Source organism: Limosilactobacillus reuteri subsp. reuteri (assembly GCF_000016825.1).
Classification (GTDB): Bacteria; Bacillota; Bacilli; order Lactobacillales; family Lactobacillaceae; genus Limosilactobacillus; species Limosilactobacillus reuteri.
Genome location: NC_009513.1, coordinates 875,685 through 932,767 on the forward strand (window position 1 = coordinate 875,685; position 57,083 = coordinate 932,767).

The 57,083-nt window shown below is 39.0% G+C and carries 67 protein-coding genes, 2 pseudogenes and 1 riboswitch (2 of these 70 cut by a window edge); of the genes and pseudogenes, 62 read left to right on the forward strand and 7 right to left on the reverse strand.

Annotated elements, in window-relative coordinates; translation table 11 throughout:
- From LREU_RS10440 to LREU_RS04545, 49 genes are all read left to right on the forward strand, one after another.
- A protein-coding gene (locus tag LREU_RS10440; protein ID WP_003668038.1) for a hypothetical protein crosses the window boundary here: on the forward strand, window positions 1-44 show its end. Its footprint begins 133 nt before the window's first position; only the last 44 of its 177 coding nucleotides appear in the window; its start codon lies off the left edge, out of view; it ends in the stop codon at window positions 42-44.
- Window positions 44-316 (forward strand): helix-turn-helix domain-containing protein, encoded by a 273-nt coding sequence (locus LREU_RS04315; RefSeq protein ID WP_003668037.1) that lies wholly within the window; start codon window positions 44-46, stop codon window positions 314-316. The genes LREU_RS10440 and LREU_RS04315 overlap by 1 nt, the downstream gene beginning before the upstream one ends.
- Window positions 309-1,238: a recombinase RecT gene (locus LREU_RS04320; protein ID WP_003668036.1), complete on the forward strand. Its 930-nt coding sequence runs from the start codon at window positions 309-311 to the stop codon at window positions 1,236-1,238. Before LREU_RS04315 ends, LREU_RS04320 begins: the two co-directional genes overlap by 8 nt.
- Window positions 1,222-2,046 carry a PD-(D/E)XK nuclease-like domain-containing protein gene (locus tag LREU_RS04325; RefSeq protein ID WP_003668035.1) on the forward strand — a complete coding sequence of 275 codons (825 nt, stop codon included), beginning with the start codon at window positions 1,222-1,224 and terminating at the stop codon, window positions 2,044-2,046. The genes LREU_RS04320 and LREU_RS04325 overlap by 17 nt, the downstream gene beginning before the upstream one ends.
- A gap of 4 nt (window positions 2,047-2,050) precedes the next feature.
- Window positions 2,051-2,908, forward strand: coding sequence for a DnaD domain protein (locus LREU_RS04330; RefSeq protein WP_003673373.1), 858 nt, complete (start codon window positions 2,051-2,053; stop codon window positions 2,906-2,908).
- On the forward strand, window positions 2,901-3,230 hold the full coding sequence (locus LREU_RS04335) for a hypothetical protein (RefSeq protein WP_003666901.1): 330 nt from the start codon (window positions 2,901-2,903) through the stop codon (window positions 3,228-3,230). The genes LREU_RS04330 and LREU_RS04335 overlap by 8 nt, the downstream gene beginning before the upstream one ends.
- Window positions 3,227-3,598, forward strand: coding sequence for a hypothetical protein (locus LREU_RS04340; RefSeq protein WP_003666903.1), 372 nt, complete (start codon window positions 3,227-3,229; stop codon window positions 3,596-3,598). The genes LREU_RS04335 and LREU_RS04340 overlap by 4 nt, the downstream gene beginning before the upstream one ends.
- Window positions 3,599-3,673: 75 nt before the next feature.
- Complete coding sequence (locus tag LREU_RS04345; protein WP_003666905.1) at window positions 3,674-3,952, forward strand: hypothetical protein; 279 nt, start codon at window positions 3,674-3,676, stop codon at window positions 3,950-3,952.
- A 184-nt stretch (window positions 3,953-4,136) separates the two neighbouring features.
- A complete protein-coding gene (locus LREU_RS10445) occupies window positions 4,137-4,289 on the forward strand; it encodes a hypothetical protein (protein ID WP_003666907.1) in 153 nt (50 codons plus the stop codon).
- Between the two features lie 43 nt (window positions 4,290-4,332).
- A complete protein-coding gene (locus tag LREU_RS04355; protein ID WP_003666908.1) occupies window positions 4,333-4,527 on the forward strand; it encodes a hypothetical protein in 195 nt (64 codons plus the stop codon).
- Window positions 4,527-4,787 carry a hypothetical protein gene (locus LREU_RS04360; RefSeq protein ID WP_003666909.1) on the forward strand — a complete coding sequence of 87 codons (261 nt, stop codon included), beginning with the start codon at window positions 4,527-4,529 and terminating at the stop codon, window positions 4,785-4,787. Before LREU_RS04355 ends, LREU_RS04360 begins: the two co-directional genes overlap by 1 nt.
- Window positions 4,787-5,128, forward strand: coding sequence for a crAss001_48 related protein (locus tag LREU_RS04365; RefSeq protein WP_003666911.1), 342 nt, complete (start codon window positions 4,787-4,789; stop codon window positions 5,126-5,128). The genes LREU_RS04360 and LREU_RS04365 overlap by 1 nt, the downstream gene beginning before the upstream one ends.
- On the forward strand, window positions 5,128-5,316 hold the full coding sequence (locus LREU_RS04370) for a hypothetical protein (protein WP_003666912.1): 189 nt from the start codon (window positions 5,128-5,130) through the stop codon (window positions 5,314-5,316). The genes LREU_RS04365 and LREU_RS04370 overlap by 1 nt, the downstream gene beginning before the upstream one ends.
- A 7-nt stretch (window positions 5,317-5,323) precedes the next feature.
- Entirely contained in the window at window positions 5,324-5,584 is a 261-nt protein-coding gene (locus LREU_RS04375) for a hypothetical protein (protein ID WP_003666913.1), read from the forward strand.
- The gene (locus tag LREU_RS04380) at window positions 5,584-5,895 is read left to right on the forward strand and encodes a hypothetical protein (protein WP_003666914.1); all 312 of its coding nucleotides are present in this window, start codon (window positions 5,584-5,586) and stop codon (window positions 5,893-5,895) included. Before LREU_RS04375 ends, LREU_RS04380 begins: the two co-directional genes overlap by 1 nt.
- Before the next feature lie 62 nt (window positions 5,896-5,957).
- Window positions 5,958-6,101 (forward strand): hypothetical protein, encoded by a 144-nt coding sequence (locus LREU_RS10450; RefSeq protein ID WP_003666915.1) that lies wholly within the window; start codon window positions 5,958-5,960, stop codon window positions 6,099-6,101.
- Between the two features lie 81 nt (window positions 6,102-6,182).
- Window positions 6,183-6,605, forward strand: a complete 423-nt coding sequence (locus tag LREU_RS04385; protein WP_003666916.1) for a hypothetical protein — start codon at window positions 6,183-6,185, stop codon at window positions 6,603-6,605.
- Window positions 6,606-7,552: 947 nt separating this feature from the next.
- Window positions 7,553-7,759: a hypothetical protein gene (locus LREU_RS04395; RefSeq protein ID WP_003668032.1), complete on the forward strand. Its 207-nt coding sequence runs from the start codon at window positions 7,553-7,555 to the stop codon at window positions 7,757-7,759.
- Between the two features lie 57 nt (window positions 7,760-7,816).
- A complete protein-coding gene (locus LREU_RS04400) occupies window positions 7,817-8,515 on the forward strand; it encodes a phosphoadenosine phosphosulfate reductase domain-containing protein (protein WP_003668031.1) in 699 nt (232 codons plus the stop codon).
- Window positions 8,515-8,940, forward strand: a complete 426-nt coding sequence (locus LREU_RS04405) for a hypothetical protein (RefSeq protein WP_003668030.1) — start codon at window positions 8,515-8,517, stop codon at window positions 8,938-8,940. Before LREU_RS04400 ends, LREU_RS04405 begins: the two co-directional genes overlap by 1 nt.
- Window positions 8,941-8,953: 13 nt before the next feature.
- Window positions 8,954-9,733, forward strand: a complete 780-nt coding sequence (locus LREU_RS04410) for a ParB N-terminal domain-containing protein (protein WP_003668029.1) — start codon at window positions 8,954-8,956, stop codon at window positions 9,731-9,733.
- 16 nt (window positions 9,734-9,749) lie between these two features.
- On the forward strand, window positions 9,750-10,253 hold the full coding sequence (locus tag LREU_RS04415) for a hypothetical protein (RefSeq protein ID WP_003668028.1): 504 nt from the start codon (window positions 9,750-9,752) through the stop codon (window positions 10,251-10,253).
- A complete protein-coding gene (locus LREU_RS04420; protein ID WP_003668027.1) occupies window positions 10,228-11,523 on the forward strand; it encodes a PBSX family phage terminase large subunit in 1,296 nt (431 codons plus the stop codon). Before LREU_RS04415 ends, LREU_RS04420 begins: the two co-directional genes overlap by 26 nt.
- Window positions 11,523-13,184 carry a phage portal protein gene (locus LREU_RS04425; protein ID WP_003668026.1) on the forward strand — a complete coding sequence of 554 codons (1,662 nt, stop codon included), beginning with the start codon at window positions 11,523-11,525 and terminating at the stop codon, window positions 13,182-13,184. The genes LREU_RS04420 and LREU_RS04425 overlap by 1 nt, the downstream gene beginning before the upstream one ends.
- Complete coding sequence (locus tag LREU_RS04430; RefSeq protein ID WP_003668025.1) at window positions 13,184-14,134, forward strand: minor capsid protein; 951 nt, start codon at window positions 13,184-13,186, stop codon at window positions 14,132-14,134. Before LREU_RS04425 ends, LREU_RS04430 begins: the two co-directional genes overlap by 1 nt.
- Before the next feature lie 10 nt (window positions 14,135-14,144).
- Window positions 14,145-14,390, forward strand: coding sequence for a DUF6275 family protein (locus LREU_RS04435; protein WP_003668024.1), 246 nt, complete (start codon window positions 14,145-14,147; stop codon window positions 14,388-14,390).
- Between the two features lie 129 nt (window positions 14,391-14,519).
- On the forward strand, window positions 14,520-15,173 hold the full coding sequence (locus tag LREU_RS04440) for a DUF4355 domain-containing protein (protein WP_003668023.1): 654 nt from the start codon (window positions 14,520-14,522) through the stop codon (window positions 15,171-15,173).
- 14 nt (window positions 15,174-15,187) lie between these two features.
- On the forward strand, window positions 15,188-16,264 hold the full coding sequence (locus tag LREU_RS04445; RefSeq protein WP_003668021.1) for a phage major capsid protein: 1,077 nt from the start codon (window positions 15,188-15,190) through the stop codon (window positions 16,262-16,264).
- A gap of 12 nt (window positions 16,265-16,276) precedes the next feature.
- A complete protein-coding gene (locus tag LREU_RS04450) occupies window positions 16,277-16,642 on the forward strand; it encodes a phage head-tail connector protein (protein WP_003668019.1) in 366 nt (121 codons plus the stop codon).
- A complete protein-coding gene (locus tag LREU_RS04455; protein WP_003668018.1) occupies window positions 16,642-16,956 on the forward strand; it encodes a hypothetical protein in 315 nt (104 codons plus the stop codon). Before LREU_RS04450 ends, LREU_RS04455 begins: the two co-directional genes overlap by 1 nt.
- Window positions 16,946-17,506: a hypothetical protein gene (locus tag LREU_RS04460; RefSeq protein WP_003668016.1), complete on the forward strand. Its 561-nt coding sequence runs from the start codon at window positions 16,946-16,948 to the stop codon at window positions 17,504-17,506. The genes LREU_RS04455 and LREU_RS04460 overlap by 11 nt, the downstream gene beginning before the upstream one ends.
- Window positions 17,507-17,514: 8 nt before the next feature.
- The gene (locus LREU_RS04465) at window positions 17,515-17,925 is read left to right on the forward strand and encodes a hypothetical protein (RefSeq protein ID WP_003668015.1); all 411 of its coding nucleotides are present in this window, start codon (window positions 17,515-17,517) and stop codon (window positions 17,923-17,925) included.
- Window positions 17,926-17,927: 2 nt separating this feature from the next.
- Window positions 17,928-18,575, forward strand: a complete 648-nt coding sequence (locus LREU_RS04470) for a hypothetical protein (RefSeq protein WP_003668014.1) — start codon at window positions 17,928-17,930, stop codon at window positions 18,573-18,575.
- Between the two features lie 19 nt (window positions 18,576-18,594).
- Window positions 18,595-19,140 carry a tail assembly chaperone gene (locus LREU_RS04475; RefSeq protein ID WP_003668013.1) on the forward strand — a complete coding sequence of 182 codons (546 nt, stop codon included), beginning with the start codon at window positions 18,595-18,597 and terminating at the stop codon, window positions 19,138-19,140.
- A 92-nt stretch (window positions 19,141-19,232) separates the two neighbouring features.
- Window positions 19,233-19,412 (forward strand): hypothetical protein, encoded by a 180-nt coding sequence (locus tag LREU_RS04480; RefSeq protein ID WP_003668011.1) that lies wholly within the window; start codon window positions 19,233-19,235, stop codon window positions 19,410-19,412.
- 3 nt (window positions 19,413-19,415) lie between these two features.
- Window positions 19,416-23,066, forward strand: a complete 3,651-nt coding sequence (locus tag LREU_RS04485; RefSeq protein WP_003668009.1) for a tape measure protein — start codon at window positions 19,416-19,418, stop codon at window positions 23,064-23,066.
- Window positions 23,063-23,950 (forward strand): phage tail domain-containing protein, encoded by an 888-nt coding sequence (locus LREU_RS04490; protein ID WP_003668007.1) that lies wholly within the window; start codon window positions 23,063-23,065, stop codon window positions 23,948-23,950. The genes LREU_RS04485 and LREU_RS04490 overlap by 4 nt, the downstream gene beginning before the upstream one ends.
- Window positions 23,947-26,178 (forward strand): phage tail protein, encoded by a 2,232-nt coding sequence (locus tag LREU_RS04495; RefSeq protein WP_003668005.1) that lies wholly within the window; start codon window positions 23,947-23,949, stop codon window positions 26,176-26,178. The genes LREU_RS04490 and LREU_RS04495 overlap by 4 nt, the downstream gene beginning before the upstream one ends.
- Entirely contained in the window at window positions 26,162-29,743 is a 3,582-nt protein-coding gene (locus LREU_RS04500) for a pyocin knob domain-containing protein (RefSeq protein WP_003668004.1), read from the forward strand. Before LREU_RS04495 ends, LREU_RS04500 begins: the two co-directional genes overlap by 17 nt.
- A complete protein-coding gene (locus tag LREU_RS04505) occupies window positions 29,736-30,008 on the forward strand; it encodes a hypothetical protein (RefSeq protein WP_003668002.1) in 273 nt (90 codons plus the stop codon). Before LREU_RS04500 ends, LREU_RS04505 begins: the two co-directional genes overlap by 8 nt.
- Before the next feature lie 42 nt (window positions 30,009-30,050).
- Window positions 30,051-30,323: a hypothetical protein gene (locus tag LREU_RS04510; RefSeq protein WP_003668000.1), complete on the forward strand. Its 273-nt coding sequence runs from the start codon at window positions 30,051-30,053 to the stop codon at window positions 30,321-30,323.
- 12 nt (window positions 30,324-30,335) lie between these two features.
- Window positions 30,336-31,481 (forward strand): SGNH/GDSL hydrolase family protein, encoded by a 1,146-nt coding sequence (locus tag LREU_RS04515; protein ID WP_003667998.1) that lies wholly within the window; start codon window positions 30,336-30,338, stop codon window positions 31,479-31,481.
- A 2-nt stretch (window positions 31,482-31,483) separates the two neighbouring features.
- On the forward strand, window positions 31,484-32,593 hold the full coding sequence (locus LREU_RS04520; protein WP_011953452.1) for a BppU family phage baseplate upper protein: 1,110 nt from the start codon (window positions 31,484-31,486) through the stop codon (window positions 32,591-32,593).
- An 11-nt stretch (window positions 32,594-32,604) separates the two neighbouring features.
- Window positions 32,605-33,009: a hypothetical protein gene (locus LREU_RS04525; protein WP_003667996.1), complete on the forward strand. Its 405-nt coding sequence runs from the start codon at window positions 32,605-32,607 to the stop codon at window positions 33,007-33,009.
- Window positions 33,002-33,121 (forward strand): XkdX family protein, encoded by a 120-nt coding sequence (locus LREU_RS10195; protein WP_003667995.1) that lies wholly within the window; start codon window positions 33,002-33,004, stop codon window positions 33,119-33,121. Before LREU_RS04525 ends, LREU_RS10195 begins: the two co-directional genes overlap by 8 nt.
- Window positions 33,122-33,264: 143 nt before the next feature.
- Window positions 33,265-33,711 (forward strand): hypothetical protein, encoded by a 447-nt coding sequence (locus LREU_RS04530; protein WP_011953453.1) that lies wholly within the window; start codon window positions 33,265-33,267, stop codon window positions 33,709-33,711.
- 38 nt (window positions 33,712-33,749) lie between these two features.
- On the forward strand, window positions 33,750-34,919 hold the full coding sequence (locus LREU_RS04535; protein ID WP_011953454.1) for a hypothetical protein: 1,170 nt from the start codon (window positions 33,750-33,752) through the stop codon (window positions 34,917-34,919).
- Between the two features lie 14 nt (window positions 34,920-34,933).
- Window positions 34,934-35,383 (forward strand): phage holin family protein, encoded by a 450-nt coding sequence (locus LREU_RS04540; protein ID WP_003667988.1) that lies wholly within the window; start codon window positions 34,934-34,936, stop codon window positions 35,381-35,383.
- Window positions 35,367-36,572 (forward strand): N-acetylmuramoyl-L-alanine amidase, encoded by a 1,206-nt coding sequence (locus tag LREU_RS04545; RefSeq protein WP_003667986.1) that lies wholly within the window; start codon window positions 35,367-35,369, stop codon window positions 36,570-36,572. Before LREU_RS04540 ends, LREU_RS04545 begins: the two co-directional genes overlap by 17 nt.
- A gap of 80 nt (window positions 36,573-36,652) precedes the next feature.
- Here the strand turns inward: LREU_RS04545 and LREU_RS10200 are convergent.
- Together LREU_RS10200 and LREU_RS04550 are read right to left on the reverse strand one after the other, a co-directional pair.
- Window positions 36,653-36,811: pseudogene (locus tag LREU_RS10200) on the reverse strand (GntT/GntP/DsdX family permease); the annotation flags it as partial.
- Between the two features lie 12 nt (window positions 36,812-36,823).
- The gene (locus LREU_RS04550) at window positions 36,824-38,353 is read right to left on the reverse strand and encodes a gluconokinase (RefSeq protein WP_003667982.1); all 1,530 of its coding nucleotides are present in this window, start codon (window positions 38,351-38,353) and stop codon (window positions 36,824-36,826) included.
- 227 nt (window positions 38,354-38,580) lie between these two features.
- Between LREU_RS04550 and LREU_RS04555 the strand changes: the two genes are divergently transcribed.
- On the forward strand, window positions 38,581-39,114 hold the full coding sequence (locus LREU_RS04555) for a GNAT family N-acetyltransferase (RefSeq protein WP_003667981.1): 534 nt from the start codon (window positions 38,581-38,583) through the stop codon (window positions 39,112-39,114).
- A gap of 46 nt (window positions 39,115-39,160) precedes the next feature.
- Here the strand turns inward: LREU_RS04555 and LREU_RS04560 are convergent, their stop codons facing one another.
- Window positions 39,161-39,427 carry a hypothetical protein gene (locus tag LREU_RS04560; protein WP_003667979.1) on the reverse strand — a complete coding sequence of 89 codons (267 nt, stop codon included), beginning with the start codon at window positions 39,425-39,427 and terminating at the stop codon, window positions 39,161-39,163.
- 194 nt (window positions 39,428-39,621) lie between these two features.
- On the reverse strand, window positions 39,622-39,852 hold the full coding sequence (locus LREU_RS04565; RefSeq protein ID WP_003667978.1) for a hypothetical protein: 231 nt from the start codon (window positions 39,850-39,852) through the stop codon (window positions 39,622-39,624).
- Window positions 39,853-40,005: 153 nt separating this feature from the next.
- Here LREU_RS04565 and LREU_RS10525 point away from each other — a divergent pair.
- The 3 genes and pseudogenes from LREU_RS10525 (at window position 40,006) to LREU_RS04575 (ending at window position 42,895) form a co-directional block, all read left to right on the forward strand.
- Window positions 40,006-40,459 (forward strand): annotated as a pseudogene (locus tag LREU_RS10525) (DUF1440 domain-containing protein).
- Window positions 40,460-40,624: 165 nt separating this feature from the next.
- Window positions 40,625-42,538 (forward strand): amidase family protein, encoded by a 1,914-nt coding sequence (locus LREU_RS04570; RefSeq protein WP_011953456.1) that lies wholly within the window; start codon window positions 40,625-40,627, stop codon window positions 42,536-42,538.
- Between the two features lie 81 nt (window positions 42,539-42,619).
- Window positions 42,620-42,895, forward strand: coding sequence for a hypothetical protein (locus LREU_RS04575; protein ID WP_003666104.1), 276 nt, complete (start codon window positions 42,620-42,622; stop codon window positions 42,893-42,895).
- A 60-nt stretch (window positions 42,896-42,955) separates the two neighbouring features.
- Here the strand turns inward: LREU_RS04575 and LREU_RS04580 are convergent, their stop codons facing one another.
- Entirely contained in the window at window positions 42,956-43,447 is a 492-nt protein-coding gene (locus tag LREU_RS04580) for a DUF805 domain-containing protein (RefSeq protein WP_003667972.1), read from the reverse strand.
- Between the two features lie 309 nt (window positions 43,448-43,756).
- Between LREU_RS04580 and LREU_RS04585 the strand changes: the two genes are divergently transcribed.
- A complete protein-coding gene (locus tag LREU_RS04585; RefSeq protein WP_003667970.1) occupies window positions 43,757-45,289 on the forward strand; it encodes a class I SAM-dependent DNA methyltransferase in 1,533 nt (510 codons plus the stop codon).
- Window positions 45,279-45,866, forward strand: coding sequence for a restriction endonuclease subunit S (locus LREU_RS04590; RefSeq protein ID WP_003667969.1), 588 nt, complete (start codon window positions 45,279-45,281; stop codon window positions 45,864-45,866). Before LREU_RS04585 ends, LREU_RS04590 begins: the two co-directional genes overlap by 11 nt.
- Here the strand turns inward: LREU_RS04590 and LREU_RS04595 are convergent.
- Complete coding sequence (locus tag LREU_RS04595; protein WP_003667967.1) at window positions 45,787-46,422, reverse strand: restriction endonuclease subunit S; 636 nt, start codon at window positions 46,420-46,422, stop codon at window positions 45,787-45,789. The genes LREU_RS04590 and LREU_RS04595 overlap by 80 nt on opposite strands.
- 42 nt (window positions 46,423-46,464) lie before the next feature.
- On the opposite strand from LREU_RS04595, the gene xerA reads away from it, so the two are divergent.
- The 3 genes from xerA to LREU_RS04610 are packed head-to-tail and all read left to right on the forward strand — an operon-like array spanning window position 46,465 to window position 51,750.
- Window positions 46,465-47,439 (forward strand): site-specific tyrosine recombinase/integron integrase, encoded by a 975-nt coding sequence (gene xerA, locus LREU_RS04600; protein ID WP_003667963.1) that lies wholly within the window; start codon window positions 46,465-46,467, stop codon window positions 47,437-47,439.
- Between the two features lie 4 nt (window positions 47,440-47,443).
- A complete protein-coding gene (locus tag LREU_RS04605; RefSeq protein WP_003667961.1) occupies window positions 47,444-48,571 on the forward strand; it encodes a restriction endonuclease subunit S in 1,128 nt (375 codons plus the stop codon).
- Window positions 48,572-48,624: 53 nt separating this feature from the next.
- Window positions 48,625-51,750 (forward strand): type I restriction endonuclease subunit R, encoded by a 3,126-nt coding sequence (locus tag LREU_RS04610; protein WP_003667959.1) that lies wholly within the window; start codon window positions 48,625-48,627, stop codon window positions 51,748-51,750.
- A gap of 56 nt (window positions 51,751-51,806) precedes the next feature.
- On the opposite strand, the gene LREU_RS04615 is transcribed toward LREU_RS04610, so the two are convergent.
- Window positions 51,807-52,046 carry a HigA family addiction module antitoxin gene (locus LREU_RS04615; protein ID WP_003667958.1) on the reverse strand — a complete coding sequence of 80 codons (240 nt, stop codon included), beginning with the start codon at window positions 52,044-52,046 and terminating at the stop codon, window positions 51,807-51,809.
- A 355-nt stretch (window positions 52,047-52,401) separates the two neighbouring features.
- On the opposite strand from LREU_RS04615, the gene LREU_RS04620 reads away from it, so the two are divergent.
- The 4 genes from LREU_RS04620 to ribD all read left to right on the forward strand — a co-directional run.
- The gene (locus LREU_RS04620; protein WP_003667956.1) at window positions 52,402-54,669 is read left to right on the forward strand and encodes a phospholipase D family protein; all 2,268 of its coding nucleotides are present in this window, start codon (window positions 52,402-52,404) and stop codon (window positions 54,667-54,669) included.
- Between the two features lie 169 nt (window positions 54,670-54,838).
- Window positions 54,839-54,964 (forward strand): hypothetical protein, encoded by a 126-nt coding sequence (locus LREU_RS10630; RefSeq protein ID WP_003666121.1) that lies wholly within the window; start codon window positions 54,839-54,841, stop codon window positions 54,962-54,964.
- Between the two features lie 156 nt (window positions 54,965-55,120).
- Window positions 55,121-56,065 carry a pyrimidine-specific ribonucleoside hydrolase RihA gene (rihA, locus tag LREU_RS04625; protein WP_003667955.1) on the forward strand — a complete coding sequence of 315 codons (945 nt, stop codon included), beginning with the start codon at window positions 55,121-55,123 and terminating at the stop codon, window positions 56,063-56,065.
- A 57-nt stretch (window positions 56,066-56,122) separates the two neighbouring features.
- Window positions 56,123-56,263, forward strand: a riboswitch (FMN riboswitch).
- A 147-nt stretch (window positions 56,264-56,410) separates the two neighbouring features.
- On the forward strand, window positions 56,411-57,083 hold the 5' portion of the coding sequence (gene ribD / locus LREU_RS04630; RefSeq protein ID WP_011953458.1) for a bifunctional diaminohydroxyphosphoribosylaminopyrimidine deaminase/5-amino-6-(5-phosphoribosylamino)uracil reductase RibD. 386 nt of this gene lie beyond the right edge of the window; 673 of the gene's 1,059 nt are visible here — the first part of the coding sequence; it begins with the start codon at window positions 56,411-56,413; its stop codon lies beyond the right edge, outside the window.

Genomic DNA, 57,083 nt, shown 5'->3' on the forward strand with positions numbered 1-57,083 from the left:
AAACTTTATCAAAACTATTTAATAAGCAAATGGGGTGGATGTAATGAACCTATCTGAAATCTTTGCCCGTAATTTGCGAGTTCGTATGGCAACGCTCAGTTTCAAAACAAGTGACTTGTACAAGATGACAGGAATATCAAAGACAACCATAATGGCTCTGGAATATGGGAAAAATAAGGGAGTTATGTTTGAAACTATCGACAAATTAGCAGTAGCACTTGAATGCAAACCAGAAGATTTTTTCAAACTAAATTGCGAATGGACTAGTAAATCACACACAAACAACTGGAAGAATGAGGTGGTCAAGTATGACTAATCAAGTAGCACAACAGCAGAAACCGACTAAGCTAACCGATCTTGTATTAGATCGTGTTAAACAAATGCAAGACACGCAGGACTTGTCACTACCCAAGAATTACAACGCTTCTAATGCGTTGAATGCAGCCTTTCTCGAATTACAAAAAGTACAAGACCGTAATCATCGGCCAGCCTTAGAAGTATGTTCTCATGACTCGATTGTTAAGTCCTTGTTAGATATGACACTGCAAGGGCTATCCCCAGCAAAAGATCAATGCTACTTCATCGTATACGGCAATGAGCTTCAAATGCAACGGAGCTATTTCGGTACTGTTGCAGCAGTTAAGCGACTGGATGGTGTTAAGAAAGTTAGGGCAGAAGTTGTTCACGAAAAAGATGACTTTGAAATTGGTGCTAATGAAGACATGGAGCTAGTCGTTAAGAGGTTCGTTCCTAAGTTTGAAAATCAAGATAATCAAATTATTGGAGCTTTTGCCATGATTAAGACTGATGAAGGTACTGACTTTACTGTTATGACTAAGAAAGAGATTGATCAGTCATGGGCACAAACACGTCAAAAAAATAACAAAGTACAGCAGAATTTTAGCCAAGAAATGGCAAAGCGTACTGTGCTTAATCGTGCCGCTAAGATGTTTATTAACACGTCTGATGATAGTGACCTTTTAACTGGTGCTATCAACGATACAACAAGCAACGAATACGATGATGAGCGTCGAGATGTAACGCCCGTTGAGGATGAAAAACAAAGTACTGATAAATTGCTAGAAGGATTTCAAAAGTCACAAGAAGCGAAGGCTAAGGGGGTAAGTAATGATGGCAACAGCAACGAAGGCAAAGAAACCAGTGAAGAAGTCGCAGACGGACAAACAGAACTCTTCAGCGAAGGGACAATCAAACCAGCCGATGAAGCTGACAGCTAATAATTACTATAGCCATGAGACCGATTGGCAATACATGAGCGTGTCACTGTTTAAGGATTTTGAAAAATGTGAAGCTCGTGCCTTAGCTAAGCTCAAAGAGGATTGGCAACCTGTATCTAGCCCTGTACCGCTTCTTGTTGGTAACTACGTTCACTCATACTTTGAGAGTGCAAAAAGCCATCAAGACTTTATTGAAGCTAACAAAAAAGAGTTAATGACCCGACCTACTAAAACTAATCCTAACGGACACCTTAGAGCTGAATTTAAGGGTGCTAATAGCATGATTCAAACGTTGCAAGCCGATGATATGTTCAATTACTTCTACGCTCCAGGCGACAAGGAAGTAATCGTAACAGGTGAGATTGACGGCTACTTGTGGAAAGGCAAGATTGACAGCCTTGTGCTTGATAAAGGCTACTTCTGTGATTTGAAGACCGTTGACGACATCCACAAGGGTCACTGGAACACTTATGAACATAGATATGTGCCATTTATTCAAGACCGAGAATATGACCTACAGATGGCCGTTTATCGTGAATTAATCAAGCAGACCTTTGGTAAAAAGTGCCAGCCACTTATCTTTGCGATCAGCAAGCAAACGCCTCCTGACAAAATGGCAATTGATTTTAACGGCGTTGATGATGATTACCAAATGCAAGCCGATTTAGACAAAGTGAAAGAACTACAACCGCATTTTTGGAAAGTGATGACTGGAGAAGAAGAACCTGTTCATTGTGGCAAATGTGATTATTGCCGTGAAACGAAGATGTTAAGCGGATTTATACATGCAAGTGAAATCGAGGTATAGAAACATGGCACGCGTTAAAAAAATTAAGATTAAAGGCTTCACGATCATTGATAATGACATAATCAATGATCCAAGAATGCACCTTAAAGCCTTAGGACTCTTTGCGTATATGTGGAGTAAGCCAGATGATTGGCAATTCTATATCAGTGAGATTGCTACACATTTTAAAGATGGTGAATCAGCTGTAAGCAGTGCGATGAAAGAGTTAATGGAACTTGGCTATTTGAAGCGAACTCAAAATCGGAAAGACGGTAAATTTTCAACGTATGATTATGTTCTCCAAGAAATACCGAAACCAGAAAATCACAGTTCGGTGCCGAAAGGCGATTTACCGAAACCAGAAAAATCGAAATCGGAAAAACCGATTCCGGAAAATCAAGGACTACTAATCACTGATAACACTAATACTGATTTAAATAATACTAATAAAGTGTTAAGTGATGCACAGCATTCCGTCAAAGATGTTTTCGAGCTTTGGCAAAACAACTGGGGATTTCCTAATGGAATTGCTCAACAAGATTTAACTGAGTGGACGAATAAATATGGAGCTGACTTAGTTCTTCATGTAATTACGTATGCATTAAGAAGAAATATAGCTTCTAAGGGCGCTGATCGCTATTTAGCAAAAACGTTTGAACGATACGATCAACAGTCAATTAAAACGGTGGAACAAGCTAAAAAGTCTGAACAACAACACGAGCAACAAATGAGCCGTGAATATCAGCAAAAGAGTGGCTCACGTAAACGTCAACCAATTAACGAACCAATGCCAGAGTGGTTCAAAAAGCAACAAGAAGAACAGCCTAACAAACAACACTACGAAAGAATTGATGATAGTGGGGATCCGATGCCACATGACTAAAGAAGAAGTGAAAAAGAAATGGGCTTCTACTCGGAAGCTATTAGAAGTAACTGATAGTGAATATAACGGTGTAACACAAGAAGCTGCTAACCTGCGTTTTATCAAAACTAAGCTACAAATAGCAGTTTATTATCTGCAAATGCTTGATGAGCATAATTGCGAGTATCAAGTACCTTGGAATAAAGAACAATTTAAATGGCTACTTAGAAAGCCTGTCGGGGATAAAAAGAAACAACAGGCTAAAGAATGGTGCCATCAGTGTTGTTTAATACGTGACAAAGCCTGCACCAATTGGAATTACAAGGAGGCAAAGACAGCATGAAAAACAATAGCTTAATTAAGCAGATTAATGATTTAATTTTTGCTCCAGAAGAGGAGATTGCATGGATTGGGTCAGCAGATGGCAAGCTTGCAATGAATTGGGAAGAATTTAGTTTTCATTTTTCTCAGCTCAATCATGATCCAGAAGACGCCAAACAAGAGTTAGCAGTTGATCTTGTAATCGTAATGAAAGATCACTCTTGGTACGAACGAAATTTAAATGACGGGGGCTGGATTCATAAGCGTATGCCCTACTTAGCTATAAATCACCAGCCTTTTAAATACGTTTCAGAAGCCGATAGCCCAAATGGCTCATGGCCCTGGAGTACGTTAGAAGAACTAAATGACTGTGAGGAGGTAGCGCAATGAGCACAGAAGTAAAAGTATTATCAACAAGCACAAGAACTAACTTAGAAGCATTGAAAATGTTAGCGGAGAAGAAAAATGATAACGATTGATTTAGATAATAAGTTTGCCATCGTCAGTGACGGCGAAGCGCTCAACATTGTTCAGAAAGATGGCAAAATGCGAAAGAACGGTACTCCATCGGGACAAAAGTGGTGGTTCAACACGTATGGCCAAGCTATCAAGTTCTACGAAAAGAAAGTTGACGCTGGAAGACCTATTCATTCATTGCGAGAACTAGCCAAGCAAATAGACAGCGGATATAAGCGTATTGAAATCATGGTAGATCAAAAACTGAAAGAGGCGGGGATTGAATGAGCAAGCGTACTCGTAAGCGACAAATCATGAAAGCAAAATTAATGAGCCTGCCGCCTTATCAAAGAAAGCGATACAAAGCACTAAACATAATTGCTAATGCGATTTGTTCCTGTGGAATATCGATAAATGAGCTATCAAAATCAAAGAAACACCATAGTGTGACGAATCGAAAGAGGTGGAAGTAATGAAGCAATTACCGTTATGTGTGGGGATTGTCTGTGTAACGGCAATTATTATCACAATAATTATCTGCAAGGTTAGCCTTGAAACAATATTTAGTCTGATTATTGGATTGATGATTATTGCTTTTGTAGTTGCCAACTTAATTGATTTATAAGGCGGTATGAAGAGCAAGACGAAATGGAGTGTGTTTATAAAGAATGATAAAGCTGTATAGAGTTAACGCTTTTTTTGATAGCTATATTGTTAAGGCTGCTAATGAGGAAAGAGCTAAAGAACTAGCTTGGTTTAATGAGATGGAAGTAATATCTGAATCGTGGATAGATGAATATGATGTTCAAGAACTAGACATTAAGAATATGAACGTTGAAGAGGTCATATCTGGAGGCAACTAATGAAATTAACTGAAAAGCAAAAGAATTGCCCGTATTGCCATCACAAAAAGAATATTGTCAACATACCGGGATTGTGTGTCTCAATAGATCCTAAGGTCTCTAATGGCAACTTAACTATCAAATATGATGCATCGAACAAAGACATGACAGATAACAATATTGTCATTGGAGATGACGATGGCTATGTGTTTGGCGGCTGGAATTTAACTATTAATTGTTGCCCTATGTGTGGTCGACCACTGAACGAGGAGGAAAAATAATGACAAAAGAAGAAATATTCAATGATTTTATCAAAAAAGTAAAATGGGACAACTTCCAAATTATTAATGTATGCAGAAGCAACAGAGACAATGTTCAATCATTTAGTTTTGAAATTACTGATAAACAAACTGCCACTAACATTGAATTAGCTAATAAACTTTCAAAAGAGAATGCGGAAGTTGCAGGCAGAATGAATCGACTAGATGAGTTCATGCACACAGACGAGTACAACCGATTAAGCGATAAAGAGCAGCGCTTAATGATTATTCAGTACAACGCTATGCAAGTGTATGCTGATGTACTTTTGCAACGGATTGATGAGATTAAGGAGCGTTTGTAATGCACTTTTATCTAGTTGATGATGACAACTCATCTAAAGTCATTGTTGCTCATTCAAAGGATGAAGCTTGGCGTGCTGCTTCTAAGCGTGATTTTGGAGATCCTGTTGATCCAGAAGCATTCTATGAAATTACTATGTTGGCGCCAAATCACTATAAGAAGGCGCAAATTATTGTGGAAGAAAGGTGATCGCTTAATGCTACACAAATATAAAAAGATAGTTCCAATTAAGGCTGAACAGTTCGATGGGTCAGATGAAATGATGAAGAAATATTGTATTACCGATGATGGCTTTGGTGAAACCTTTACTTTTCGGAAAGATAATAATTGTTTACCGCTAAAACGTGGTTGGTGGATTGTTAATCTTGGGAAGATTACCGTATTTGATTATACATTCACTGATTGGAAAACAATGAGTGATGAAAAATTTCGTAAAACTTATGAGAGGTGCGACTAATGATTAGATATGATGGCGAAGTTGTCTACTCTGAGTCAGGGAGTGGCATTAGAGCAAACAACCGGATGCTTTTTAACGAAGCGCAGGTATCAGCGATTAAAGCAATCACTAATGGTGAGTTCAAGCGCCAAAGTGATTTTGGCACAGTTTACGTTGTCAAAGATCAACTAGTAGATGATTACGGTGTTTTAGAGATTATCAAAGTCTTTGAGCAATTAGATGATGCGCAGAAATATGTGATGGCTCATCCACGAGCTGCGTTGTTGCCAAGAAAGGTGATCAAGCATGGCAAAGTCAAAGAGCAAAAGTAAAAACCGCCGACGCAAGAAGCGTCAACGGCGAGAAGAAAATAAATTAAAGCGGGAGGAAAAGAATGATTAAGGATTTATTGAAATACATTCCTCTGGTATGTTTTACAGCAATTATTATCACGGAAATTTTATGTGGCTTTGATAAGCACATGATTGGATATGCAGTCTTTGGATTGTTTGTCTTACTAATGTTTGGAGCTGTTTAATGAAAAAAGACGCTCTACTGTGAGAGCGCCCTTGAGATATATGTATAACAAAATAATTATATCACAAGGGGAGTAGGGCAAGTGAATAGCATATTTGAAAAGTATAAACGTGATGAATCGTGCGACATGGCTCGTGAATGGTTGTCTAAATATTGGTATTGGAGAGATGAAGCCGAAAAAAAGAAGATTACGCTAGGATCGCCTGATTTTGACGGACAGCCTAAAGCAAAGACATATGATCCTGACCGTCGTATGATCGATTGGACAAATGCACAAAACGAATGGAGGAGACGTGAACTAGTTCTCAAGTACATTGCTTCAAAGGGAGACGAGCATGAATTATATGCGCTTATACTGGATAATCGCTTTGTTCATCATCATCGCTCAATAACAGAGGTAAGAATGAAACTGAATATCTCTGAGCGTACTTTTAACCGTATGCAGAAAGAAGCATTGTGGGAAGCAGCGAGGATAATTCCTACTAATGTTTTAGTTGAAAAGTAAAGTGGCGGTGTTTTGGCGGTAAAATGGCGGTACTTTGGCGTGATTTTCAAGAAAAACAGCCTTATTATGGTATTGTCGAATGATTACGAAAACGACTTTACTTTTCAAATAACGTGCCCGAGCAAGCCTTTAACTGCTCTACGTATTTTCAAGACTCATTACTATACTCACAATAGGGATCTCTTGTTAAGCGTAGGAAGTGTGGAATCCGGTAACCAAGCCGACGCGATGGTGGCAGATGACCATAATCCACGTAGGGTATTAGCTATGGAAACGTTGATACCCAGTAAATCATGATTTATGTTTAAGACTGGCACTCACCTTCTATATGTTTTCTAATACTACAGTGATGATTGATTCTTAGGTGGAGTGTTTATAATACGAGTGTGTGCGAATTTCTCAAAATAAAACCTTAATAGAGTGTCAGTCCTTTATGCGAATATGCAAATTAGATGCCAAGTATCCTGGAGTAGTCCAATACTTGTGGGGGCAGTTCCCAATATTCGCAATTGCAGTGCTTTACGAGTCGCACTGCTTGCTGAGATCCAAGATGGGCACACAAGGTCTCGTGTGACAAAAGTGTGGTTTGAATCCACCTCTCGGCTTTATCACGGCAAACTAAACTATGATAGGAGATGAAAGCTCCTCTTTCGTAATTACATAGTACTTTTTTGTCCAAGCCGTGATTTAATACAGAGATGCAAAGAGCAACAAAATTCAAAAACGATTAGTGGATGCAAGCATTTCTGTATTATGCTGATAAAAGGTAGGGCTGAATACCCTAATGGCACGGTTCGATTCCGTCCATCAGCATTCAAGGCTCATCTACTTTTTAAAACAATCAACGAAAGGAGGAAGCACCTACTTGCTATGATGTTCTTCTATATGCCTTGATGTAAAGTCTCCAATCTACGGGGGCTTTTTTTAATATATGAAAGGTGATAATTATGAGCAAACATATCACGGTTAAAGAAGTAAAAGATATTGTTAATTCATTTAGTGAGAATGCAGATTGGGAGGGAATGCATATGGAAGAAGACGATATGTATGAGGATGTGCTTAGGGCGATTGCTGACGGTGATCCACATTCAAAACTGCTAGCAAGAGAGGCTCTGAAGTCAAAGAATGTTAAATTCACTCGGTGGTATTCATGAGAACGACTAAGAATTGGGGCTTTACTAATAGTGGAGCCGAATTATATATGTTAGCTCATGCTGAACGAACGAGAAAGGAGCTTGAACGTGAGTCTACTAGATCAAATCAAAACACAAGCAAGTATCACCGACAGCGTTCTAGTGTCTTTCAGCATGGGGAAAGATAGTATTGCAGTGATGGATTTATGCTTCAAATACTTTAAGCACGTACAACCATTTTTTATGTATATGGTGCCAGGGCTTCAATTTCAAGAAGAAGCACTAGCAAAGTATGAGCATCACTACAATACGCATATTATCCGTGTACCGCATTTTGAGACGGCAGACTTTTATCGTTATGGTTCCTTCCGTGATCCGGATTACAGCGTGCCACGTGTCAAAATACGAGGTATCTATGCTTATTTGCGTAAGCAGACCGGCATTGCATGGATAGCTGGCGGTGAGAAGATTAACGACTCAATTGTCCGTAGAGCCATGTTAAAACATTCAGGGAGTATAGACACTCAACGAGGACGTTTTTACCCTGTAATGTACTGGACGGACAAAGAAGTTAAGCACTACATCAAAATGAACAAGCTACTGTATCCAAAGTTCAATCGTGAATTAGGATTTAGTTTTCATTCATTAGCCGGTAAAGAACTATCAGCAATCAAAAAGATATACCCGCAAGACTACGAGAGGATACTTAAATTCTTCCCGGAAGCGCAGGCGGGTGTTTTACAATACGAGGCTTACAAGAAAGGAGGAGATGAATAATGGCACGGCAACGAGTTATGTCTGAACAGCAATACCTTAATAGCAAAGGTGTAGGTAGTGCTGTGAGTGATTATATGATGGATAAGACAGTCGTGCGTAAGTCTGCATACCATCAGCGTCAAGACGAAAGATCACGAAAAGCCTTAAAGCAGAATCAAGATCAGTATTATGCCAAGCGTAATCAAGCTAGACGAGAATATCGGCGTTTAGTTTCAAGTGGCAAAGTAAGAGCACCCACTCAAGCAGAAAAAACGTGGAATACGGCTCATGGCTTGTCTGAAAATAGATCAGTGCAAGCGGCCCGACGTGTTCTTGCTAAGCATGGTGTTGATTGGAAGACGGGTAAACGTATTGCTCCAGCAAGGGGGCGTGGATTGTGGCCCACTTTTACTCACAAGGGCTCTTCTGGCAAGTCAAGCGGATAAGAGGTGAAGTTAAGTGGCAAAGCGTAAACAATTGCAGTCGTTCGAGTATGGGACAATCACCCGTGACAAGGTTAAATTAGCTGATTACAATCCTCGTATCATTGATGAGAGCAATTTAAAAGAATTAACTAAAGGATTACGTACGTTTGGCTTAATCAAGCCGCTAGTAATTAACAAGCGCACTGGTAATCTTGTTGAAGGCCATCAGCGAATAGCTGCAATGGATAAGATGTATCGCAAGAAAGATTATGAAATTCCAGTAGCATACATTGATGTTGACGAGAAAGAGGAAAAGACGCTCAACGTCCAACTCAATAATCCATCAATGCAAGGTAGCTGGGACTTGGGCGCCTTAGCCGACTTGAACGCTGACGGGATTAACTGGGACGATATGGGCTTTAACAAGGCTGATATTGATTTTATGTACGATGGTGAGGTCGATTTTGATGGAGATGCTAGTGATGAACTTAATGGTGTTGCTGATGGTGATAGCAGCATGGATGAACAGTCGGTGGTAAGTAAGCGCGACACTCCATTCGATGAAGAAGTCGAAGATGAGAAAGACAAGCTTGCTGATATGTCCGAATTAAACGACGAGGACGGTCTAGAAGAATTTAATAAGAAAAAAGCTGAGTTTCGTCATAAGGATAACGACAACACGATCATTAACTTCTATACCAAAGTAGTATTTCCTAGCAATGATGCAAAGAAGGACTTCTACAAGAAAGCCAACATACCAGCCAATGAAGAGTACATAACCTTTGACCAAGTTAAACGATACTTTGATAATTAAAAGTGAGGTGTAATCAATGGGACGCAAGCCGTTAATTGATGAGCATACCTCCGAAAAAATGCAAAGCTATTTAATGGCTGGTGTGTCACTTAAAGATGCCTGTACGTTGCTGGGTATCGGTTACACCACATGGAATGATTATGAGCGTAAAAATCCAGATATTCGGAGGAAAAGGAAACAATGGCAGGGCATGCTTAAAGCTAGAGCAAAGATGAATATTGCTGAACATGTTTTTGGGAACAAAACAAAAGGCATCGAGCCGAGTGCTGAATGGAGTAGATACTTACTTGATTCTATTACTGCGCAAGAAACTAAGAATGTTCAGAACGCCTTGTCGCGCGCTAACGCTCGTAAGATTAACGCAGAAACAAAGCGGATCGAAGCTGAAACGAAGCGACTTAACTCAAACGATGAGGGTATTACTAAGATTGTATTCAGTGATGACTTAAAACCGGATAAAGAGGACGATAGCAAACAGAAAGGAAGTGAAGACGATGGAGCAGACACTAAGCCTAAGTAAAATTGTTGGCGGTGGCTATTATGACTTTTGGCATGATAAGCACTTTTACCGCGTTGTTAAGGGCTCGCGTGCTAGCAAAAAGAGCAAAACAACAGCGCTCAACATGATTTACCGGCTGATGAAATATCCTTGGTCTAACTTGCTTGTTGTACGACGCTACTCAAACACTAATCGACAGTCAACCTATGCGGATCTCGTGTGGGCTATCCATCGTTTCCATGCTGAGCATCTTTTCAAATGCAATCCATCCATGCCGGAGATAGTCTATAAGCCAACAGGTCAACGGGTTATCTTTCGTGGGCTTGATAAGGCGTTAAAACTTACTTCAATCACTGTTACGCACGGGTATTTATCATTTGTGTGGATTGAGGAAGCTTATGAAATTGAAAATGCTGATAAATTGGAAACGTTGCAAGAGTCTATTCGTGGTCGGATTGATGTTCCTGGGGCCTTTAAGCAGATTACAGTGACTTTCAATCCTTGGAATGCTCAACATTGGCTAAAGCGGACGTTCTTTGATCCGGAAACACGTAAAGCTGACACGTTCGCCCAAACAACCACTTTCAGATGTAATGAGTGGCTCGATGAACAAGATAGGCAACGCTACTTGGATTTGTATAAGACCAATCCTCGACGTGCTAAGGTGGCAGCAGATGGTGACTGGGGAGTAAGTGAGGGCTTAGTCTTTGAAGATAACGTTGAACGTGTTGAATTTGACCCACAAGAAAAGCTGACCGAATGCGGGCACGCTGGATTTGGGCTTGATTACGGCTTTGGTGGTGACCCGAATGCGTTTGTAGCATTGGCAATTGATCCAAAGAGCAAGAATATTTGGATCTACGATGAAATGTATACGTATCACCAAACAACGCCACATATTGCCGACTGGCTCAAAAAGAACGGCTATCAGCACGCTTCAATTTATGCTGATTCTGCTTCACCAGAGCGCACGCAACAGCTTTTAGACTTGGATATAGATAATATTCAATCTGTTGTTAAAACGCCAATAGAAGCTGGAATAGATCAACTATGGCAATACAAAATCCACGTTCACCCGAAATGCAAAAACATTTGGAACGAGTTCAATAATTATGTGTTTGATACTGACAATATCGGTAACACACTCAATCGCCCGAAAGACGAGAACAATCACGCAATGGACGCGTTGAGGTATGCGGTACGTCAATATATGGATATGTATGATGGCTCGATGGGCGTTGATTGGGGTAATCAGTATCACATCGCTAGAGAAATGGGGCTTGATATTTAATGCAAAACACAATTCCACAACAACATCGCTTTGATTTGGAAGCTAACCGAGAATATCAAGTTCCGGTTAGCTATTTTAATACGATCAAAGATTATCCAATGCAACTATACGAAACAGCTTATAAGTTCATTCGTCACCACATCGACAGAGAAGTGCCACGATTAAAAGAACTTATGCGCTATTACTATGCTGATACGAAGATTAAGAAATGGGCTGGGTCACCTAATCCAGACAATGCGCATAATCGGGTGTCAACAGGCTTTGCACGCTACATTACCAATATTCGTGTGGGTTACTTCATGGGTAACGATATTCAATACAAGATAGCGACTGATGATGACAGCATGAAGTCATTATCCGCAAGGCTTGATGACTTACTTACTCATTACAACGACAATGCAAACACGCCTTACATTGATGAAATGCTGAAAAAAGATTTATCAATCATGGGTCGTGCTTATGATCTTGTCTACGTTAACGAAGGTGAAACAACGTTAAACTTAGCAAAGATTGACCCGACAACGTGTTTTGTTGTTTATGATGATTCAATCAAGGCTAAGCCGCTGTTTGCTGTTCGCTACTATCAGACAGGTGTTTTAGATGAGTTGCTACGTGAGAATTACGAGATTTACACTGATTCGATGGTCTATCGCTATCATTCAGATGGCGGATTGCCTGAGACTAACTCACCAGTTAACAGCGTTGTGTTTGACAGTCAAGAGCCGTTATTCTTTGAACGGGTACCGTTGACAGAATATAAGAACAACGAAGAGCGTTTAGGCGATTGGGAGCCTGAGATTGATCAGATGGACGCACTAGACAAGGCGATTTCCACGATGGCAAACTTCCAAGAAGATTTTAACGATGCTGCTATGGTAGCAACTGGTCGCTTTGCTAATAAGACTAAGCCAGTCTATGCAAAAGATAAGCAAGGTAACGTTCAGATGGGTAAAGATGGTAAGCCAGTTGTATTGGTACCACCTAGACCGATCATTGATCCTAAACATCACATGTTTTACCTAGAGCCTTACATTGCACGTACTGGACTGAGTGAAGGACAGCGTACAGTCGTAACTCCTACGCTTCAATACATCACAAAACAATATGATTCCGCCGGCTGGTCTACTTACACCAATTTCTTAATCAATGAAATTCATAAGTATACCAACACACCGAACGTCAATGATCCTAACTTTGCTTCTAACGCGTCCGGTGTAGCAATGAGTTACAAGTTATGGGGAAGCGATCAAGAGCGCAAGATACAAGAAGCACTATACAAGCGTGGTTTACGTGCTCGTATTAGTGCTTGTATTGCTTACTGGAACAAAATTAATGCTTTGCCCGGTGAGAATGATATTTCTGTGCTTGCTGATATGGTCAAGCCTAACTTTGATCCTAACTTGCCAAAGAATGACGAGGAGACAGCGCAACTTGTACAAACCTTATCTGGCATTCCGGGACTTGAAAGTATGAAGTCATTGCGTGAGATTACGCAACGCATTACCGGTGTATCACCTGATGATGAGCAACAGCGGATTGATGATGAAGCAGAGGAAGAAGCCAAAAAAACAGACGACTACAAGAAAGGCCGAATTGGTATTGGTGAAGTATTTGCTACTGGCGAATCTGCACAAGTTGAACAGCCAAAGGGTGATAAGTAATGACGGATAAAGAATGGTTTGACCAGTTAGACAAGATATTTAATCCGAATAGTCCTAGTGTGCAAGCATTACGTGACGCTGTTGAACGTGCAGAACATAAACAAGAAGTTACTTTTGATCATTTTTTCAATAACGGTTTGAAGTGGAATGATAAAGCGAACCCAGCAGACGTTAAAGCGGTATTCGACGCTTTACGTGAGTTACGCAATATAGCTCATACACCACAGCAGAAAGCCGTTGTCGGTGCTTTGCTGAACAATTTACCGTATAAGACTAATCTTGACGTAGCAAAGCTTACAAGCCGAATTAACATTGCCATGCTTGGGCTTGACGTTGCTAAGAAGCTGCAAGCTGAGCAAACAGAAATTGTTAATAAGGTGACTGAATTAACTGGTAAACAACACGGCGGATATAATACCCAACTGAGACGCCGTGCCTTGCTCCGTGTCGCCACACAAACGGGTAATGATACAGATACATTGCCACTCATCTTTAAGCACGCACAACGCCTCTCAATGGATTTAGATAAGGTGATTGATTTTCAAGTTAAAAATCACATGAACCCCAATTCATTAAAAAAGGCAGCTAAAGAAGCGCTAGAAGGTGACAAGCAGTGGAATTATAACTCTGATAAATGGCGGTCAACGGTGCAGAAACGTTACATGCACACGAAAGCAAATCTTGAGCGAATATTTGTTACTGAGGCAAAAGTAAGCCAGATGAAAGTAACCGCAAAAAGCCTGAAAAACAACGGCTACAAGTACGTTAAAGTGGTGAGCCGTCACAGTACCAACGTTTGTAAGTATTGTGAGGGAATGGACGGGACAAAAGTTAAGATCGACAGCATTGTAGTCGGTATCAACGTACCACCATTCCACCCACGTTGTGCATGTAACATCATTCCTACTGAAACACCAGTTAAGGAAGCGCTAGAGGACTTAGGATTGTGAGGTTGACTATATGGATAATGAAACTTTTATTAAAATGGCAAAACAACGTTTGTTCGCAGAACTACATCCAAATCGGCAAATGTCACGCCCAAACGAAGCGGGTATGTATGTTTCTTGGCTGTGTAAAATTGGCAAAAACAACAAATGTGTAATTGGAATCATTGGGAGCGATGATTATTACGAGATTAGTTATTTCAGTGACGAAGGAGTTTTTGTGATGGATCATTACTCGTTGAAAAAGCATAAATACATTTAGCGACTATTCAAACGGATAGCCGTTTTTATTATGCCTTCAAACGTGCTGACAGGCGTTAAAGAGCGGACGGGTTTCCTCGACGGAGGTTAAACGGAATTCATCGACGGATGTAAAACGGAGGTATTGATAATGGAAAACGAAAATGAAGTTCAAACTCAACAGCCTGTACAAGAACAGGATAATCAGCCAACTCAAAACGAGGGGCAAGAAGAGAAGCCTAAAGTAGAGTTCACACCTGAACAACAAAAAGCTATTAGTGCTTTGCTTGATTCCAAGATTGCTAAGGAACGAATCAAAGCAGATCAAGAAAAGCAAGATGCCATCGATAAGGCTATTGCACGTACTAAGATGTCTGCTGAAGAGCGAGCTAAAGCGGAACAAAAAGACCGTGAAGACGAGTTCAATCGCAAGCAACAAGACTTAGATCGTCAATTACGGGAAGTAAAAACTAAGTCAACGTTGATCGATAAGGGTATTACTACTGATCTACTACCGCTCGTTATGGGTGCTGATGATGATGAAACTTCACAACGTTTGGATTTATTAGATCGATACGTTCAAAAGAAGGTACAAGAAGCCACTGAAAAGCTTATGAGAGGTAAACAAAATCCAATCAATGGCAACAGTGGCTCTAACGTTTCTCTTAGTGATAATCCTTGGTCTGCACAATCATTCAATATCACTAAGCAACAAGAAATTTTTAATCAAGATCCAGAAAAAGCCCGGCAAATGATTGCACAAGCACAACCCAAGCAGGGCTTTTATGTTGGAAAAATAAATTAAGGAGTGAATAGTAAATGGCTGATATTCAACAAGCTACACAATTAGCAAATATGCAAATTCCCGAAGGTTGGGCCGCCTACCAAGCTCAACAGTCGGTGGAACAAGACCAATTCTTTCAATCTGGTGTAATTCAAGCGGTACCTAGTATTGCTTCTGCTTTTACTGGCGGTGGTAAGTTGGTAAACATTCCAATGTTCAAGCCTCTTGAAGACGTAGCACCACAAAACATTGATGATACCAAGGACATTGCGCTCAATACAATTGGTACTCAATTAGCACAAGCCCGGCTTTATGGTTTCTTACAAGCTTGGAGTGCTACTGACCTTTCCGGCGAATTATCTGGAACTGATCCACTTGGCAACATTGGTACTTCTGTTCAAACTTACTGGCGTCATATTAACGAAAAGATTCTTTTGGGCACTATGGATGGTGTTTATGCTTCAGATAGCATGAAAGACAAGAATCAATTTAATGCTGCTGATAATCGGCGAAGTGATAACACATTCTCACTTAAAAACTTTAATGAAGCACGTTTCCAATTAGGTGATCGTTACCGTGATCTTGCAACTGTTGTAGTTCACTCAAATATCTTGAAAGAATTACAAAATGCTAACATCACTGATCCAAAGACTGGTAACACTATCTTAATCAACGGTAATCAATTACCAACTCAAATTTCAGCTCCAAACCCTGGTGACTCTATTAAGGGTGTACGAGTAATCGTTGATGACACAATGCCTGTAAAAGATGGTGTATATACTAGCTACTTATTTGCTTCTGGTGCATTTGGCTGGTCTGAATTGCCAACTCCACGTGCTGCCGAAACAGGTCGTGACGCATTACGTTTCCAAGGTGTTGATTATCTTATTAGTCGTCGTCGCTTTGTATTGGCTCCACAAGGTATGAGCTGGAATGAATCAGCATTTGCAGCAGATAATCCTAATAAGCCATTCCCTGGTATGGAAGATTTAGCAAATGGTAAATACTGGAACCGAGTATTTGATCCTAAGATTATGCCTTACGTTAAGTTCACAACCACTGACGAAGCAATTAAGCAAGGTACAACGACACCAACAGCGCCTACTAAGTAATGAGGTGATTGAATGGCTGAACTAGACGCAACGAACGATATTCAGCGTATGCAAACTTTATTAGGAATCGATTTAGACGATGCCGATAAAGGACGTGTTGAAGCTTATATCGTGCAGGCTAAGCAAGCCATTATGGTTTATATCCGCAAGTATCTTGACGACAATAATTTCCCTACTGAGTTAAATTACTTAGTCGATCAGTTAACGTTAGCAAAGTACAACAAGTTTCACAACGAGGGTATGAATAGCATTTCAGAAGAAGGGCTATCAATGACCTTTAACTCTAATGACTTAAAAGACTATTTACCTGACATTGAAGCTTGGATTGATTCAACTGGTAAGGGTGATTTAACTGGAAATGCAATCGGGTGGTTCTAATGCGATACGATCAGACGGTTTATTTGATTACTGAGACAGCCAACGATGGTGATGACCTCAACTTTGAGGGCACGACAACCGCTAAAAAGGTCAAGGCTAACGTTAAGCGAACGAACCTAACACTAGGAAATGGTGAAATGTACGATGCCACTATCGTTCGAGTATTTGGCGAATGTGAAGCAGATGAGATTGGCTTTGCTGATTATGACCAAAACAGTGGCAGAGGTGCCAGGAAGATTCAGAAAGTCGGACGGCACTTCAATCGCACTGATTTCTACATCGTCAACAGCGAGGTGATCTTCAATGCCAAATGATAGCTACGAGAACTTACCACGTGTTAATTTCTCTGTTAATACTAGCGATTTTGAACGTGCAAGAGCCGTCGCTCAAAACTTAGCAAGAATGGGAATGCCTGAGGCAATGGACGAGTTCAATCGTGAATACGCTAGGGCAAAGGCTGCTAGTAAAATCTTTATCCGCAATGCGGCTGCTGAAGAAGTAGACGAAGCGCAAAAGATTGAAAGTCAAAAGGTAGGTCACAGCAAAAGCGGTTATGTGCCTACTGGGACGCTACAAGGCAGTATCACGCCCCAATTTAGCGAAGATGGTATGAAAGTTAGCGTCGTGCCCCTTGCAACTGCTGAGGACGCTGAAAAAGCCCGTAAGCAGATCAGTCAAGGAGTGAAGAAAATACGCAAAGTTAATAAGCCGTCAAAGAATGAAGACGCTTATTACTATGGTACTGCGGTGGAATTTGGCAAAGGGAGAAATCCTAAAGAGCCATTTATGAAACCAAGTGGCGAAAAGGTAGCCGCTCATCTTGATAAGAAGTTTGAAGATACAATGCGACAAGCATTAGAGTAGGAGGCAATATGGGCCCAGAAGCAGACCTAATTGTGCAGGTCAAAAAGGCTCTTCATCAGGTAAGAGCCCCCGTTTATTACGACGGGCAAAAGCACGATGCTGAATATCCACAAGTGATTATTGATTTAAGCAATATTCAAAATGAGCCTCGCTCCTATAAAGGGATTGAGGAAACTAAACTCACCATTTCTGTGGATGTTTACAGCAAAATAGAAAGGCTTGACATACTGCTAGATATTAGCAATCAAGTCAGAAACATTATGCAACAAGTACGATGCGCACACTGGCGATCAGAATTTGACGATTACAGCGTGCGTATTTTAGTTGATGAGTCATACCAAGGAGAGTCGCTTAAAAGAGCGGCTTTTTTGTTTGACTTCATTACTTACGGAATAGCAATCAAGAAAGGAAATGATTAAAAATGGCAGGATTTACAGCGAGTGACGCTAATATCGATCCAAATTCTATGAGCTTGGCGGACAAAATTGTCTACGGATGTATGTTCGAGTGGGATAAGCCAGAAGATAAGATTCACCTTCTAGGACTTCAGGCAGCTACTTCAACTACTGATAACTTGGCATCACAAGCAGTTAACTTAAAAGGCGGTTCAATGCATGCTCCAGGTGCTACAACTGAAACCTTTGTTGTTGATAGCTACTGGCGCAAGATTGATAACTACATTCAACGCAGTTTACGGCGCTGTGTTCATGAAAAAGTACGTTTAGGGATTTTTCGTTTCGACTTTAATCGAATGAGGAAAGACCCTAAAGATCCAACTAAATTTATTGTTCCCGGTTTGTTTGGAAAGGCATATCCAAACGGGGTGCCACAAACAGAAGCGGTTAATAACTTGCTTCACTCAAACATCACTTACAACATCGATGGTGAAACACAAGAAGGTGTGACTGGTCAAGATGAAATGGAACCAGCACTTTATCAGATTGGATTAAAACTCTACACATACGCTCATAATACCGATATGGGTGGCACTATGGACCCTATCGCTGATCCAATGGACGTTTATTCACAAAACAACGGTGGTTCAACAACACCAGCACAACCTAAGTAATTTCAGGAGGAATTAAATCATGCAAGCATTAACAGTTCAAGTAAACCCACAAGCACAACCCGCAGTATTCACTCCAAAGCTAAACTATGGCTTTTATTTACAAACACGAGACGATAAATCATTAGCAAAGAACGGCCAAGACGGTTTTTCAGCATTAGTGAACGGTTTGCTTGATGAGAACGTCGATATGATTATCGCTGCTTATCATCATTCTTTTGCATGGTACAATCGTTCTCAACCATCAGCAACAGCCGTTGAAGAAGCACTTGAAACGGCGATGTTTAACGATGAGAAGGCTACCGATGAAGCTTTTGACGATATTCTTAAGTCATTGCAAGCTAATGATTTTTTAGCCCGGAAGTTAAACGAGTTTATCAAGAACAACGACAAGCTAACAGCTACAATGAAGAAACATATCGAATCCATGACGGACGAAGACAAGAAAGATCAAATGGAGATTGGTATGACCCAAATCGACGATTCAACAACGAAGCTTCAACAGTTGATGACCCCACAAGAATCATCGCCGAAGCAAGACGAATCGGACTCACACCTGTTGAACTAAAAGAATTAACACCGAAGGAGTTTAAAGCAGTCCAGCGAGGCTACCAACTCCATTTAGTTGATCAAAGAGACTTAACTTTATTCGCTAAAACGGTGCCACAACAGACTGTTCCGTTTGAGCCTCAACAATCAATAGCCGACTTGATTAAGCAGTTGCAAGAGCGTAATCAAGCTATCGGTAAGGATATTGCTGAGGGACGAGATGAACAGCCACAGGTTCCGAAGAAAACTATCGCAAGTCAATTGCTAATGGAAATGCTGGGAGGAGGGTAGTTCATGAGTAGTCCAGTTGTTGCAAAAGAGTTTCTTTGGAAATTCCGTGATGAAATTACACAAGGCGTCGCTAAAGCCCGTCAAGCTATGCAAGAAGCAGTTTCCGTAGCTAAAGAAGCAGGTATGAAAGTATCTGATACTGGCGAAGATTGGAAAAAGATGGGTAACGATGCTGAAAACTCTGCTCGTAAAGCCTCCCAAGCAGTTAAAGAATCAGCAAATGCTTCTCGTGAAAGTATTGAGAAAGTTAGGGTGCTAACAGAAAAGCTTAATGACACAGTTGCCCGGATTCCGACTTCAAAATCTTTCAACTTAAAAGCAAAATTTGATGATAATAAGCTAAAAACTTTCTCTAGGAAAATTCACGATATTCCTAAACAGAAATCCTTATGGTTGAGGATAAAAGACGGCTTTTCTAATTATCTGAAAAACGCTCAACAAGATGCTGACAATACGAAAAAGTCATTCTCTAATCTAAGAGAAGTAATGACTGGTACTTTCTTAGGAAATGCTGTTCTTAACGGTATTCATGGAATTAGTAATGGATTAAAAGGTCTCATTGCTACTGGGTATCAATATACCCGACAACAGCAAACAATGATCGCTAGTTGGAATACGTTAACTGGGTCTGCTTCTAAAGGTCAAGAAATGGTCGACATGACCAACAAACTTGCTATTTCAGCTCAGAACTCAACTGAAATGGTTAATGACTTAAATCAAAAGTTTTACGCTGTCACGAATAGTGCTGGTAAGACTAAAGACTTATCGCAAGCTGTCTTAACCTTGCAAGATGCGTTTAATCAAAGCGATGCTTCTATTGAGAATTTCTCAACTCAATGGGCACAAATGGTCGGTAACGGTAAAGCAAGTGCGCAAGATATGTTATCAATTCAGAACGTATTTCCAAAGTTCCGGCAAGAATTGTTAGCTTATGAACGTGATGCAACCCATAACAAAAACCTAACCATGCAGCAGATGAACGACATGATGAGTCAAGGAAAAATTAGTTCTAAGGCTATGAATGATGTTCTGATTGGCATGGGTCATAAGTACCAAGATGCTACAAAGAACTTCACCAACACTCTTGATGGTATGGGGCGGATTATCAAGACAACGGCGCCACGATTACTCGGCGCAATGGTCGAACCGTTTACCAAGGCGCAAAATCCAATTTATAAAGCTGTTTCTAACTGGGTATCTGATCCTAGAACACTAAAAGAGTTTCAGAACGCTGGGAAGAATATTGCTAACACTTTTAATAGCACATTGAATGGCCTGTCAACGGCATTTCATGGGCTAGGTCAAGTTATGGGACCCGTTATGAAGTCATTCGGAAGCGGTGCTTGGGTCGGATTCTCTACGACACTTAAAGTCATTGCTGAAGGGCTTGTAACGATTACCTCGTTTGCTGGCAAAGTAGCTTCATCAATCACTGGTATATCAAAGCGACTCGGCTTCTTGAAAATTCAGCAGGCAGCTGCAAAAGCGCTTGGAGTTGCATTTGGTGGGCTTGTAGCAGTCATAGCGACGTATAAGACGGTGTCACTTGCTTCTACTGCTGTAACAAAGACTTTTGCAGCTGCTCAAGCTGCACTTAATGTTGTCATGGATGCAAATCCAATTGGGCTTGTTGTCCTTGCTATTACGGCATTGGTAGGCGCCTTTGTTCTTGCTTACAAACACATTAAGCCATTTAGAGACATGGTTAATAAAACAGGAGAAGCAATTAAGAAACTTTTTACTGGTAAATATGATTGGGAACAATCTTTCGGTAAAGGATTATCTAAACTTGGAAAGAGTTTTCAAAACTTTGCTAAGAAAATACCACAATTTTTCAAGGGTGTCGGCAAAGCAATAATAAAAACAATTGTTATTGGTTTGGCGTTACCAGTTGGAATTGGTATAACTCTAATGAAACCATTGATAAAGCCGTTACAAAACAGTACCAAATCTTTAATTAAGACTGTACAAAAGCAATGGCAAAGTTTATCAAAGTGGCTTGGCAAATTGTTTGATCCTGTTGCTAAGTTATGGAATCGTGTTTGGAACGGTTGGGCACGCATTTTCAGCACTGTTTGGAAGTCGTTGAAAAAGACTGCTTCCAGCGGAATGAAGGCGATCGAAAGATTGATAAGTCCCGCTGTTAAGGCTATTGAAAAGGTGTGGGTTACTAGTTGGGATGCAATTGCTAGTTTCTTTTCTGGCATTTGGCACACTATTACCTCACTAGGTGGAAATGGTATGCGCATGCTACATAGCGCCATTGCAGGCCCGCTAAATACAATTAGTAGCATTTGGCATTCTGTTTGGAATAGCGTTTCAAGTTTCTTTAGGGGAATTTGGAATGGTATTAAACAAGCTGCTCAAGACGGCATGAATGGCGTTATTAACGTTATTAACGCTGGTATCGGTGGAATTAATAAGGTTTGGAGTTTCTTCACTGGTCACGGTACTGGTGTTAAAGAACTAGGCCATGTTCACTTTGCACAAGGTGGTACTGTTCACCGGCACTTGTCCGTTATCAATGATGGCGATGGCCCTGACTGGAAAGAATTAGTCCAAACACCTGATGGCAACTTGTTTATGTCACAAGAGCGTAATTGGACCGGCTTCTTGCCTGAGGGTACCCGAGTATATAGTGGTGCTGAAACACGGCAGATCATGAACACTGTAGGTGTTTCTCATTATGCTGCTGGGGGTATCGTAGGCGCTCAGCATTTTGCTGATGGCGGAATTATTGGCGAAGGTATCGACTGGGCTAAAGGTTCACTTGAAAACATCGGCAGTTGGCTTGGCGACAAGTTCAGTGCTCTTGAAGATTTCTTGGCTGACCCGTTAAAGGCTACTAAGGGATTGCTAGAAAAGGCAACCAGTGGCCTATATAAAGGCTTAGGCAACTTTGCTGACGTTGCTCATGGTGCAATGGATAAGCTTACCCAGCCAATTGCTGATTGGTTTAAGAAAGGTTTAGAAAAGCTTGAAGCTCAATTTGAGTCCGGTGGTGCTAGTCCTGACTTAATCCGTGCCGCTGCTGCTAAGATGCACGTTGCTATTTCTGGGGCTGATATTAGCCACATCATGAATGTTATTAAACATGAATCTGGTGGCAATGCTCGTGCTATTAACAATTGGGATAGCAATGCCAAAGCAGGCCATCCTTCTAAGGGTATTCTGCAATTTATTGATGGTACTTTTAGGAAATATGCCGTTGCAGGCCATACAAACATTTACAGCCCGTTTGATCAATTATTGGCGATGTTTAACGATACGACTTGGCGATCCGATTTAACGCTTGGTGGTTGGGGTCCAACAGGTGGTCGCCGGTTTGCAACTGGTGGCGAAGTGTTCGGATTAACTAATGCAATCATTGGCGATAATCCTGAACACCACGAATTTGTCTTAAATCCTTATGCGGTATCTGCTGAACCACTGCTTGACAGAGCTTTTGAAGCTACTGCGCAGGCTCAACCGGCTAACTCATCAACTGGCAACGGTAATTCTAAGCTGGATCAGATGATTGATCTTCTTGGAAAGGTATTAGTTGCTATTGAAAACCAAGAGACTGATATTTACCTCGATGGTGAGAAGATCACTGATAATTCTAATAAGCGTAATGCTAAAAATTGGTCTTTGAGGAAAGGAATATTATCATGATACAAGTTTTTACACAAAGTAAAATCAAACCACATCGCTATGGTTATGGAGACATGGATAATCCAGCATTCGATCCAATTGAATTTTCAATCTCAAGAGATGGTATTAATTGGGTGAGTGAATTTGATAATCTAGAATTAAAGGGTGTCTATTGTTATAAAGCCCCCGATGTTCAGCCAGCTAATCCTGTTGATAATCTACAGAAGGTAGCATTAATGGATGGATCTAGACTGTTATCTACTAGCTATGGTACTCGTGAGTTAAAAATGGAAATGATCTTTATAGGAATGGACGAAGGCGATGCAATGCTTGCTTATGATGCACTGCAACGCTTTTTAATTTCTCGTGATCCTTACTGGATCTGTTTTGCCAATTGGCCTCAACGTATGTATTATGTGCGGGCTAAGTTAGCAGCACCAACTTTTACAAGTGAAAAAGCATGGACCTGTGAAGTAACATTTACCGACATTATTGGGTTAAGTCGAAGCGTTGGAACTACACAAGAGCCTGTGCTAGGATTTGGCAATAATCTTGAGGTTCAACCTAGATATTCGTTTAACAGTAATTCATTTACTTTGGTTAATACGAGTGATGTGTTGATTGATCCTGAACGTCGCGGACATCCATTCAAGATGACATTGCAAGGCTCGTCTTCAGGAAAAATGAAAGTTACTAACACAACTACCAGTACCAGCATTTATAAGGAAAGCGGCTTTAACGGATCTTTTGTGTTAGATGGCGTTGAACCATCTTGTAACGGCAAGAATTGTTCGCTAGATACTGATTGCGGAATTATTACGTTACAGATTGGCGAAAATCATTTCAAAGTCGAAAACTTCAACGGGACAATTTCATTTGATTATCCGGACTGGTGGTTATCATGAGTGAGTTTGTATGGCTAACTAACGGAATTAGTAATAAGCTGGCAACGGAAGCACGTAAAGCCGATTGGCAGGATATGCACACATCATTTAAGGCTAATTTTCAGTTGAGTTCAGCTTATGAAATCTCATTTACACTAACTTATACCGAGCAATATAAAGATGCTTTTAATCTAGTCAAAGAAAAACGCTATGTAAATTATCGTGGTCATGATTACCTAATCCAGCAAGTGGAAGCCAAACATGATGAAAATGGATTGGCTACCCTGCAAGTAACGGCTACTCATCGGCTAATTGATGCTATGAAAGATATAGTCCTTTATTCAACAATTCCGACAGAAGGAAATCCTGAGGTTAGCGGTGGCGGTAGTAGTGATTCTGGAGATGGTGATAGTGGTGATCCACAACCGGGTATTGTCACTAAACAAACCGCCGTTCAACAGACCTATCCACTAAACGAACGATTGGATCATTTCTTTAATCCAAACGAATGGGGAATCACTTACAAGCTACATGGTAATTTCCCACAAGCAGCAGTTGACTGTACTGGTTCGTTATATGAATGGTTGAACAGTAACTTAAAATTATTTGGTGCTTATTGGAAACCAGATAGTGACATGGTTGTTGGCATTTATGATCTGGAAAGTTTAAAAAAGCCTACTAATAAAGTGTTTCGTTACCTTCATGATATGTCTAACGTAGACATTCAAAGCGATGCTACGAATTTAATTAATGATGTTTGGGTTTACGGCGGAAAAATGGAAAAAGACATTACTTCTGTTCTTGGACCAGGCGGTCAAACCAACGGAGCTACCGAACCACAAAATGGTGACTGGACGCCGGTTATACAGAATGCTGCTTCATTAATTGGAGAAAAATTATCAGATGCTGATATTGCTAACATTAAAAATCGAATACGAATTGAATCAAATGGTAATGAAACAATTCAAAATAATTGGGATAGCAATGCACAGGCAGGCCATCCGTCAATTGGATTAGTACAGTTCATTCAATCGACATTTGATTATTATTGCCGTCCACCTTATACCGATATTCGCAAAGGATTAGATCAGTTAATCGCGATGATGAACATTCCAAACTGGCGACAACAAATTGCCGGTTCTGGCGGTTGGTCTCCACATGGTGCTCCAATTAGTAAAGCTACCATTGACATTAAATCAGTCGTTGATAACAGCTGGGGATGGCCTTTCCCGTGTGGAGAGGGTCATTTCCTTGGCGGTCAGTTATTTGGAGTTAATCCGGGCGGTGAGTTTCGTCGTAATGGATTCCATGATGGCTTAGACTTTGGCTCGATTGATCACCCGGGAAATGAAGTCCATGCTATCCATAGCGGAGAAGTAAAGACGATCAGTTGGGGTGACGGAGGAATTGGATTCTATGTAGTTATTCAAGATTCTTCCGGACTCAATGTTGAATATCAAGAGGCTTTTTCCAATCAAAGTAATATTACTGTAAGAGTAGGTCAGCAAGTTAAAACAGGCGATGTAATCGGCTATCGAACCACTAATCATCTGCATGTTGGTATTACCAAACATAACTTTCCGGAAGCTTTTAGTCACGCTTTCAGCAATGACGGGACGTGGATTGATCCGCTTAGTACAATTAAAACTGGTATTGCTAATGGAGGCTCTACGCCTGTAAGTAGTAGTGATGGGGAGTCAACTACTTCAACTACTAGTGAAACCTATTACTCACTTGTATATCATTTTGAAAATCAAGAAAGTATCGACAAATACGGAAGACGAAAGGGTGCACCTATTACAGTTGATAGCATTTATGATCTGGATGCATTGAAGAAGTATGCTGAAAATACTGTTCAATACAATCCCGATACAACACTTACTATCAGCGACTTTACAGGTGAAGCAGAACTTGGCGAGGTTATTAGATTAATTGTTCCAGAGCGTAATCTAAATACTGATGTCACGCTTGTTGGCGTATCCGGTAATAGCGATTATTTTGATCCAAATGGAGTTAAGGAATTGGCCTTTAATAATACTGGCTTAGCGATGAAAGATGTTAATGCAGCCATTATGAAAGACCTTCATGACATTAATACAGGTACACCTCAATTAAACTACTATGGAGCAACTGGTGGACGTGAAGAAGATCACTGGGCCAATATTAAATTTAATGACAAGCAGATGGACTACTTAAAATCAGTAACTAAAGCAGGAGGTGAGATTAAGAAAGATGGCAACAAACACTGATGGACGTGAAGAAATTAAACCTGTTGCACCAACCGAGCAGACAAAGTGGCGTGATCCCAGCCTGGTTGGCAAATACATGGTTGATCCTAAAACAGGATTGGCCGGTCTTTTTCGATCCCCTGACAATGGTGAGACTTGGGTTCTTACCGATACCGTCTATGGTCACGTTTATAATCAAGACGAGGTTGACAACATTTGGGACAACGGTGCAGCTCATAAAGTGGCAGATGAAATCAAATCTGCTACGGCTGACTTGCCAAATGTCCGTAAGCAAGCTGATGAAGCGGTAAAATTTGCTGAATCGGCTATTGCTGCAAGTAAGGTCAATAGTGATGCGATCGTTGCGCAAAGTTCGGCTGTGGTTGAAGCAAAGTCAGCAATGGATAGTGCTACGGCGGAAATTCAGCAATTAAAAGCTAACGCAGCTAGCGATGTTGCGCAAATAGAATCAACTATTGCTGAGGTACAGGCTGGTGTCAACCAAGCAAAATCTGCCAATAAATCAGCCGTCCAAGCAGTTCAAGCCGAACTTAAATTGACAAGTGACTCGATGGATAAAGTCGAAAAGCGATTAGATGAAGTTGATACTAGCCTTGACACTTATGCTAAAAGTGCTACGGAACAAGGCCATGACATCACTCTGATTAAGCAGAAACAAGGCCAGTTCGAGGCTGATTTTGCTTCTGCACAGGGAAATGTTAATCAGATTCAGGCTGATATCAAAGGTTTACGTCAGAATGTCAAAGACAATCAAGGCAATATTGCCACGTTGCTAACTTCTGCTGATAAGTTGCAAGCATCAATGACAGATGCAGAGAAAAACATATCTAACCTGCTTTTAACAGCAAGCAAGTATGAGCAAACGTTCAAAGACCAAGACGGGCGCTTGAGTAAAGTTGAGCAGACTGCTACTGAACATACGAGTGTATTGGCCGACGCAAAGGGTAATATTGATAAGGTCACGCAGAAAGCAGACAATCTGCAATTATTACTTAGCGATGCTCAAAAGAATATTCAAAATATTCAGCTTGATGCCAAAGGATTGCATGACACGTTAACTGGTCAAAATAATCAATTGGCTAGTCTTAATGTGACACTTAACAACTTAGATAGTAAGTATTCCGGTATTACTGGAGACCTGCAATCTAAACAAACGGCTTTGAGCACTGAACAACAGCAAACTAAGGATATGCTATTGCGTAAAGCTGATAGGTCCGAAGTTGATAGCGTTAAAGGAACTGTTAATCAAGTCAGTGCCGAACAAAAGACAATGGCTGACCAGATTAATCAGAAAGTGTCATCTGTCGAGTATCAGACATTGAAGGATAAAGTTAATGGGATGAAGATTGGTACTCGTAATCTTCTTCACCATTCAGACACATTTGACGGATGGATTAAAGGTTATTCAGTCGCTGTTACAGCGGATAAATATCTTGATGGTAGAATTGCTATTCTTGGAGGCGCTGGTGTAGACGGCGGACAACTTACTACTTTTCTGGATGGTCCATATAACGATGATCTAGTAACATGGGTAGTTTATGCCAGAGCAGAGAATGCTGGAGATAAAATGCATACAGAATTATGGGGAGGCGGAGGTTGTACAGATCAAAGCCTCACTACCAAATGGCAAGCTTATAAATTTTCTGGTCATAGAAATATTGATCACCCTGACTTTTATTTGTGGGGCTGCGTTGGTAACAAGGGAAATATTTATGTAGCTTTACCCTTTGCTGTTGTTGGAAATTATATTGGTACATGGTTAGCTAATCCTACTGATACCATCACCTCTATTAACAAGAATGCAACTGCTATCGATGAAAATAGTAAGCTTATTAGTTTAATGGCAAAGCAGACTGAGGTTGACAATGTAAAAAATACGGCGCAACAAATTAGTTCTCGTCTTGACATCTTAGCTGGTGAAGTTAAATCAAAAGTTGATGAAACTAGGGTTAATAGCATTGTTGACGGTAAGGGCTATGCGACAACCAGCACGGTACAATCATTAGTCGATCAAAAAGCTGGGACATTAAGCGATACTATCACAGAGCTTGACCGAAAGATTGGTGACAACCACTCCGATTCAATCAAACGTATCCAGTCACTTACGGCTTCAATTGACGGCTTGCAGTCAAGAGTTACCAACTATCAAAATGATACATCCTCAAAGTACACGCAACTTTCGAACATGATCCAGTCAAAGGTTAGTGCCAGCGACTTCAACGCTTTGAAAGACAAGGCGACGTGGAAGAGTACCGACAGCATTGACCTCAACACCGCCGTGTTACAGCAGAAGATTTTCGTCAAAGGCGGATCTAATCTGCCACCGGGTAACTATTGGTGGTACGTGCAGGTTGAACCCGGCTATGACAGCCGAATCGTCCAGTACGCCGTGTCTGACCGGGACAACATTCATTACAGCCGCCAGTACGACGGAAGTAAATGGTCTGCATGGACGCAAGATGCTAGTGAGAGTGAAATCACCCAGCTTCGTGATGATATTAATCTGCGAGTTCAAAAGGGCGAACTGCTGTCACAGATTAATTTAACGGCTGGTAATACGTTGATTCAGTCAAATAAGCTATACCTTGATGCTTCATCCGTAGTAATTACTGGAACGGCCTTTATTCCGAGTGCGGCAATTGCTAGTTTGAGTGCCGATAAGATTAATACTGGAACACTTAATACCGACAAGATATCGTTGAGTAACGGACATGTAAGACTATCATCTGATGATGACCATTTTTATGTTCAGACAGAAGAGAATGCGGTTAATAACCCTACAACTCGGTTTAATTTTGATGGTATAGACTTCATGGATAGCTCATATGGTAAAGAAGTTCCTCAATATAGCATTGGGTATGATACTTCTAGTGCTGATCGTCATTTATATATCAATGCTTTTGACCACTTTAACTCGGGTGGGACAACAGCTAGCCAACTATGGTATTCAATGGTACCCGCTATTAGTCTGAATAATCAGGAAATTAACTTTGCTGCTAAAGGTAATATGCATATGCAAGTAGTTGATGGCGGAGTAAATATTAAGCCAACGTTATTTTTCCAAAATAATACTAATAATGGGACTTATACTGGCTTTACCCGTCTTGATAATTCTAATACTGTTGAATTTAATACCGGTGATAACAACGGCGAGAACTTCCATGTTAATTCTGGTGCTCGCTTCATGAAGTATGTTTACTTCAATGATTATTGCCGAGCACAAGGATGGCTCACTTATTCGACCCTATCAAAGAAGACAAATATCAAAAAGCTTGATACTAGTCTGGCGCTAGATAAGATCCGTCAAGATGACCAATACCTTTATGAGTATAAGCGGAATGTAGCTAAGGGTGTTTACGATCCGCAAGCTAGTTTCATCATTGATGATGTGAACGATGTATCACAATACTCAGTTCCACGGGAATTTATTGATCAAAGCGGTAAATATCGTGAGCCGAGTGTTGAGCTGTCATACCTAATCGCCGCCTTTCAAGAAATTGATAAACAAGTGCAAACACAAAAAGAAGAAATCAAAGAATTAAAGGAGAAATTACAACATGAATAACAATGATTTATTAGTACAAACCGCCCGAGAATTAGCTGCTCGTCTTTCAAATGCTGAGATCGATCGGGCTAGTTTCCGAGCTCAAGCAATTGAGTTACAGAACGAAAACGATCGATTAAAGAAACAAATCAATGATTTGCAAGATGAGTTAGGGAAGCAAAAACAAGCAAAAAAGGATCAATCAGAAGTAGCACCTAAAACCGTTACCGATGATCAAGACACAAGCACCACAGAAACAGAACAAGACCCACAAGCCAATAAATAAGCTGTGGGCCTTTTTAGTACAAAGATTATTTAGGAGGAATTTATGATGAACGAAACACAATTAAGCTCATTTAACTACCAATTTGATACTAATACCGGTAAATGCCTTTATGCGCAAGTTGGCTTGCATAATGAAAGTGCTGATAGTACTGAATTTGTCAATGCTTCAATTCGGGTTAAACCGGATGATTTACCAGAAGGCAAGGACTTTATGCAATTATCAATGAAGGACTTAATTACCATTGCTAAGCAGAAGCTCGCCGCTGATACAGCTATCAAAAAGGAAAACCAAAATACTGAACCGAACAATCAATAATGAGGTGGTAACATGACCAAACTAGTTGCGTTTGGCGATTCAATTTTTGCTGGTTGGGACGGAAAAGAAAATGTTTCAGCCAATCAACGGATCCCTGAATTGATTGGTCAACACTTAGGCTGGCAGGTAACCAATGTAGCGATTGGCGGAACTAAGTATGACAATAGTTCAAATGGCTTTACGGCGATGGTCAATAAGACTGACGTATCAGGGTTCGACTATGCGCTAGTAAGTTATGGAGTTAATAACTTCAGCTGGCCCGAAGCCTTAGCAACTGTTAAGCAGAATGCGGTTAATGGTTTTGAGGCGTTAAAGCGTAAGAATCCTAACATTAAAATCTTGTTGGAATTGCCGACTGAGGACTTTCGACAAGGAAGCAAGACCCTTTATGATGTCAATGATGCCTTTTGGAACCAGAATCAGTTAGACGACATGTTAATTGACGTTGCCAAACAAGAAGGGCTTGAATATTACGACTGGCGCCCAGATCCATTAATCACCTACGAAAATGCTAATCAAACACTGGGTGACGGTAATACAGGAGTACACCCAACGAAAGCAACGATGCGAGCTATTGCTCAACGGCTAGCAGAGAAGTTTAAGCAAATGGCAGGCGGAACAGTTCAACCGAGTCCACCACCACATATTGACCCTCCTCACGATAATCCACCTAAAACTGATAAGCCAGAAAATAAGCCTCAACCACCAGTTGTTAAAACAGTTGATGAGTTGAGGCTTGACCGTTTAGCAGATTTATTTGGGATTGGTACCAATGTGAGTAACGGGATTAACCGGACGCTCAACAAGATTAATGAACTTTATAGCCAAATGCACAATCTTATGGGAACGGATAGTAAGCAGGTTCAGGCAACGTTAATCGCTCCCGACAATGCGCTTACTCGTCCGCTTCGCAACTATGTATTATTAAGTTTCTTCAACTTAGAGCGAGAAGTTAACGAGCTGATTAGCTTATGTAATAGCAACTGGTTATGTGACCCTGAAACGGGTGCTAAAACTAGCCTATTGCGATTGCTACGTGTTGACAGTTTGGCGACTGATGCTCATTACAAAGATACCGTTAATTACAACTGGTATCTGATTGAAAACAAATTAAACACGTTAATTGGTTATATTAATAAGATATTGAAAGGAGAATGATAATGGCTGATTTAATTGAAGCTAAAGACCGCAATAATCGGATTATCCTTGATACCACAGTTTCAGCCGATACTACGGTTAAAATGCCAGCAATGAATGGTCATCAAGGCGATAACGGGCGAGTTGTGCCATTTGTTATTGTACAAGGTCCTAATCACCTGCCAATGAATATGCAAGGCAAGTCGATTGACCTTGTGGGTGTTGACCATGATGGGCGGTTAAAAATTTCTGGTGCCACTTACAAAGTAATTGATCCATCTGTTGGTACGCTTGACTTTACAATTCCGGGAGCGTTCTATCAAGCACTTGGTGATTATCAGCAAGCCTATTTCCGTATTAAGGACAGTAACAATCAAGTTATTTCAACGATTAATGTTGCCTTTACTACGCTAGCTGGTGCTGACTATATGACCTATGGAGATTCTAAAATATTCAATGGATATGTAAGTCAAAGCATGGCTGGAGTTGAACAAGAAGTTGCTAACTGGGTTAATCAGCTTAAAGCAATGCTTTCAGGAACAGAGGGAGCAGCAGATGTTGCCCGTTCAGCAGTTCAAGCATTATTAGCTGCAATCTCGGCTAACCAAGTGGCAACTTTTGGTGGGAACAATAATTTTACTGGTGAGAACAAGTTCCACGGAGTTACTGAGATTGACAACTTGCAAGGACCAGCTCGCCAAGCGCTATTCAACTATACTGATAACAAGTTCAATGGTTTAACTAGCCAGCTTAATTCGATTACTGGACGGTTAGCTAATGTATTGAGAACCGATTCCGCTTGGACTCGTGATTATACCTTAGGTGGTTGTCTGTCACGTGCTAACAACGGAAATGACTTTGCTCTCTCTAAGTTCCATATTATGCAGAATGTGAACCTAATTCTAGGACGTGGTGATGTTAAGGTCGACAATGACCAAGACTTTAATGAATCACAAATCTATCTTCCATGGACCGTTGATAACGCTGATGTGGCAATTGCACAGATGTATCACTTTGAAGGGTATGCTTTACCACGTCTTGATATTGATAGTAAGAAGCTCAATATCAGTCTTAAAGGCAAGCGCCACGAAATTGAACGACTTAGTCTTGTAATTATTGCATTTGACAGATAGGGGTGAGCAATATGGCAACAATCTATGTATATAACAAGAATAACCTCTTTGTGGGACGTAAAGACAACATTAACTTAGAAGCATATGAATTGGCGGATAATGAATCCATCAATAAGCCGCAAACAGTTTATGAATATGACGATAGCTATCACCTAACTGGTTTAGCCAAGATTAAGCCCGGAACAGTGATTGCCAATGCAACGCATACTGTACCACCAGATGGATTGAATGATCCTACTTATGATCCAGCAAATAATACCTGGCATGGCATTAGTAATGATGAATACCGAAAGCTATACAACGTTCCAGCAAGTGAACCAGACGGATCAGCTAAATTAATCAATGCTTTAACACAACAAGTCTTTCAGTTAACGCAGAAAGTAAATCAACTAGAAAAGAGTGATCAGAATGGTTGAGATAATTAGAATGTTGGCTCAGCAATATGCTGATATTCGCTGGGCGGTTGAAGATGGGGCAATTACGAAGGAACAATACAAGAAATTCACTGGGAAAGAATATTCAGAATAGTTGTATAATTAATCCATCAATTAAAAGGTGGATTAATTATGTGGAACGTAATTGGAACAGGTTTGGTAGCAGGTCTTATTGCGTCTATGACGAATATTCTAATTGCACATTTAAGCAATAGAACACAAAGGGAGACTACAAAAATGTTAAATCTCGAAAAGACAAATGAAGTTACATTAGAGTGGAACAATGAAACTCGTGATCTTATTAGCAAGTTTGTCAAAGCGTGTTTTCAGACTCATCAAGTCTACAATGCAACCGATGGTTTAGTAGGGCGTTTCAGTGAAGCAATAAAGTCAAACAGCAATGATCGAGTTTTTGACAACATAACTGAGGATGCAAAAGCAGCGATTAAAAAATCAAATCAGACTTCGAGCGAGTTATATGCACTGCAAGCCCAAATACGAATGCACTTATATGATGATCATGATTATCTAGTAACAGACATTAATAATCAGATTGAGAAAGTTATTGAAAACCTGGAATCGAATAGATCTCTGCCAGCAAAAGAGATTGATGATCTTGTTGATTTGTCACGAGAATATTTTTCCATTCAATGGGAAAGAATAAAGAAGGAGAACGTCCGATAGGGCGTTTTTATTTTGCACAAAATAGAAGGGAGAAACAAATGCGAACACTAACAATTGCTGATAATTGGAAAGATTGGAAGTTCGGTGATACGGATGCAGTAATGACTTTTAATGCTCAAAATGATGGTCAAACACCAGACTTTACCAATAAAACACTAACTTTTAAAATCGCTGATTCCGCTGCTTCAACTCCAGATAATCCTAAAGATTATGTAGCCAGTGCAGCCGGTTATGTTGAAAATAATAAGGTTCTGTTAAAGACCGAAGATGTTAAAACTCTGACACCTGGCACGTATTCTGTTGAGTTGTGGGTAATGGATAATTCAACGGAAAAGAATGCTATTTATCCATCTAAGGGCTTTGCGTTCTTTAGTATTGAAGAAAACACAATGAAGGTCTCAGATATTACAAATGTACCCTCTAAGACGCTAGAAGCTATCTATGCGGACTTAAAGCAACAGGTAGGGGCCATCAAGAAAGGTTCTCAGGGGGAACCGGGTAAGACACCAAAGATTGTTATGGGGTCTGTTACTAAGTTGTCACCGGATGCTCAACCATCAGCAACCCTAGTTCCATTACAAAGTGACCCGAATACTTACACTTTGAACTTGCAACTACCTCAAGGTGTCCAAGGTGAGCAAGGACTCCAAGGTATTCCCGGTGTTGGTAGTAAGGGTCTTGATGGTAACAATGGATTAACGCCAACAATTGACCCTAAGACTAAACACTGGATGATTGGTGGCACCGATACAGGTGTGATTGCTGAGGGACAAGCGGGGAAAGACGCAGACCCTAGTAAGTATGTTACGATTGTGTCTTTTAATCAGTTGCGTCAACAAGTGCAGGACAACGCAACTGCATTAGATGCGTTGCAAAAGTCGGCAGTAAATAAAGACTTGCAAACGCAGATTGCTAACTTAACATCACAAGTAACTGATTTAACAGCACAAGTTAAAGCTTTACAAGAAGCTAAGTCGGATACGTCTAAATCAGACGAGCCAGCTAAGAGTGATAATAAGGATGACCAACCGGCTAAGTCAGATACGCCGACTTCATCAGCTGATTCGCCATCTACTCCAGCAAGCTCATCAACTACGACACCAGATAGCACGCCAGCGTCTAGTTCCTCATCTGATACATCGGATAATAAGTCAGCTAGTTCTTCAGCTGAAACGAGTGCAACGCCCGCTTCTGACACAACTAACTAGGGGGAGATTAAGTAATGCAAACAATGCACTTCTTACTTGCAATGGCTCCACCCCCGTATCATCAACAGTATTTTCAGCATTTTCAAGGAATGGAAGATAACTGGATAATATGGCTTTTCGTGTGGGTAATTATCATTGACATAATAACAGGGACGGCAAGGAGTTTAGTAACGCATCATACAACATCAACTAAAGGCACATCAGGCTTAATCAAGCATGGCATCCTATTAATAATAATCCTGACGCTTTATCCAATGCTTGATATTAATGGTATGAAAAGCGCCGGCGATACCTTTACGATGTTTTATGTATTATTCTATGCTGTTTCAATAATTGAGAATTGCGGACAAATGGGTCTACCTATCCCAACATGGTTGAAAAAATATATCTATAAACTATCGGATGAATATAACGACGATTCTCAAACTAATAATAAGAAAGGAGTAAATGATAGTGAAAAATAAATCATTCAAGAAAGCTAAGAACTTAGCACTAGCAACAATGGCTGGTGCTTTTTTAGTAGGTTCAGCAAGTGTTGCTTCTGCTAATACCGGTTGGCAAAAACAGAATGGCACTTATACTTACTATGAAAATAATGGAAAAGTTGAAAGGGGACGACAATACCGTCAACTTCCTAAGGCTAATCCTGGAACAAGCTGGTATTTAACCCAAGACGGGAAGATGTTGACTGGCGTTCAACAATGGCAAGGTTCTTATTGGTTCTTTAACCAAGACGGCACCCTCCACACTAAGCGTGATTATGTGCAATCCCAGTGGGGCGATTGGTACATGATTGGTGATAATGGTCAAGTGCTGTCCGGCGTCCAACAATGGATGGGGAGTTATTACTATTTTGAGCCAGGAACTTATTTGAAAGCTAATAAGCAAGAATATGTAAAATCTCAATGGGGCGACTGGTACATGGTTGGTAAAGATGGTCGTTTAATGAGTGGACTTGTTAACTGGCAAGGGAGCAAGTACTACTTCGACCCATCAACCTATCTCAAAGTAACAAATACCGACGTAACGGTTAATGGCGTTACCTACCATGCGGACCAGAATGGGATTCTTTCAGAAGTGCAAAACACTGGTTTTACTCCATCACAAATCAACCACACCTATGACTTAGCTGATTGGCAAGGTAGTAGCCAAACTGCAATCAACGATTACATCATCATGCACGATGTTGGCGCTGAGTCTGGTGCCGCTGCCAACGCTAACTATCTTCGTAACAATTGGGAATCAGCTTATACCCAATTCGTTGTCGGTGATGGTGGACAAGTCTTTGAAGTCGGTGAACCAGGTTATGTTTCTTGGGGTGCTTTGAACGCTAATCCATACAGTCCATGTCAAATTGAATTAGGGCGGACATACAACCGTAGCCAATTCATTAAGGACTACACGGCTTATATTAACGTGGCTCGTTACTACGCTAAGCAATACGGTATTCCGCTAAATCTTGATGCCGGTGGAGCAGGTACTCCAGGTGTTAAAACACATAACTGGGTAACTGAAAATATTGGCGGATCACATGTTGATCCATATGGTTACCTTGCAAGTTGGGGTATTGGTTACAATCAATTTGCTTCTGATATTGCCAATGGTGTTAACCAACAGCAACTCAATTCAGTTGTTTACTCACAACGTCAATAAAAATTTAGCCCTAGTGGTTGTTGCAGATTATGCAATGGTCACTGGGGCTTTTTGTTGTATAATTTCGTATATTAGATATAACCGGTTTCAATAGTTTGGGGAATCTTTGTAAGTGGTAAGCCGAGTAACAAACCAATGATGAATGATGTGATTACTAAACCAACGAAAGTGTTCATCTTTAGTTTAACAATCATGAAAATTAAGATAATAACTCCGATTAAAACAATAAGTAAAGGCATAATAATAACCCCCTAATGAATAGATTGTTGTTGTAATTTAGCGATGGTCGAATAGGCTGGTGTTAATAATCCCTCAACCTGTTGAAAGAGTGGTAAGTAATTTTGATAAACATTAACCGCCTCTTGATTTGGTTGATAAGAACTGATATCACCAATTAGTGTTTTGATGATTTCATAGTTTTCAATCATTCCTAGACTCTTCATGGCCATGGTGATTGCACCGAGACAACCGGATTCAAATGAGTTAGGGATATTGACTGGACAGTTTAAGACATCTGCTAACATCTGCCGCCAAACTTCAGCCCGCGCAAAACCGCCAGTTGCAGTTACGCTTGCGGGATTACCAACAAGGTCACGAACCGCTTGGAAAACAGTTGCAATATTCATACAAATTCCTTCCATTACTGAGCGCAGCATATCGGCACGGGTATGAATGTGGGAAAGCCCAAAGAAACTACCACGCGCATTTGCATCCCATAATGGTGCCCGTTCACCGCCAAGGAATGGGTGGAAAAGCAAACCGTGAGCTCCAGCAGGAACACCTTCAATAACCTGGTTAGCAAGAGTGTAAGGATCAATATTTTCATTTTTAACTGCACTAGCGTCAACTAAGTGCTCAACAGCCCACTGATAGACATCGCCACCATTATTAAGCGGACCGCCGATGACCCATAAGCCCTTATCCACGGCGTAACAGAAAAGTCGCTGCTGAGGATCGATTACTGGATGGTCAGTTACAACCCGCACACCAGCGGAAGTCCCAATCGTAATGGCAACAGTATTTTGCTTAATTGCTCCCACGCCTAAATTAGATAAAGCACCGTCAAAAGCACCATAGACAAATGGCGTGTCAGCAGGGATGCCCATTTTTGCTTGCGCTGTTGCTGTTAAGCCAATCGCTTGGGTTGTTCCGTTCACGATTTCTGGTAATTGGGAACGATCGACATTAGCGAGTTCCAATGCCTGATCATTCCAGTCACACGTATTGACATTCATCATTCCGGTACATGAAGCGATGGAAACATCAACCTTAAACGTATTGAAAAACTGGTGGAAGAGGTAGGACTTGATGTCGCCAAAATATGCAGTTTGGGCAACCTTATCTGCTTGTGTCTTGTTGAGCCACATAATCTTGGTCAATGGGGACATTGGATGAATAGGTGTACCTGTTTTAGCATAAATTTGCTGACCGGCTGGACTATTCTTTAATTCGTTTGCGACATCGCGCGCACGTGTATCAGCCCAAGTGATCACCCGTGAAAGAGGATTGAAATTCTTGTCGAGCATGATCACGCTTTGGTTAGCACTGGAAAATGATACCGCCAACAATTTTCCGTTTGTTAAATCTGCTTTTTGTGCCGCATCATGAATAACTTTTTCGACTGCTTCGACAATTGCAGTTGGGTTTTGTTCAGCCATTCCACTAGCATCGCGGTAAAGGGAATAGCCTTGGCTAAATTGGTCTAACACAGTTGCATTTTGGTCATATAGAACTGCTTTTGTAGAAGTAGTTCCAACATCGACACCGATAAAATAATTCATTGTAGTAATTCTCCCTTTATTAATTTGAAAACGCTTTAGTTTATCGTTACACCTAATAATATACTGTTGTATGTAAGCGATGTCAATAGCTTATTTAAGATTAGTTTATCGATTTCCTAAAAATTAAAAATCGAAAGTGATTGCATCTTAATATTGAGGTGTGATACTATTAATTGCTTAATTTGTTATGGTTTAGCTGTAAGCAACGATTTTAAGGAGGGATTACAATGAAAATCCGGAAAGCAACAATGGCAGATTTAGATGTAGTAGTAGATATTTTACGTGATGGACGTAACCAGTTAGCTGAGCGGGGCGTTGATCAATGGCAGGGGGATTATCCGAACGTTACCCATGTAAAAGAAGACATTGAGAATGGCTATGCTTATATCGTTAAAGCAGATGATGGACAAACAGTTGGCACGTTAGCAATTGTTGAAGCACCGGATCATTTTTATGATAAACTCAACGGGGAATGGCTAATTAATACTGAAAATTATGTTGTAATCCACCGCGTAGCTATTCATTCACGGCATGCAGGAAAAGGATACGCATCCAAATTATTTTTGAGTTTGATTGAATATTTGGAGACTGAACGTCCAGAGATCAAATCAATTCGTTTAAGTACAAATGAAAATAATATGGCAATGCAACGGATCGCAACTAAGAGCGGCTTTAAAAAAGTAGGGACCCTCCATGGAGTTTTTCGTCCAAGTGAGTTGTCTTATGTTTATGAACTGTTAACAAAAGTGCGTGTAGCATAGAAAAGAGGAGGGCGTTGATCTTGTAACACCTTCCTCTTTAATTTCACTATTTTTCATTAATTTTCTTAGCATATTCGCGAGCGTTGTAAAGTTCGTAGACTACCCATGTTTCAATAAGGGTAATGACACAGATGAGAATAGCAGTATACATGTCTGGTAAAACAAACAGTAAGAGTAAGAAGATCCATGAAATCCATGACCACTGGGTTTCAATTGTAACGATTCGCTGAACTCGTTTAGTAGGTTCGATACGACCAGATTGGTTAAAAATGGTCCGAATTTGGTAAAAATAACGAAAAATAACGAACTTCAAAAATACTTTCGATAATAAAAATTGCTGTTAAGATGATTAATAAAATGTTCATCATAAATAAGAGCCCCTTATCTTTCGATTTATCTCTAATTTTAGAACTCTTGGGCAAGAGAAGCAATTTAGATAGTAAAAAAATAGGTCCCTATCAAAGATTGAGTGATAGGAACCTATTTTTAATTCTACATATCAAGAAATTAAACGTTCATTGTCTTACCATATTCATTATTAATGGTATCAACAACGTCCTTGGCATGCATATCATCTTCAACAACTGTTTCACCATCACGAAGAGTGTACTTTACACTTTCGTCCAAGTTATCAAAGTCTACATCATTACCATCTGCATCTACAAAATTGAACTTCGAATCTTGGAAGTTCTTAAGAGCATCTGCATTAATTTCCATGATTATGCTTCCTTTCGCCATTATAGTAACATTTAATTAACGAAAATTACAGTAATAAGATAAATGGTATAAAAGGTTTAAGATCATTGACACTTAATAAGGAAGTAGTATGGCGAGCATTGGCATAGATTTTAAGAGGGAAGAGAAAGGTATGACTAACAATAGCACATCTCAATGGTGTATTTTTGCTGGTACGGGATCACTACGGGGATGATTTCCAGAATGGCCAAGATAGGCTGAGAGAAGATTTTACCTTTACGGACATTAGCGCGGGATACGACTAATCCGCCGTAACATATGCTACAACAATTAGGTGCTTTTGCAAAGTTTACTCATACCTATGTTCTTTATTCTACTGATCAGAAGATTTATTGGGTTGCACTAATTTTACATTTTAGTTTTTCAATTTTCTTTGCATAATTTCTAATTTACATGGTACAGTATAACAAGACAAAATGGATTGCTATGTGGATGGTGCCTTCTATGGGATTCTTATTTGGATTGTATGGCATATTATTCTTATGGCTTTTGGGATATTCCATTTGATGAAAATTCTTCTGAATTCTTTGGACATATTATTTGAACCTGGTCGATCGTTGCTGTTGTATACTTCTTGATCGGTACGTAATATGTTAAGACTTTGAATAATAAGTATTTGTAAAACATTATTTTTATTAAGTGAGGAAACAATAAAGGATTGTTATCTCGTCTTTTTTATTGCATATTTTAAAATTGAAAGCGCATCCAAACGATGTATAATTAAAATGTAATGTACAATTTTGGAGGTATTGTAATGAAAAAGCATTGGAAATTGCGTTTTACTCTCTCCTTATTAGTTCCTTTAGGGTTCAATTTATTTTATTCTTTACCAACTCATGCGTCTGAAACTAACATTCAAACTAATGTTAAAGTTGATGCTCAAAGTTCAAAAACGATTACGAGCACTGAAAATCAATCAGCTCTTGTAACTGCACAACAAGTTAAAGATCAACAAATCGATAGTCAACAGTTAGTTAATGATACATATCAAAAAATAGCGGAAAATAAGGATCTTAATAGTGTGATTTATCAGGATCCAGTAAATGCACGGCAACAGGTAAATGCTTTGCCAGATACAAACACTACTTCAGAGCAGCCTTTTTACGGAGTGCCAATTCTAATTAAAGGGTTAGGCCAAGCATATAAAGGATATCCGAATACGAATGGACTTCCGTATATGGAAGATAATCGTTATGGTTATACTAAAAATTTTGTGGCAAAGTTGCAGAAAATGGGATTTGTAATTGTTGGTGAAACAAATTATCCTGAGTTAGGATTAATTAATGTTACAGATTCCAATTTATATGGGCCAGCGCATAATCCATGGGACCTCACGCGAAATGCTGGCGGATCTTCTGGTGGAGCGGCGGCAAGTGTGGCTGCTGGAATAGTACCGCTTGCAACCGGAAATGATGCTGGTGGTTCCTTAAGAATTCCTGCTTCGTGGTCAGGTGTAATTGGGTTAAAACCTACTCAGGGAATTATTCTTGGAGATTCATTAACGCCTTCAGTGGTTAACTTTGCAGAAACGCGGCGGATTGATGACACGATCAAGTTATTTGAGGGCTTACTAGATCCAAACCGGAAATCATTATTGAAGGAATTTCCGCTTAAGCTCCAAGACCTAAAAATTGCATATTCATTAAAATCACCAGTAGGTTCTGTTGTTAGTGTGGACGCTAAAGCAGCTGTTTTAAATGCAGTAACCTTCTTACGGCAACAGGGCTTTCAAGTAGTCGAAAAGGATAGTCCGGTTGATGGGGTAAAACTGATGCGTGCTTATTATTTAGGGGCTTTGAGTGACGGAACAGTTGCTAATTATCTGGCTCAACAAAAACTGCACCGTAATCTGCAGGCTAGCGACGTCACAGAGCATTTGGTTAGTCCGATGACATATGCGTTGTATGAAGCTAGTAAAAAAGCACCCAAAGAAATAAAGCAAACTTACAATAATGAATTAGCGTTAGTTGCTGCTCAGATGAAGAGTTTTCATGAAGAATATCCGATTTATTTAACGCCAACTACCGCAACGGTTGCACCATTAAATTCTGATCCAGCATTTTTACCAGCAGATGTTGCTAAAATTTTGCAAATGGCCAAGATGCCTTTTGATCAACAAATGGATGTTATTTACAATGCTTGGTATCATGGATTAAGTAAAACGCCATTTACGCAATTAGCTAATTTAGCAGGAGAACCGGCGTTAAGTTTGCCGACTTATGTTAACGCACAAGGATTGCCATTAGGGATTCAGTTAGAAGGAGAAAAAGGCAGTGACCTGATTTTATTAGCGTTAGGGAAATTATTTGAAGAGAAAGGTAAACTAATCTTCCTAAGTGATTACCAAAAGTTAAACAATGATACCCAGCCTAGTGAGCCACAAAATGAAGACGCAGCAAATATCTCAAAAGTTGTTGTCCACAATTTAGGCAAAAAATCAGTTTATGAATTCCAAACTGCCTCAAGTAAACTTAATATTTCAGATAATATTAGTCCGAAATATGTAGTAAAAACTTCGCAACAAGTGAATGCTAGGAAATTACAATCGACAAAAGAAAAGCAGTTACCACAAACAGGATCAAATAATAATGATGGGTTAGTTTTGCTTGGATTAGCTTTATTCTCATTAAGTCTGACAAGTGTTTATCAAAACAAGCGAAAATTTTGATAAACAGTTTTGACTAATCCTGTACATAATTTATAATATGAGTAGGAAGAGAATTCTTGGATTGAATAGGAGGAAATAGATATGTCATTGATGCAAAATACCTCAGAAATTAACAAGACTGATAAGCAGGTGTACTTAATCACTTTGTTGCGGAAGAGTACAAACATGCCACAATACATTGACCATATGATTTATGAAACTGCAGAAGGTGGTCAAGAATTTATGGCGCGCTTAGTCGAAGCTTTTTCACGGGCAGGTTACCGGGAAAAGAAGCTTAGCGACGACAAGTACAACCTCGATAACGGACTTGATAAGATCACTTTACGGGGTTCATACCAACCTATTTACAAGGGATAATTAAGGTTAATAACTAAATTAAAAGAGCTGATGCTACATTCGAGGCACCAGCTCTTTTAATTAATCATCGTTTCGTAATGATGGAACAGTAATATCATTACCGTAATTGGCACTCCACCACCCATGCTTGCTGACATAACCTGTTGGCAAGCAGAGAATCACTAAGAAGATTATATCAATGACTGAAGAAATAGTTTCCATCACCGCACTATCGTTACTTGTAAAAATAAGGGAAAGTAACCAGAAAACCAACACGGTCCAGCCAGTCAAACCGGTATCACGAACCCGCCGGACACAGATAGCAATTCCGGGAATAATAATAGCAATAGCGAATACTGCAATAACGAAGAGCAGGAAAATTAAGAATCCAACGCCACGATTATAGCCATTCATAATCGAAGTGACAGAAGCAAAACCAGCGATTGCTAGTAAGAAATATAAAATAACAAAAATGATGAAATTAACCAATACTGGCCACCAAAAATCCGCCCGCGTTGAAGTAGCCCGGTACTTAAAGGCATTTTCCCAGTAGTATTTGTAAGCTTCAAACATACAATTCTCCTCCTTTGATAGGTTTGCTTTGATTATAGCATTTTTGCGGGGATGTAGATTGACTTATGATTTGGGGAGGAGAAAAAATCCCTAACTGTGACTAACACATTAGTATGCTAACTTTTCACACTTTACGTTAGAGTATATAATTTATAGGATTACTAATTGTAATAAATATTGATTTTAAGGATTGAAAATATCATGTTTATAATATAAAGAATAGTTAATTATGATTTTTTAACAGCGTCATCAATTAATGAAAAAGATACGCAAATTTTATAAAAGTATGGAACGATAGGAGTTTTTATTTTGGCAACAAAGTCTAAAGAGCTAAATATTGAAGATAAATTATGGAAGGCTGCTGATGCATTGCGTGGAAGTATGGATGCATCAGAATATCGTAATGTTGTATTAGGATTGATCTTTCTTAAATATGCGTCAGATTCCTTTGAAGAAAGAAGACAAGAACTTTTAAAAACAGAATATCCTGAAGATGCAGAAGATCCGGATATGTATCTAGAAAATAATATTTTCTGGGTTCCTCAAGAGGCTCGTTGGGCAAAGATTGAACATGCTGCTAAAACACCTCAAATTGGTGAAGTGATTGATGATGCAATGACTGCAATTGAAAAGAGCAATGATTCATTTCGAGGGATTTTGAGTAAAAACTATGCTTCACCAGATCTTGATAAAACACGCTTGGGTGAAGTAGTTGATTTAATTTCGGACATTAAGGTTGGAACTAAAGAATCTACAGATAAAGATGTTTTAGGTCGTGTTTACGAATATTTCTTAAATGAATTTGCTAGTCAAGAGGGTAAACACGGTGGTGAGTTCTATACACCACGGTCAATTGTTAAAATCTTAGTTGAAATGATTGAGCCTTATAAAGGACGTATTTATGATCCTTGTTGTGGTTCAGGTGGAATGTTTGTCCAATCAGAAGAGTTCGTTCGTCATCATCAGGGAGAGTTGAAAGATCTTCACGTATTTGGTGAGGAATCTAACCCAACTACTTGGAAATTAGCTAAGATGAATTTAGCGATTAGAGGAATTGATAGCGACTTAGGCCCCCACCAAGGCGACACTTTCACTAATGATTTACATAAAGGTGTTCGTTTCAACTACATTTTGGCTAATCCACCATTCAACATTAAAAACTGGGGTGGCGAAAAGCTTCAAGAAGATGCTAGATGGAAATATGGTGTTCCACCAACAGGAAATGCAAATTATGCCTGGATTGAACATATTATTAGTAAGTTAGCACCGGATGGGAAAGCTGGCTTTGTTTTAGCTAACGGTGCCTTATCGACTTCTAATAAAGAAGAGTTTGCTATTCGTAAAGCAATTTTAGAAGATGATAAGATTGATGCAATTGTTGCTTTACCTGAAAAAATGTTTTATTCAACGGGGATTCCAGTTTCATTATGGTTTGTTGATATGAATAAGGAATCTGAGGATGAACGCTCGCGAAAGGGTGAGACATTATTTATTGATGCACGTAATTTGGGTGAGATGATTGATCGAACTCATCGTGCATTTAATGATGATGATATTAAAAAAGTAGCGGATACTTACCATGCTTATCGTGGTACAAACGATCAAGAATATAAAGATGTTGCTGGCTTTTGTAAAATTGCTAAGTTAGATGAGATCGCTAAAAATGATTATGTATTAACGCCTGGTCGCTATGTTGGCCTTGCTAAACAAGAAGATGATGGAGAATCATACGAAGTTAAAATGAAGAGACTAACTAGTGAATTAAAAGAACAATTTGAGGAGAGTAATAAGTTACAAGCTCAAATTAAAGATGTATTGAAGGAGCTTGGATATGAAATATAAAAAAATACAGCTTAAGGATGTAGCTGATATAGTTATGGGACAATCACCCAAGTCAGTCTTTTACAATACTAATGGAAATGGTACTCCGTTTCTTCAAGGAGTAAGAACATTTGGTGAAAATTATCCCCAAATTGATACATGGACTACTTCTTATAATAGAAAAGCGAAAAGCGGAGAAATATTGTTTAGTGTGAGGGCACCTGTTGGGAGAGTAAACTGGGCTAATCAAGATCTTGCAGTAGGGCGTGGATTAGCAGCTTTAAAAATTAAAAGTGGCTATTCAAAAGAATACTTATACTATCTTTTTAAGAAGATTGGTGGTCAATTAGATTCACTAGCTACTGGAACAGTATTTACTTCAATAAATAAAAAAGAATTGGAAGCTATAGAGCTAAAAATTCCTGTTAATTTAAGTGATCAAGAAAAAATAGCTGATTATTTACAGAAGATTGATCAGGAAATAGAGTTAAATAATCAGATAAATGATAATTTAGATGTTAAAAATACTTTTCTAACAGCTCTTTTTTTATTGCTAATAATTTTTCGTTTTCTTCTTCTAATTTTCTTAATTGTTTAAAAATTGGTTTTGTAATTTCGTTAAACTTAGAAGTATCTTCTGAATTAGGAATATTAATTATATGCTGTTTGAGTTTTTTACCTGATATTTCTTTGAATGTAGAACCATTAGCTTCATTTTTTATTGCAGCAGTTTCGTGCTTTAATAATTCATAAATAAATTGAAATGAATATTCTTTATTAGGGATTACAGACTTGAAGCCTTGGTTTGTAGCTAAATTATTTTTAGCTATAGAAATATAACCAATAGGTGCTCGAGAGCTAAATAGTATAGTATTGGTTGGCAATAATTTTGCACTTCCTTTTGCCAATCCTAAACCTGTAATGTAATTTTCACCACTTGAAGTAAAAATTAACGGATGTTGAGACAGATCTTTGGGAGTTACCCAAGCAATATCTCCATTCCAATAAGCAGCTATTTTTTTAGACGGAGTACCACCACCAACTACTGTACCAATATCTTCAATAGTTTTTTCTACTGTTGTTACATTATTTAGGAAATTTATAAAATATGAATCAACTAATTCAACTAAATTATCATTTAATCTACTAAGCAACTCTCTGTGGTGTATTATTTTTCAAAAACGGAGAATTGATTCATGCAAAGAGTAGAGTCTGAAAAATTGATTCAAAAAATGTTGCCATACTTGAATAATCAACAGTTATTATGTCTAAGAAATGCACTAGATGAACTAATTACTACAGAAAATAAACAAGTAGATAATCATAAGGATAACCAGCAGCTGCTTACTAAATACTTTGCTTCTAAAAGAGCAGAAGGATGCTCGGAAAAATCATTAAAGTATTATAAAACTACTATTACTAAAGCTCTGGCCTCAATTGGTAAAAATGCTAAAGAAATCGTAACAGATGAGTTACGTAACTACTTAACTAATTATCAAGAAGTTCATAACTCTAGTAAGGTAACTATTGATAACATTAGAAGAATCCTTTCCAGTTTTTTTAACTGGCTAGAAGACGAGGACTATATTATCAAGAGTCCAGTAAGAAGAATTCATAAGGTTAAAGTTTCAACAACTGTGAAGGAAACCTATACCGACGAAGAACTAGAAAAGTTACGTGATAATTGTAAGGATATTCGCGACTTAGCAATGATTGATTTTCTTGCTTCAACAGGTATGCGGGTTGGGGAATTGGTATTGTTGAATAGAGATGATATTAATTTTCAAGAGCGTGAATGCATTGTTTTTGGTAAAGGTAGTAAAGAACGAATTGCTTATTTTGATGCAAGAGCTAAATTACATTTGCAGAAATATTTATATACTCGTACGGATAGTAATGAGGCATTGTTTGTTTCGCTATACAGGAAACATACTCGCTTAACAATTGGGGGAGTTGAATCACGATTAAAGCATTTAGGTAAAAGATTAGGAATTTCGCGTGTATATCCACATAAATTTAGAAGAACGTTAGCTACAACAGCAATAGATAAGGGAATGCCAATTGAACAATTACAGCGTCTTTTAGGACATAAACGAATAGACACAACTTTACATTATGCGATGGTTAAACAACAAAATGTAAAGATAGCACATAGAAAGTATATAGGGTGATGAAATGATTTATAAATACTTAGGAGATATTGCTGAGATTAAAGGTGGCAAAAGAATGCCTAAAGGAACTAGATTGCAACAAGAAAAAAATCAACATCCGTATTTAAGGATTACTGATTATGATGGTAAAAGTTTTGATCGTAATAGTATTAGATATGTTCCTGATGAGGTGTTTGAAAAGATTAGTAACTATACAGTAACAGAGGGAGATATTTTTTTATCAATTGTTGGAACTATAGGGATAGCGACCACGATTGATAAAGAATATGATAATGCTAATCTAACAGAAAATGCAGTTAAAATAATTCCTGATGAGTCGGTAAATTCCAAATATATTTTATATTTTTTACAATCGATGTTAGGACAAAGACAAATGAATGAACTTTCTGTTGGCTCAACACAAAAAAAGTTGCCTATAAAAAACATTAAAAAAATCAAGATTCTTTTACCTAATTTAGAAATACAAAATAAAGTTGTATCTAATTTACAAATCTTAGATAAAAAAATAGCTTTGAACAATCAAATAAATGATAATTTAGATGCTTTATTAACTAATATATTCAAAAAATATATGATTAATGACGGTTTTGAAAAATCAAACTTAACTCAAATTGCAAATTATAAAAATGGGTTAGCTATGCAAAAGTATAGACCTAATTCTAATGAAGAAAGCTTACCAGTTCTTAAAATAAAAGAGTTAAATCAAGGAAATACTGATGATTCGTCCGATAGATGTTCGGCTAATCTTGATAATTCTGTAATAGTTAATACTGGCGACATAATTTTTTCGTGGTCAGGAACTTTATTAGTAAAAAATTGGACGGGAGACAAGGCAGGTCTTAATCAACATTTATTTAAGGTTACCTCTAATAAGTATCCTGCATGGTTTATTTATGAATGGACTAAGTATCATTTATTGAGGTTTCAAGCAATTGCCGCCGGAAAAGCTACAACCATGGGTCATATCAAAAGAAGTGATTTAAAATCATCACTAGTATATATTCCCTCTCAATTATTTTTAGCGAAAATGGATAGTCAACTAGCACCAATTTATAGTCAAAGGTTAAACCTAATTAAAGAAAATCAACAATTATCGAAACTTAAGCAGACTTTGCTTAAGAAATATTTTTAAGCAACTAAATTATCATTTATCTCCCTAAATCAAACAGAAAGAGGTGATTTATTGTGGCAAGTTATCTTAACGAAGAAAATATAGAGGGCATTGCTTTAAGATGTCTTGATGAAGTAGGCTATCAAGTCTACAAAAGTGCTAGTTATACTAGTCCGAATGTAGAAATAGATGCTGAAAGAAATAATGACCATACACAACCTATTTTAAAAGGACAATTAGAAAACGCTTTACGCAAGTTAAATTCTGGACTTGATGATGAAGTATACCGTAATGCCATTCATCAATTTGAAATGCTAGCAGATAGCCCAGATATGATGCTTAATAACCATAAACTTCATGAATTAATTATCGGCGGAGCAAAAGTAAAAACATCAATTAAAGGTGAGGACCGGACCATTACTTTGTATCCGATTGATTTTAAAAACGTTGATAACAATACATTTATTGCAACAAATCAATTTACAATGAAACAAGGAGAACATGAAAGAAGACCAGACATTACTCTTTTTATTAATGGGCTTCCTTTAGTTACCTTTGAATTAAAGAACCCAGCAAATGCGAATGTAGGTATTCAACAAGCTTTTGCCCAATTTTCTACTTATAAAGAAGAAATATCTTCTTATATGCAATATAACGAAATTTTAATTGTTTCTGATGGAATTAATGCGCGAGCTGGGTCATTAACAGCGGGAATTGATCGCTTTATGCGGTGGCGCGAGCCGAAAAATGTAGATATTGACGATTCAATGATGGAATTAGAAGTATTGATAAAATACATGCTTACCCCATCTGATTTATTAAACATCATTCAGAATTTTATTCTTTTTGAAAGTGATGGAGACAAGACAATCAAGATTTTAGCAGCATATCATCAATACTATATGGTTAATAAAGCTGTAAAAAGAACATCAAAAGTATTGGCTGACCCTGATGACAAACGAATTGGTGTTGTTTGGCATACCACTGGTTCTGGTAAATCATTGTCGATGGTCTTTTATTCTGGAATAGTAGCTCGTAAACTTGGTAATCCAACTATTTTAGTAATTAATGATCGTAATGATTTAGATGATCAGTTATTTGGTACTTTTGCGGCTGCTCATGAATATCTACAACAAAACCCTGATCACGCTGAATCACGAGGAGAAGTTCGTAAATACATGAGTAAGAATTCTGGCGGGATTGTTTTTAGTACAATTCAAAAATTCTCACCAAACTTTGACGCAGGTGAAGAACATATGCCTATACTTACAAACCGTTCTAACGTTATCGTAATGGTTGATGAAGCTCATCGGTCTCAATATGGAATGCAAGCAAAACTAACCGATAATGGTATTCGTTATGGATATGCTAAATATTTGCGTGAGGCTCTTCCTAACGCCTCGTTTATTGGTTTTACAGGAACACCAATAAATACTGAAGATAAATCTACCGTGGCAATGTTTGGAAATTACATTGATGTTTATGATATTACTCAAGCAGTTAATGATCATGCCACGGTCCGGATTTATTATGAAAGTCACGTTTTCCCATTAAAGCTTAAGGACAATGCAATTGATGAATATCAAAAGTTAATTAAAGAAGCTGGTATTAATGACGATCCTAATCTTAGAGAAACTGAGCGACGGAATCGGGCATTTACTAGATTAGAGGCCCTTGCCGGTGCAAAACCACGGTTAGAAAAAATAGCCCAACACTTTGTTCATCATTTTGAATCACGACAAAAGGAAGAATTTGGTAAGTCGATGATTGTTGAAATGTCACGACAAAATGCAGTAAAGCTATATAATGAAATTGCAAAATTACGTCCTGAGTGGATAAATGATGATATTCATAAGGGAAAAATCAAAGTTATTATGACGTCTAATGCTTCTGATGGCCCAGAATTTGCTAAATTTAAGACAAGCAAACAAGACCGATTTACGTTACAACAACGGATGAAAGATAACGATGACGAATTACAAATTGTAATAGTTGTTGATATGTGGCTAACTGGATTTGATGTTCCTAGCATGAATACCATGTACATTGACAAGCCAATGCAAGGACATAATCTTATCCAGGCAATTGCTCGTGTTAATCGAGTATTTAAGAATAAAGATAGTGGGTTAATTGTCGATTACATTGGGATTGCTGATGCTCTTCGTTTTGCCTTAAATGTATACACAAAAGATGACCAAGGAAAAGTTGGAATTAATGTTGATCGTGCACTAATGCTTCTAAAAGAGAAATATGACATTATTAAAGAAGATTTCCTATATGGGATTGATTACTCAGAATTTGATTCTGATGATAGCCAAACTCGTCAGAAGGCAGTTACTCGTGTTGTAAATGAATTAGCTGCAGAGGACGATGAAACAAAACAAAAATTCTTTGATGTAGTAACAGAACTTCAAAAAGCTTATGCATTAGTTTCAACACAGCCGGAAGCCCAAGATTTAAGTGCGGAGATAGCATTCTTTAAAACGGTTAAAGTATTCTTAACTAAGCTTGAGGCTCCTGACGATCCAGATGATAGTAAAGAGATTCATAGTTCTGTTGATTATCGAATGCAACAACTATTAGATCAATCAATTATTTCAGAGCCGAACGTTGACATTTATCGTGACCTAGGATTAGAACGCCCTAACTTAGATTTAATCTCAGAACAATTTCTTGAAAAAGTAAATGAAATTACTGAGAAAGATCTAGCAATTACTCTTTTAGAGAAACTATTAAAAGGGCAAGTAAAAGCCTACCAAAAAACGAATATTGTTAAAGGCAAGAAGTTTGAGGAATTACTTCAAGAGTCAATTGATGATTACAATAGGCGGGGAATTACCAGTGAAATTGTAATTAGAAAGTTAATTGATATGGCTAAGGAAATTAATAAAGAACAACAAGAAGGTAAGAATCTGGGACTTTCAAAAGAAGAAGTTGCCTTTTATGATGCTTTAGCTGATCATGAGAAAGCTGTTCAAGAATTAGGAGAAGAAAAGTTACATCTTATTGCTGCTGAATTAGTAAAGACTGTAAAGCAACAATCAGGGGTTGATTGGGAGCGGCGCAGCAATGTTCGTGCTAAAATGCGTGTTGCAGTTAAACATCTATTACGTAAGTATGGTTATCCACCTGATATTGCTCCAGATGCCATTAAGACCGTAGTAAAGCAAGCTGAACAAATGGCTTCTCAAGAGAGCTAATTATTAAAGTAAAAAGACTAATTGCTGTTACAACAACCAGTCTTTTTACCACTCAATTATTTTCGGCTATTAATATCTTTTTGCAACTTCAAGAAATAATTGTCAGAGACATGAAACACTTGTCCTAACTGTTGCGAAATATCCGCATCAATTACTAATTTATTATGCAGAAGATGGTCAATTTGCTCTAAAGAAATAGTGGTTTTCTTTGATAAAGTTACTGGTGATATATCTAGTGGAATCATAAATTCTTCTTGTAAAATTTCACCAATAGTTGGCAGTGGAATTTTTGTCATTTTACTATCTCCCAAGTTCAAAAATTAATCTGTTTTAATTATAGCTTAAATTAAAACACTACTACTTATAAATTCTTTAAACCTGAAACCGTTTCCTTACATTATCGCCCAAATGCGTTATAATTAACTTAACTGATCAACAAAGGGGCGATTAGATATGAAGTGTCCATGTCATAACTTATCAAAGAACCAAAAGATTGTTTTATTAACCCTTGTCGCAGGAGCCTTAATTTGGCCAATGTACTTGCTATATAAGCTGGCAAAGAAAAAATAATTTTTATACGAAGAATCACTTGCAGGTGGTTCTTTTTTTCATGATATAATTTGAAAGTTAACTAAAAAGGAGGCGAGTCACATGTTAGATATCCTGGATTACACGAAACAAGAATTGATTTCTGATGCCGATTTTTGGCAATTCGCGGGTGAACATCTTGAAAAACCGACTGAATTTAGGGGCGTTTCATTTGTTTCTTCAATTAAGTTTATTGAGGAGCAACTATTACCGCGCTATGATAAGGTCACTTTGATCCTCGGCTTAAGTGATAATGGAAAAGAATCAATTGGCAAACGGATGAGGCAGTTAAATGACCGGACTGAATTTGTCAATTATGGTTATGAACACCCTGATAGTGAATTTACAAAGCGAATTTTAGATGGCAGCTTGCGACTTTTATTCACAAAACAAGAATTAATTCATACCAAAATGTACTTAATGACAAGTGACGACCGGTATCTCTCATTTGCCGGTTCAATGAATTTAACCGAAGCAGCAATTCATCATAATTTAGAACAACTCGACAGTGACTATGGAATGCAGACGGATCCGCTTTATCAATGCCATGTCCAGATGTTCAATGATAACCTTCACCATGCGACTGCCTATCTGGACGCAAAGAAAATGGCCGGGTTCATTAAGGCGAAAAATAAAGAGCAACTTCAGATTAATGTCTATACCGATACAGTGAATATGGTGAAAAACAAGGATAACGGTGACCAGGATGCGGTGATTATCCCGGCAGAAGAAGTAAAAGAATATAAGGATCAGTATAGTTCTGACGAGGAATTAAAGAAACTATCAGCTCCAGAAAAATTGAGTGTCGCCCAAACTGTCAAGCTCTTTGGCAATGCTGGCTATAAGAAACGCAATCTCGAAAATATCGGGAAAGAACTCTACAGCCTTACTCAAGTAGTTAAACATGTGTCTCGAAACGATGATAACTCAGGAAAGATTACCCGTGAAGAAGATCTCTATCCTAAGCCAGTCTTGTTTTATAACAATGGTCAATTATTTGAAGCGCCCCGTGTTGGCGATAATGTAAAGTCGGAATTAATAACATCGAATTTAACTGGTGCCCGTCTCCGTGAACAGCTTCAATTATTTAGCGATATTGCGCATGAGTACGATAATTACAAAGAAGTCGGTGAGGGGTGGCAAGCATGTGATTTCATGTGTTTCCTATTTGAAGCTCCCTGGCTATGGAAAATCCGTAATATGTATGAATTATCGCCAAGCAGTAAATCACGCGAAGATGTTCCCCTCGGAGTAGCCTTGATTGGTCAAGGACGAACTGGGAAATCGACGTTGGGAAAGCGGCTAGCAGCCAAGCTAACAGGAAGTGGTAACTTCCTTGATGGCGGTGTTTTTGATGCTAAAAATTATGCATTAGGAAAGTCCAATATCAATATGACTATTACAACGGTTTTAAGCGATTATATGTATAGTGCTGGGCCCGTTAATCCGATGATGATTGATGATATTAGCCCTGACTTAACAACACGGCCATATTTTGATCGCTTCATTAAAGAAATTACTAACAATCGTAGTTTAACTCAGCCACTCCCATCATTTATTTTTACGATGAATCGTCGTGAGGGTGACAGTAAATCGCAATTTTCCCTTAAACCGGAAATTATGCGTCGTTTATGGTACCTCAGCTTTGAATCAACTTTTGCCGGGGATGAAGATGAACGAGAAGCTAAGTTAAATGACTTGCTTGAGCGCGCTAACGATCAACTTTATCGTTATTGCCAAGTTGAACTTGCGAAATTTTTCAATGATGTGTCACCAGAGACAGAACAAAAGATTGAAAGGGATTACCTTTATCCAATCAAATATGTCTTGAAACAAGCGATGGACCAATTTGGGATGTTTGAGCTTGTTAAAGACTACTTTGAAGATAATTATGATTACTCACTTTTTGTCGGGCGAAATGATTGGACAATGCTGATTAACCAGGCGGAAGTCGGTGCTGATCTAACGTTTATTCAACAGGATGGTCAGTTAAAAGCGCAAATTAATAAGCAGTTGTTTAATAAGGTTTCAGATAGTACGGCGCGAAATAATGGGTCAATGATGATGGAACGGTACTTCCAATATCTGCCGCGAAAGTATCGAATTAGTTATCAATATACTAGTACCGGTTTTATTGTCGATGTTGCTAATTTTGATCGGTGGCTTAACAGTGATACCCTTCAGCAAAAGTATAATAGCAGCGAGGTAGCCCGGGATGCTCAAAAGGTAAATACTGATGCAAAAATGACTGAATTGCTTACCCGGTTAACAGAGGCACAAGAAAAGCAAGCGCATCGCCACGGGATATTTAGCTGGCTTAAAAAGAAATAAGGTGAACTTATGAAACATATTTGGAAACTTAACCTATTTCAAAAGATAATTGTTTGGTTATTTATAATTGCTTTAATTACCTGGCCCATATATTTTTACGTAAAGGCAAAATGGGGCTAAAATAAGAGTGTAGGTAGTGATAGGTTTTTGAACAAAGGAGTAGATTCTTATGAAGAAAAATAAAACTGAAAACAAAACTACACAACCTAAGAAGCATTCAAAGAAGAAGTTTACTATTTTAGCCCTTTTAGCTGGCGCTATTGCTTTACCAATTTATTTAGTAAAGAAAGCGTAAAATTATAACTTATATTGAAAAGGATCACGATTAGGTGGTCCTTTTATTATGTCTTTTTAAATTTTATTGATCAACATTAAACGGAATAATGTTCATTTGTTATAATTAATGTAACCGCTATACTAATGATTCACAAAGAAAGGATGCCGATAACAAATGACCAAAAAGATAATTCTTGACTGTGATCCCGGACATGATGATGCATTGGCATTAACGATGGCCGTTGCTTCACCGAAGATTGATGTCCTTGCCGTAACAACTTCTGCTGGTAATCAAACACCAGACAAAACTTTAAATAATGCGATGCGGATGTTAACTTTACTCCATCGAGAAGATATTCCAGTTGCTCAGGGAAATCAAACTCCGCTGGTTGAGCCGCTTGAAACTGCACCGGAAGTTCATGGGGAAACAGGTTTGGATGGTGCGGACCTTCCTGATCCCGATTTCAAAGTTCAACCAATTCCAGCTATTGAGTTGATTGCTAAAACTCTTCGTGAAAGTGATGAGAAAGTTACCTTAGTAGTTACCGGTCCAATGACAAATGCGGCCTTATTCTTACGGGTCTATCCCGATTTGGCGAAAGAAAAGATTGATCAGATTGTCTTCATGGGTGGGGCAATGGGACTTGGTAACTGGCGGCCATCAGTCGAATTTAATATTTTTGTTGATCCAGAAGCAGCTAAAATTGTAATGAACTTCGGCCTGCCTCTGGTAATGGCACCGTTGAACGTGACTCATAAAGCTCAGATTATGAAGGATGAGATTGAGCAAATCGGGCAAATCAATAATCCAGTTGCCCAAGCTTTCCACGGTCTCCTAAACTTCTTTGAACAGTACCATGAAAATCCTAAGTGGGGCTTTAAGGGTGCGCCACTCCATGACCCATGTACGATTGCTTGGTTGATTGATCCCACCATGTTCGGTACTGACAAAATGAATGTAGATGTTGAAACTCAGGGCGATCTTACACGGGGAGAGACGGTTTGTGACTACTATCAGTTAACTGATAAGTCCCAAAATACTGAAGTCCTCCTTGATATTGATCGTGAGAAATTCATCCAATTGATCATTGATACCCTGCAAAGTTTCTCACAGAAATAAATTTGCTGTTTACAAAAAGAAAGTGAAGAGTTACACTATATGTAAATTTAACAATCTAATTTTCTTCGGGGCAGGGTGAAATTCCCAACCGACGGTAACAAGTACGCTTGGAGTCCGTGACCCGTTAGCATTTATGTTAACGGTTGAACCAGTGAAAATCTGGTACCGACAGTATAGTCTGGATGGGAGAAGAAAACTAAAAATGACACAATCAGTTTAAACGTAAAGCCCCGGATAGCAGTGATGTTATCCGGTTTTATTTTTGCCGAGCTGTTTTTTTAAGTTAACTATTTAACGTCCCGAGAGAAATCTTAGGACGTTTTTATTTTGGAAAGGATGGTTAGAGTGGAAGATGCTTATTTCATGCAAATGGCAATCGCTGAAGCAGCAAAGGCTGGCAATGAAACTTGGAAAAATCCTCGCGTTGGGGCAGTTGTTGTGAAAAATGGTCAAGTTTTAGCGCGAGGTCATACTCACGAATACGGTGGAATTCACGCTGAACGGGATGCAATAGGTAAACTTACGCCGAAACAGGGACAGGGGGCAACTCTTTATGTCACGTTGGAACCCTGCAATCACTATGGGAAACAACCGCCATGTAGTCAGGCGATTATTGACGCGGGCATCAGAAGGGTTGTGATTGCGGAAACAGATCCGCACAAGCTTGTCACCGGGAAAGGAATTGCTACGCTTCAACAGCAAAATATTATTGTCAAAACGGGCGTCCTTAAAGAAGCAGCACAGGCCTTAAATCCGTATTACGATTTTTTCTATCGGTACCAACGACCATGGGTAACTTTAAAACAAGCAGTGAGTCTTGACTATCGCGTGGCCGCAGAAAAAGGTCAACGAACGGCGATTACTAATTCTGCTGTGGCAAAAATGGTTCATACCGAGCGTGGTAATTTTCAAGGAATCTTGATTGGAAGCCAAACCGCCATTATCGATAATCCAACTTTATTAACGACTAGTCCGACAAAGTTTCCGCCAGTAAGGATTGTTCTTGACCGCCGGGGAC

Excerpts from the sequence above, each read along its gene's own strand:
- LREU_RS04315 (WP_003668037.1), top strand. The coding sequence starts at position 44 with ATGAACCTATCTGAAATCTTTGCCCGTAATTTGCGAGTTCGTATGGCA.
- LREU_RS04320 (WP_003668036.1), top strand. The coding sequence starts at position 309 with ATGACTAATCAAGTAGCACAACAGCAGAAACCGACTAAGCTAACCGAT.
- LREU_RS04325 (WP_003668035.1), top strand. The coding sequence starts at position 1,222 with ATGAAGCTGACAGCTAATAATTACTATAGCCATGAGACCGATTGGCAA.
- LREU_RS04330 (WP_003673373.1), top strand. The coding sequence starts at position 2,051 with ATGGCACGCGTTAAAAAAATTAAGATTAAAGGCTTCACGATCATTGAT.
- LREU_RS04335 (WP_003666901.1), top strand. The coding sequence starts at position 2,901 with ATGACTAAAGAAGAAGTGAAAAAGAAATGGGCTTCTACTCGGAAGCTA.
- LREU_RS04340 (WP_003666903.1), top strand. The coding sequence starts at position 3,227 with ATGAAAAACAATAGCTTAATTAAGCAGATTAATGATTTAATTTTTGCT.
- LREU_RS04345 (WP_003666905.1), top strand. The coding sequence starts at position 3,674 with ATGATAACGATTGATTTAGATAATAAGTTTGCCATCGTCAGTGACGGC.
- LREU_RS10445 (WP_003666907.1), top strand. The coding sequence starts at position 4,137 with ATGAAGCAATTACCGTTATGTGTGGGGATTGTCTGTGTAACGGCAATT.
- LREU_RS04355 (WP_003666908.1), top strand. The coding sequence starts at position 4,333 with ATGATAAAGCTGTATAGAGTTAACGCTTTTTTTGATAGCTATATTGTT.
- LREU_RS04360 (WP_003666909.1), top strand. The coding sequence starts at position 4,527 with ATGAAATTAACTGAAAAGCAAAAGAATTGCCCGTATTGCCATCACAAA.
- LREU_RS04365 (WP_003666911.1), top strand. The coding sequence starts at position 4,787 with ATGACAAAAGAAGAAATATTCAATGATTTTATCAAAAAAGTAAAATGG.
- LREU_RS04370 (WP_003666912.1), top strand. The coding sequence starts at position 5,128 with ATGCACTTTTATCTAGTTGATGATGACAACTCATCTAAAGTCATTGTT.
- LREU_RS04375 (WP_003666913.1), top strand. The coding sequence starts at position 5,324 with ATGCTACACAAATATAAAAAGATAGTTCCAATTAAGGCTGAACAGTTC.
- LREU_RS04380 (WP_003666914.1), top strand. The coding sequence starts at position 5,584 with ATGATTAGATATGATGGCGAAGTTGTCTACTCTGAGTCAGGGAGTGGC.
- LREU_RS10450 (WP_003666915.1), top strand. The coding sequence starts at position 5,958 with ATGATTAAGGATTTATTGAAATACATTCCTCTGGTATGTTTTACAGCA.
- LREU_RS04395 (WP_003668032.1), top strand. The coding sequence starts at position 7,553 with ATGAGCAAACATATCACGGTTAAAGAAGTAAAAGATATTGTTAATTCA.
- LREU_RS04400 (WP_003668031.1), top strand. The coding sequence starts at position 7,817 with ATGCTGAACGAACGAGAAAGGAGCTTGAACGTGAGTCTACTAGATCAA.
- LREU_RS04405 (WP_003668030.1), top strand. The coding sequence starts at position 8,515 with ATGGCACGGCAACGAGTTATGTCTGAACAGCAATACCTTAATAGCAAA.
- LREU_RS04415 (WP_003668028.1), top strand. The coding sequence starts at position 9,750 with ATGGGACGCAAGCCGTTAATTGATGAGCATACCTCCGAAAAAATGCAA.
- LREU_RS04420 (WP_003668027.1), top strand. The coding sequence starts at position 10,228 with ATGGAGCAGACACTAAGCCTAAGTAAAATTGTTGGCGGTGGCTATTAT.
- LREU_RS04425 (WP_003668026.1), top strand. The coding sequence starts at position 11,523 with ATGCAAAACACAATTCCACAACAACATCGCTTTGATTTGGAAGCTAAC.
- LREU_RS04430 (WP_003668025.1), top strand. The coding sequence starts at position 13,184 with ATGACGGATAAAGAATGGTTTGACCAGTTAGACAAGATATTTAATCCG.
- LREU_RS04435 (WP_003668024.1), top strand. The coding sequence starts at position 14,145 with ATGGATAATGAAACTTTTATTAAAATGGCAAAACAACGTTTGTTCGCA.
- LREU_RS04440 (WP_003668023.1), top strand. The coding sequence starts at position 14,520 with ATGGAAAACGAAAATGAAGTTCAAACTCAACAGCCTGTACAAGAACAG.
- LREU_RS04445 (WP_003668021.1), top strand. The coding sequence starts at position 15,188 with ATGGCTGATATTCAACAAGCTACACAATTAGCAAATATGCAAATTCCC.
- LREU_RS04450 (WP_003668019.1), top strand. The coding sequence starts at position 16,277 with ATGGCTGAACTAGACGCAACGAACGATATTCAGCGTATGCAAACTTTA.
- LREU_RS04455 (WP_003668018.1), top strand. The coding sequence starts at position 16,642 with ATGCGATACGATCAGACGGTTTATTTGATTACTGAGACAGCCAACGAT.
- LREU_RS04460 (WP_003668016.1), top strand. The coding sequence starts at position 16,946 with ATGCCAAATGATAGCTACGAGAACTTACCACGTGTTAATTTCTCTGTT.
- LREU_RS04465 (WP_003668015.1), top strand. The coding sequence starts at position 17,515 with ATGGGCCCAGAAGCAGACCTAATTGTGCAGGTCAAAAAGGCTCTTCAT.
- LREU_RS04470 (WP_003668014.1), top strand. The coding sequence starts at position 17,928 with ATGGCAGGATTTACAGCGAGTGACGCTAATATCGATCCAAATTCTATG.
- LREU_RS04475 (WP_003668013.1), top strand. The coding sequence starts at position 18,595 with ATGCAAGCATTAACAGTTCAAGTAAACCCACAAGCACAACCCGCAGTA.
- LREU_RS04485 (WP_003668009.1), top strand. The coding sequence starts at position 19,416 with ATGAGTAGTCCAGTTGTTGCAAAAGAGTTTCTTTGGAAATTCCGTGAT.
- LREU_RS04490 (WP_003668007.1), top strand. The coding sequence starts at position 23,063 with ATGATACAAGTTTTTACACAAAGTAAAATCAAACCACATCGCTATGGT.
- LREU_RS04495 (WP_003668005.1), top strand. The coding sequence starts at position 23,947 with ATGAGTGAGTTTGTATGGCTAACTAACGGAATTAGTAATAAGCTGGCA.
- LREU_RS04500 (WP_003668004.1), top strand. The coding sequence starts at position 26,162 with ATGGCAACAAACACTGATGGACGTGAAGAAATTAAACCTGTTGCACCA.
- LREU_RS04505 (WP_003668002.1), top strand. The coding sequence starts at position 29,736 with ATGAATAACAATGATTTATTAGTACAAACCGCCCGAGAATTAGCTGCT.
- LREU_RS04510 (WP_003668000.1), top strand. The coding sequence starts at position 30,051 with ATGATGAACGAAACACAATTAAGCTCATTTAACTACCAATTTGATACT.
- LREU_RS04515 (WP_003667998.1), top strand. The coding sequence starts at position 30,336 with ATGACCAAACTAGTTGCGTTTGGCGATTCAATTTTTGCTGGTTGGGAC.
- LREU_RS04520 (WP_011953452.1), top strand. The coding sequence starts at position 31,484 with ATGGCTGATTTAATTGAAGCTAAAGACCGCAATAATCGGATTATCCTT.
- LREU_RS04525 (WP_003667996.1), top strand. The coding sequence starts at position 32,605 with ATGGCAACAATCTATGTATATAACAAGAATAACCTCTTTGTGGGACGT.
- LREU_RS10195 (WP_003667995.1), top strand. The coding sequence starts at position 33,002 with ATGGTTGAGATAATTAGAATGTTGGCTCAGCAATATGCTGATATTCGC.
- LREU_RS04530 (WP_011953453.1), top strand. The coding sequence starts at position 33,265 with ATGTTAAATCTCGAAAAGACAAATGAAGTTACATTAGAGTGGAACAAT.
- LREU_RS04535 (WP_011953454.1), top strand. The coding sequence starts at position 33,750 with ATGCGAACACTAACAATTGCTGATAATTGGAAAGATTGGAAGTTCGGT.
- LREU_RS04540 (WP_003667988.1), top strand. The coding sequence starts at position 34,934 with ATGCAAACAATGCACTTCTTACTTGCAATGGCTCCACCCCCGTATCAT.
- LREU_RS04545 (WP_003667986.1), top strand. The coding sequence starts at position 35,367 with ATGATAGTGAAAAATAAATCATTCAAGAAAGCTAAGAACTTAGCACTA.
- LREU_RS04550 (WP_003667982.1), bottom strand. The coding sequence starts at position 38,353 with ATGAATTATTTTATCGGTGTCGATGTTGGAACTACTTCTACAAAAGCA.
- LREU_RS04555 (WP_003667981.1), top strand. The coding sequence starts at position 38,581 with ATGAAAATCCGGAAAGCAACAATGGCAGATTTAGATGTAGTAGTAGAT.
- LREU_RS04565 (WP_003667978.1), bottom strand. The coding sequence starts at position 39,852 with ATGGCGAAAGGAAGCATAATCATGGAAATTAATGCAGATGCTCTTAAG.
- LREU_RS04570 (WP_011953456.1), top strand. The coding sequence starts at position 40,625 with ATGAAAAAGCATTGGAAATTGCGTTTTACTCTCTCCTTATTAGTTCCT.
- LREU_RS04575 (WP_003666104.1), top strand. The coding sequence starts at position 42,620 with ATGTCATTGATGCAAAATACCTCAGAAATTAACAAGACTGATAAGCAG.
- LREU_RS04580 (WP_003667972.1), bottom strand. The coding sequence starts at position 43,447 with ATGTTTGAAGCTTACAAATACTACTGGGAAAATGCCTTTAAGTACCGG.
- LREU_RS04590 (WP_003667969.1), top strand. The coding sequence starts at position 45,279 with ATGAAATATAAAAAAATACAGCTTAAGGATGTAGCTGATATAGTTATG.
- xerA (WP_003667963.1), top strand. The coding sequence starts at position 46,465 with ATGCAAAGAGTAGAGTCTGAAAAATTGATTCAAAAAATGTTGCCATAC.
- LREU_RS04605 (WP_003667961.1), top strand. The coding sequence starts at position 47,444 with ATGATTTATAAATACTTAGGAGATATTGCTGAGATTAAAGGTGGCAAA.
- LREU_RS04615 (WP_003667958.1), bottom strand. The coding sequence starts at position 52,046 with ATGACAAAAATTCCACTGCCAACTATTGGTGAAATTTTACAAGAAGAA.
- LREU_RS04620 (WP_003667956.1), top strand. The coding sequence starts at position 52,402 with ATGTTAGATATCCTGGATTACACGAAACAAGAATTGATTTCTGATGCC.
- LREU_RS10630 (WP_003666121.1), top strand. The coding sequence starts at position 54,839 with ATGAAGAAAAATAAAACTGAAAACAAAACTACACAACCTAAGAAGCAT.
- rihA (WP_003667955.1), top strand. The coding sequence starts at position 55,121 with ATGACCAAAAAGATAATTCTTGACTGTGATCCCGGACATGATGATGCA.